Annotated in this window: 45 protein-coding genes, 2 tRNA genes and 1 riboswitch (1 of these 48 running past the window's edge); of the genes, 33 read left to right on the forward strand and 14 right to left on the reverse strand. The window is 46.8% G+C overall.

Going from position 1 to position 57,671, the window contains the following annotated elements:
• Nucleotides 1-165: 165 nt before the first annotated feature.
• Nucleotides 166-1,137 carry an alpha/beta hydrolase gene (locus DW739_RS12275; protein WP_118743133.1) on the reverse strand — a complete coding sequence of 324 codons (972 nt, stop codon included), beginning with the start codon at nt 1,135-1,137 and terminating at the stop codon, nt 166-168.
• Nucleotides 1,138-1,152: 15 nt separating this feature from the next.
• Nucleotides 1,153-1,863: a flavodoxin gene (locus DW739_RS12280; RefSeq protein WP_118467160.1), complete on the reverse strand. Its 711-nt coding sequence runs from the start codon at nt 1,861-1,863 to the stop codon at nt 1,153-1,155.
• Nucleotides 1,864-1,982: 119 nt separating this feature from the next.
• Here DW739_RS12280 and DW739_RS12285 point away from each other — a divergent pair, with 119 nt between their 5' ends.
• On the forward strand, nt 1,983-2,423 hold the full coding sequence (locus DW739_RS12285) for a MerR family transcriptional regulator (RefSeq protein WP_118523259.1): 441 nt from the start codon (nt 1,983-1,985) through the stop codon (nt 2,421-2,423).
• A 373-nt stretch (nt 2,424-2,796) separates the two neighbouring features.
• Here DW739_RS12285 and DW739_RS12295 read toward each other — a convergent pair whose 3' ends face one another.
• Complete coding sequence (locus DW739_RS12295; RefSeq protein ID WP_118743134.1) at nt 2,797-4,719, reverse strand: ATP-binding protein; 1,923 nt, start codon at nt 4,717-4,719, stop codon at nt 2,797-2,799.
• Nucleotides 4,720-5,304: 585 nt separating this feature from the next.
• Here DW739_RS12295 and DW739_RS12300 point away from each other — a divergent pair.
• The 5 genes from DW739_RS12300 (at nt 5,305) to DW739_RS12320 (ending at nt 13,380) form a co-directional block, all read left to right on the forward strand.
• Entirely contained in the window at nt 5,305-5,637 is a 333-nt protein-coding gene (locus tag DW739_RS12300; protein WP_182427992.1) for a helix-turn-helix transcriptional regulator, read from the forward strand.
• A 134-nt stretch (nt 5,638-5,771) separates the two neighbouring features.
• A riboswitch (cyclic di-GMP riboswitch) is annotated at nt 5,772-5,847 on the forward strand.
• A 94-nt stretch (nt 5,848-5,941) separates the two neighbouring features.
• Nucleotides 5,942-7,786: an ABC transporter substrate-binding protein gene (locus DW739_RS12305; protein ID WP_118570313.1), complete on the forward strand. Its 1,845-nt coding sequence runs from the start codon at nt 5,942-5,944 to the stop codon at nt 7,784-7,786.
• A 146-nt stretch (nt 7,787-7,932) separates the two neighbouring features.
• Nucleotides 7,933-10,077 carry an ATP-binding protein gene (locus DW739_RS12310; protein ID WP_118743135.1) on the forward strand — a complete coding sequence of 715 codons (2,145 nt, stop codon included), beginning with the start codon at nt 7,933-7,935 and terminating at the stop codon, nt 10,075-10,077.
• Between the two features lie 69 nt (nt 10,078-10,146).
• Nucleotides 10,147-12,975, forward strand: a complete 2,829-nt coding sequence (locus DW739_RS12315) for a transporter substrate-binding domain-containing protein (RefSeq protein WP_118570314.1) — start codon at nt 10,147-10,149, stop codon at nt 12,973-12,975.
• 51 nt (nt 12,976-13,026) lie between these two features.
• Nucleotides 13,027-13,380: an Hpt domain-containing protein gene (locus DW739_RS12320; protein WP_107001123.1), complete on the forward strand. Its 354-nt coding sequence runs from the start codon at nt 13,027-13,029 to the stop codon at nt 13,378-13,380.
• Nucleotides 13,381-13,430: 50 nt separating this feature from the next.
• Here DW739_RS12320 and DW739_RS14970 read toward each other — a convergent pair whose 3' ends face one another.
• The 6 genes from DW739_RS14970 to DW739_RS12355 all read right to left on the reverse strand — a co-directional run bounded on the left by DW739_RS14970 (nt 13,431) and on the right by DW739_RS12355 (nt 17,262).
• Nucleotides 13,431-13,715, reverse strand: coding sequence for an ABC transporter ATP-binding protein (locus DW739_RS14970; protein ID WP_147352785.1), 285 nt, complete (start codon nt 13,713-13,715; stop codon nt 13,431-13,433).
• Between the two features lie 292 nt (nt 13,716-14,007).
• Nucleotides 14,008-14,220: a ferredoxin-thioredoxin reductase catalytic domain-containing protein gene (locus DW739_RS12330; RefSeq protein ID WP_347560992.1), complete on the reverse strand. Its 213-nt coding sequence runs from the start codon at nt 14,218-14,220 to the stop codon at nt 14,008-14,010.
• A 120-nt stretch (nt 14,221-14,340) separates the two neighbouring features.
• Nucleotides 14,341-14,715, reverse strand: a complete 375-nt coding sequence (locus DW739_RS12335; RefSeq protein WP_118743137.1) for a desulfoferrodoxin family protein — start codon at nt 14,713-14,715, stop codon at nt 14,341-14,343.
• Nucleotides 14,716-14,736: 21 nt separating this feature from the next.
• The gene (locus DW739_RS12340; protein WP_243023776.1) at nt 14,737-15,255 is read right to left on the reverse strand and encodes a ferritin family protein; all 519 of its coding nucleotides are present in this window, start codon (nt 15,253-15,255) and stop codon (nt 14,737-14,739) included.
• Between the two features lie 86 nt (nt 15,256-15,341).
• The gene (locus DW739_RS12345; protein ID WP_118555861.1) at nt 15,342-16,121 is read right to left on the reverse strand and encodes a DUF134 domain-containing protein; all 780 of its coding nucleotides are present in this window, start codon (nt 16,119-16,121) and stop codon (nt 15,342-15,344) included.
• A gap of 241 nt (nt 16,122-16,362) precedes the next feature.
• Nucleotides 16,363-17,262 (reverse strand): AraC family transcriptional regulator, encoded by a 900-nt coding sequence (locus DW739_RS12355; RefSeq protein ID WP_107001117.1) that lies wholly within the window; start codon nt 17,260-17,262, stop codon nt 16,363-16,365.
• Nucleotides 17,263-17,373: 111 nt separating this feature from the next.
• On the opposite strand from DW739_RS12355, the gene DW739_RS12360 reads away from it, so the two are divergent.
• The 13 genes from DW739_RS12360 to proC all read left to right on the forward strand — a co-directional run bounded on the left by DW739_RS12360 (nt 17,374) and on the right by proC (nt 35,777).
• Complete coding sequence (locus DW739_RS12360; protein ID WP_118743139.1) at nt 17,374-18,558, forward strand: MFS transporter; 1,185 nt, start codon at nt 17,374-17,376, stop codon at nt 18,556-18,558.
• Nucleotides 18,559-18,962: 404 nt separating this feature from the next.
• Nucleotides 18,963-20,915: an oleate hydratase gene (locus DW739_RS12370; RefSeq protein WP_118743177.1), complete on the forward strand. Its 1,953-nt coding sequence runs from the start codon at nt 18,963-18,965 to the stop codon at nt 20,913-20,915.
• A 301-nt stretch (nt 20,916-21,216) separates the two neighbouring features.
• Nucleotides 21,217-22,179 carry a hypothetical protein gene (locus tag DW739_RS15180; RefSeq protein ID WP_233430245.1) on the forward strand — a complete coding sequence of 321 codons (963 nt, stop codon included), beginning with the start codon at nt 21,217-21,219 and terminating at the stop codon, nt 22,177-22,179.
• A gap of 217 nt (nt 22,180-22,396) precedes the next feature.
• Nucleotides 22,397-25,012, forward strand: a complete 2,616-nt coding sequence (locus DW739_RS12380) for a cation-translocating P-type ATPase (RefSeq protein ID WP_118293924.1) — start codon at nt 22,397-22,399, stop codon at nt 25,010-25,012.
• 283 nt (nt 25,013-25,295) lie between these two features.
• The gene (locus DW739_RS12385; protein ID WP_233430244.1) at nt 25,296-27,872 is read left to right on the forward strand and encodes a transglycosylase domain-containing protein; all 2,577 of its coding nucleotides are present in this window, start codon (nt 25,296-25,298) and stop codon (nt 27,870-27,872) included.
• A 381-nt stretch (nt 27,873-28,253) separates the two neighbouring features.
• Nucleotides 28,254-29,333, forward strand: coding sequence for a Gfo/Idh/MocA family oxidoreductase (locus DW739_RS12390; RefSeq protein WP_107001112.1), 1,080 nt, complete (start codon nt 28,254-28,256; stop codon nt 29,331-29,333).
• A gap of 16 nt (nt 29,334-29,349) precedes the next feature.
• Nucleotides 29,350-30,066, forward strand: a complete 717-nt coding sequence (locus DW739_RS12395) for a hypothetical protein (protein ID WP_107001111.1) — start codon at nt 29,350-29,352, stop codon at nt 30,064-30,066.
• Nucleotides 30,067-30,134: 68 nt separating this feature from the next.
• Nucleotides 30,135-30,644, forward strand: a complete 510-nt coding sequence (locus DW739_RS12400; RefSeq protein ID WP_107001110.1) for a TRAP transporter small permease — start codon at nt 30,135-30,137, stop codon at nt 30,642-30,644.
• Between the two features lie 16 nt (nt 30,645-30,660).
• Nucleotides 30,661-31,941, forward strand: coding sequence for a TRAP transporter large permease (locus tag DW739_RS12405; RefSeq protein WP_118467183.1), 1,281 nt, complete (start codon nt 30,661-30,663; stop codon nt 31,939-31,941).
• Between the two features lie 30 nt (nt 31,942-31,971).
• Complete coding sequence (locus DW739_RS12410) at nt 31,972-33,030, forward strand: TRAP transporter substrate-binding protein (protein ID WP_182426606.1); 1,059 nt, start codon at nt 31,972-31,974, stop codon at nt 33,028-33,030.
• A gap of 35 nt (nt 33,031-33,065) precedes the next feature.
• The gene (locus DW739_RS12415; protein WP_118522759.1) at nt 33,066-34,037 is read left to right on the forward strand and encodes a hypothetical protein; all 972 of its coding nucleotides are present in this window, start codon (nt 33,066-33,068) and stop codon (nt 34,035-34,037) included.
• A 189-nt stretch (nt 34,038-34,226) separates the two neighbouring features.
• Nucleotides 34,227-34,841: a GntR family transcriptional regulator gene (locus tag DW739_RS12420; RefSeq protein ID WP_181357223.1), complete on the forward strand. Its 615-nt coding sequence runs from the start codon at nt 34,227-34,229 to the stop codon at nt 34,839-34,841.
• A gap of 105 nt (nt 34,842-34,946) precedes the next feature.
• On the forward strand, nt 34,947-35,777 hold the full coding sequence (gene proC / locus DW739_RS12425; RefSeq protein ID WP_107001105.1) for a pyrroline-5-carboxylate reductase: 831 nt from the start codon (nt 34,947-34,949) through the stop codon (nt 35,775-35,777).
• A gap of 96 nt (nt 35,778-35,873) precedes the next feature.
• Here proC and DW739_RS12430 read toward each other — a convergent pair whose 3' ends face one another.
• Complete coding sequence (locus DW739_RS12430) at nt 35,874-36,782, reverse strand: AraC family transcriptional regulator (protein WP_118743140.1); 909 nt, start codon at nt 36,780-36,782, stop codon at nt 35,874-35,876.
• A 179-nt stretch (nt 36,783-36,961) separates the two neighbouring features.
• Here DW739_RS12430 and DW739_RS12435 point away from each other — a divergent pair, with 179 nt between their 5' ends.
• The 4 genes from DW739_RS12435 to DW739_RS12450 all read left to right on the forward strand — a co-directional run bounded on the left by DW739_RS12435 (nt 36,962) and on the right by DW739_RS12450 (nt 41,609).
• Entirely contained in the window at nt 36,962-39,349 is a 2,388-nt protein-coding gene (locus tag DW739_RS12435) for a formate C-acetyltransferase/glycerol dehydratase family glycyl radical enzyme (RefSeq protein WP_107001103.1), read from the forward strand.
• A gap of 117 nt (nt 39,350-39,466) precedes the next feature.
• Nucleotides 39,467-40,453, forward strand: coding sequence for a glycyl-radical enzyme activating protein (locus DW739_RS12440; protein ID WP_118743141.1), 987 nt, complete (start codon nt 39,467-39,469; stop codon nt 40,451-40,453).
• Between the two features lie 211 nt (nt 40,454-40,664).
• Nucleotides 40,665-40,952, forward strand: coding sequence for a DUF2325 domain-containing protein (locus DW739_RS12445; protein WP_022358490.1), 288 nt, complete (start codon nt 40,665-40,667; stop codon nt 40,950-40,952).
• Nucleotides 40,953-41,198: 246 nt separating this feature from the next.
• Nucleotides 41,199-41,609, forward strand: a complete 411-nt coding sequence (locus DW739_RS12450; RefSeq protein ID WP_118743142.1) for a metal-dependent transcriptional regulator — start codon at nt 41,199-41,201, stop codon at nt 41,607-41,609.
• A gap of 238 nt (nt 41,610-41,847) precedes the next feature.
• Here DW739_RS12450 and DW739_RS12455 read toward each other — a convergent pair whose 3' ends face one another.
• From DW739_RS12455 to DW739_RS12465, 3 genes are all read right to left on the reverse strand, one after another.
• Nucleotides 41,848-42,477, reverse strand: coding sequence for a DUF4397 domain-containing protein (locus DW739_RS12455; protein ID WP_118743143.1), 630 nt, complete (start codon nt 42,475-42,477; stop codon nt 41,848-41,850).
• A gap of 240 nt (nt 42,478-42,717) precedes the next feature.
• Nucleotides 42,718-42,789 (reverse strand) — tRNA-Glu (locus tag DW739_RS12460).
• A gap of 18 nt (nt 42,790-42,807) precedes the next feature.
• Nucleotides 42,808-42,881: transfer RNA gene (locus tag DW739_RS12465), tRNA-Pro, on the reverse strand.
• 317 nt (nt 42,882-43,198) lie between these two features.
• On the opposite strand from DW739_RS12465, the gene DW739_RS14975 reads away from it, so the two are divergent.
• Entirely contained in the window at nt 43,199-43,342 is a 144-nt protein-coding gene (locus tag DW739_RS14975) for a hypothetical protein (protein ID WP_022358601.1), read from the forward strand.
• Nucleotides 43,343-43,567: 225 nt separating this feature from the next.
• Here the strand turns inward: DW739_RS14975 and DW739_RS12470 are convergent, their stop codons facing one another.
• On the reverse strand, nt 43,568-44,251 hold the full coding sequence (locus tag DW739_RS12470) for a 3D domain-containing protein (protein ID WP_182427993.1): 684 nt from the start codon (nt 44,249-44,251) through the stop codon (nt 43,568-43,570).
• 470 nt (nt 44,252-44,721) lie between these two features.
• Between DW739_RS12470 and hrcA the strand changes: the two genes are divergently transcribed.
• The 9 genes from hrcA to DW739_RS12515 all read left to right on the forward strand — a co-directional run.
• The gene (gene hrcA, locus DW739_RS12475; RefSeq protein WP_022359494.1) at nt 44,722-45,765 is read left to right on the forward strand and encodes a heat-inducible transcriptional repressor HrcA; all 1,044 of its coding nucleotides are present in this window, start codon (nt 44,722-44,724) and stop codon (nt 45,763-45,765) included.
• A gap of 31 nt (nt 45,766-45,796) precedes the next feature.
• Nucleotides 45,797-46,408: a nucleotide exchange factor GrpE gene (gene grpE / locus DW739_RS12480; RefSeq protein WP_118743145.1), complete on the forward strand. Its 612-nt coding sequence runs from the start codon at nt 45,797-45,799 to the stop codon at nt 46,406-46,408.
• 144 nt (nt 46,409-46,552) lie between these two features.
• Nucleotides 46,553-48,421, forward strand: coding sequence for a molecular chaperone DnaK (gene dnaK, locus DW739_RS12485; RefSeq protein WP_022359496.1), 1,869 nt, complete (start codon nt 46,553-46,555; stop codon nt 48,419-48,421).
• 313 nt (nt 48,422-48,734) lie between these two features.
• Nucleotides 48,735-49,889 carry a molecular chaperone DnaJ gene (gene dnaJ, locus DW739_RS12490; RefSeq protein WP_107001096.1) on the forward strand — a complete coding sequence of 385 codons (1,155 nt, stop codon included), beginning with the start codon at nt 48,735-48,737 and terminating at the stop codon, nt 49,887-49,889.
• Nucleotides 49,890-50,348: 459 nt separating this feature from the next.
• The gene (locus DW739_RS12495) at nt 50,349-52,457 is read left to right on the forward strand and encodes a L,D-transpeptidase family protein (protein ID WP_118743146.1); all 2,109 of its coding nucleotides are present in this window, start codon (nt 50,349-50,351) and stop codon (nt 52,455-52,457) included.
• Nucleotides 52,458-52,621: 164 nt separating this feature from the next.
• Nucleotides 52,622-52,888, forward strand: coding sequence for a 30S ribosomal protein S15 (gene rpsO, locus DW739_RS12500; RefSeq protein WP_022358577.1), 267 nt, complete (start codon nt 52,622-52,624; stop codon nt 52,886-52,888).
• Between the two features lie 216 nt (nt 52,889-53,104).
• Entirely contained in the window at nt 53,105-55,204 is a 2,100-nt protein-coding gene (locus DW739_RS12505; RefSeq protein ID WP_118743147.1) for a polyribonucleotide nucleotidyltransferase, read from the forward strand.
• 165 nt (nt 55,205-55,369) lie between these two features.
• Nucleotides 55,370-56,041, forward strand: coding sequence for an ABC transporter ATP-binding protein (locus DW739_RS12510; RefSeq protein ID WP_118695792.1), 672 nt, complete (start codon nt 55,370-55,372; stop codon nt 56,039-56,041).
• Between the two features lie 65 nt (nt 56,042-56,106).
• Nucleotides 56,107-57,671: the 5' portion of a zinc ribbon domain-containing protein gene (locus DW739_RS12515; protein ID WP_118743148.1), read on the forward strand. 259 nt of this gene lie beyond the right edge of the window; only the first 1,565 of its 1,824 coding nucleotides appear in the window; it begins with the start codon at nt 56,107-56,109; the stop codon falls past the right edge of the window.

A 57,671-nucleotide genomic window follows, 5' to 3' on the forward strand; every position in this document is an offset into this window, starting at 1 on the left:
AAAACAAATTATAAAGTCAAAGTGTTTTTTGACCATAGTAGCGGTTTGACTGCGGAGGACAGGTTGAAACGCATTATTCAGGCAGAAGCAGAGAGAGAATCTGCGTAAGTAATATGAAAAATATCCACGCACCCCCTTGACAAAAGCTTTCAGATTTTTCTATCCTTATTTAAGATGCATATTAAAAAAGCTGTTCAGCTTTTCAAAAGGAATGACATCTAAATTGTCATAAAGATCAACATGGCTCGCTCCCGGAATGATAAGCAGTTCTTTATTATCTCCGGCCATTTTTTCATAAGCTCCCTCACTGAAGTAACGGGAATGCGCTTTTTCTCCATGTACCAGTAGAACCGCAGACCGAATTTCAGCGGCATACTGCAAAATTGGCATATTCATAAAGGACAGAGGAGAGGTCACATTCCATCCGTTGTTGGAATTAAGAGAACGAGGATGATAACCACGCTCGGTTTTATAGTAAGCATAATAATCTTTTACAAACTGTGGGGCATTGTCCGGCAAAGGATCGATGACACCGCCTGCAAGGGCATAACTGCCATTTTTATAATCCTCAGTACGCTGGGTATTCATTGCCAGTTTTTTGGCGAAACGAGCCTCGGGTGTGTTTTCATTGTCAAAATAACCGTTGGCATTTACACGGGTCATATCGTACATGGTCATTGCCGCAGTTGCTTTGATACGGGTGTCCTGTGCAGCAGCGTTGATTGCCATACCGCCCCAGCCGCAGATACCGATGATACCAATTCTGTCTGTGTCAACATTCTCCTGTACGGACAAAAAATCCACAGCCGCACAGAAATCTTCCGTATTGATGTCCGGAGAAGCCACATAACGAGGACTACCACCGCTTTCGCCTGTAAAGGACGGGTCAAAAGCAACGGTCAAAAATCCGTACTCTGCCATTTTTTGAGCATATAGACCGGAGGATTGCTCCTTGACCGCACCGAACGGACCGCTGACGGCAATAGCGGGAAGCTTGCCCACCACACTTTTTGGCGTGTACATATCCGCCGCCAGTGTGATGCCGTAGCGGTTATGGAAAGTCACTTTTTTGTGATCCACCTTGTCGCTTTTCGGGAACACCTTGTCCCATTCTTGTGTTAAATTTAATTTTTCCATGATGGTAATATCTCCTTAGTTCTCGTCTAAAATTTCAATTTTATCAAGCCAGTCTGTAACTGCTGTTAATGCTTCATCCTGCGAATTTTGTGCCACAGAACCTCTTATTTCTAATCCATCCAAAACATCTGCACCTGTGCAGATTTCAGCAATGCTGCTGTCGGTGGAAGAAAGACCACTGCCTTCGTGGGTACAGAACGGAATGATTGTCTTTCCCGAAAAATCATAACTCTCAAGAAATGTGTAGACTGCCATCGGCATGTCGCTCCACCAAATCGGGTAACCGAGAAAGATAACATCATAATCTTCCATGCTTTCCACGGTAGCTGACAGTTCGGGACGAGCATCTTCTTCCTGCTCCTGCCTTGCGGTTTCTGTACAAGCTTCGTATTCATCGGGATATGGCACAACGGTGCTGATTTCGAATAGGTCAGCATCGACCTGTTCTGCAATCATATCTGCTATTATGTGAGTGTTTCCTTTTTCAATATGCCCGACACCATAATTTTCACCAGTGCGGGAAAAGTATGCTACTAGAACTTTCATAGTCTCTGTATCTCCATTCTCATCTTGTTGTGTGCTGCTACTTTCTTCTTTTGCGGCATTACTTTCTTCTGAAACGGTATACCCGGTAGTTTCTGTTGTTTCGGCATTTTGACTGCTATTGCAGGCAGATAAGGCAAAACACATGAAAAGTATGAGTAACAACGATATAACTTTTTTCATAATCCATGTTAGCCATTGCAATCTTTCTGTATAACTGCTATACTAATGATAAAACCTAAACCTAACTTTAGGTCAAGAGGTTTGCAAAATAAATTTGTTAACTTTTTGTGGAGGCATACATGTATACGATTGGACAGGTTTCGGAAATGTTTGGACTTCCGATTTCAACTTTGCGCTATTATGACAAGCAGGGGCTTTTTCCGGGAATGGAAAGAATTTCCGGCATCCGTAAATTCAGTGAGAAAGAGATTGAAACATTACGTGTAATTGAGTGCCTGAAACGCTCCGGTCTGGAAATCAAGGATATTAAACAGTTTATGGACTGGTGTGTGGAGGGAGTAGCTACTTATCCTCAACGAAAAGAACTGTTTGAGAAGCAAAAGAAAACAGTGGAAGCTGAAATTGAACATTTAAGTCGTGTGTTGGATATGATTAAATTCAAGCGCTGGTATTATGAACAAGCCATGCAGGATGGCAACGAAGATCGGGTACATAGTATGATACCGGATAAGTTGCCGGAGGATATTCAAAAGATGTACGATCACGCACATAAAGAATAAAGAAATGCTGCATATTTGCCCTTTAGAGACAAATATACGGCATTATTAGTATTCAAATGGAATGAAGTTTTAGTTTGTGGATATAGAAAATGCCCTCCCGGCCATCATGGTCGAGAGGGTTTCGTGCATTTACGGGATTACCCTCCAATATCAATTTTCAGTCCGGACTTAAGCTCCACAGTGAAGTGGTCCTCCCAGACAATGATCCGCTCAAGCCAGCGCTTTACCAGGGCTTCGTCGAAAGCTTCCAGGTGTGCGGGCTGCTGCTTTATGAAATAGCGCACCACCTCTCTGCAAAATGGGTATAGAAAAAGCACCGTCCAAATAACCCTTGAACGATGCTCTGATAGTTAGCGGATTGTTGCTCAATCTTCTATCTCTTTATATTTTGTTTTATTGCAGTGGTCACTGCATCTATATTGAATGGCTTTGAAATGTGTCCGTTCATTCCAGAATCCAAGGATGCCTGTACATCTTCCTTGAAAGCATTTGCAGATTGTGCGATGATTGGAATTTTCGCAGCGTCTGGGCGCTCCTTGCTCATTGCACGAATTGCCCTTGCCGCCTGATGCCCATTCATTTTAGGCATCAGGACATCCATTAGAATCACATCATATGTGTCTGCTGGATTGTTGGCAAAACAAGCAACTGCGTCCTGTCCGTCTACTGCACGAGTTACATGCATACCTGCTTCTTCGAGCAGCGTGATTGCCAATTCCGCATTCAGCTCATTATCTTCTGCGAGAAGAACCTTTACTCCATTAAGGCTGACATTCTGTATCAGATTCAGCTCAGGTATCTGTTTTGGGTCTGCAAGTTCCATAGGAATTTCTACTGTAAAAGACGAACCACACCCTTTCTTGCTGTGAACCGTAATTGTACCGCCCATCAGTTCTACATATTGCTTGGAAATTGCCATTCCAAGCCCCGTTCCGGCATAATGGGTTCGTGCGCCGTTATCCTCCTGTGAAAAGGGTTCAAACAGCCTTTTTTGAAATTCTTCACTCATACCAATGCCATTGTCTTTTACCGCATAACTGCTTACAATATGCCGTTCGTCTATGCCCGGTTTGATACTAATTTCAAAAGTAATCGTTCCGCCATCTTTTGTAAACTTGACCGAATTGCTCAGAAGATTCGTCAATATCTCACGAATTTTTGTTGCATCCGTCAGAACATAAAGTTCTTTGGGGATGTTGCGATGTATCTCAAATGTTAAATCACGATTCAGTAGGAGTCCATCCACGATAGCAATCACATTATCTATTAGGACAGGCAAATTCTCCGGCTCAGGTGAGAAGCTTACCTTTCCGTTCTCGATACGGCTAAGATCCAGTACATTATTCAATAACAACAGCAGATGCTCTGAACTTATTTTTACCTTTTGCAGACTATCGTGAATTTCAGATACATTTGTCTGGTTCAGTGCAATGTCCGTAAATCCGATAATAGCATTCATAGGTGATCGAATATCATGTGACATGTTAAGTAAGAAGGATGATTTTGCTCTGTTTGCGGTCTCTGCTTTTTCCGCAGCCTCGCGCAACAAAATCGTCTGTTCAATTTCATCTTCTCTTTTTCTTTTGTAGCCGATAAAGCAGACAGCACAAAGCAAAAACAGCACACATCCTGCCATAGCTCCAACATAAACGGATGCTCTTCTTGTTCGCTCTACAAGCCCATTCACAGACTGCATATCCATTTCAATGCATAAAGCACCAACTATTTCATCCGAATCGCCCGTTATAGGATAACAGGCTGTGAAAATAGGACCCCATGTCGTATCAACAATGTTCTGCGAATACACCGTTTCTCCTGAAAGAGCCTTGTTAATATACGGAATCATTTCATCCTCAATATAGTCTCCCGGATGTCTGACATCTCCTGCGTTGGGATCCAGACCGTCCACCACATAGATCAGCCTGTTTTCTTCATTTCGGGTGGCGGTGTATAAATATCTGGTTGAATTCAGCGTTCGAATTTCATTTAGAAACGAGGAAACCTCGTGATACATTTCTGTATTTTCATCAGATTGATGGCGGAGCGTGGCAAATTCTTCTCTTCCGATTTTTTTATTTACCAATTTATGAATTGCATCTGCATTTTCCATATCACGTTTGAGTTCCGTTTCAAGGGCGATATCTGTATACGATTTTTGCAGAATATATGTATATGCTGATGCCAACAATGTGATTGAAAGCGTCAAAATTGCAAATAAACCTATGGAAAACTTGGTAAATCTCTGCTTTAACTCTTGGATGTCTTTGACTGACTTCTTGTCTGCTTGTGTTTTCATTCAATTTGACTCCACTTTTTATTTCATAGAAATATGTGGAAGGGGCTGATGTAAATACCGCATCTGCAGAGCGTGCATTTTTCCATCAGCTGATTCGCTTTTCAGATTTATCCTTTAATTGTTTCCTTATCCGTTCGGATGTTCAGATTTGTTGCTGACATACGCACAACCTCCACATGGCTTACAGTATACTCACATACTCGTGTCACGTCAATATAGTGTCATTATATGAGCTGTGAACTTTCTGTGAAAAGGCATCCATGTCAGATTGCGTAGCCATCTGCGAATAGCCTTTATATTCATCAGAAGGGTGATCCCTCTGGGATGGGGATTTATCCGTGGATATGCGGCTTTGCGGTATGAGAAGGTTTATTTTTTTGTTTGGGGTTTCAAACTTTTATGTGACAAACATAACTGTCTGTGTTATTATAAAAATGATATAAGCGAAAATGACTTTTGCGGAAACGAAAGTATCTTTATATTTTTTTATCCGTATACTTCCCATGATGGGGATAAATACTTGCAAAGTTGATTACTAATATTTTTTCATTATTACAGGTACAATAAGAACATGTAATAGCGGAAATGAGGTATAGTTACTTGCAGGTAGAGAAGTATATTGCGGATAAAATAACATCTTTATGTGAAAAGCGTGATATCAGTAAATACAGATTATCGCAGCTGTCGGGAATTTCCCAGTCGTCACTGGGAAGGATCATGGCGCAGGAAAACCTGCCGTCGCTGATCACACTTGAAAAAATATGTGCAGCTTTGGGCGTGACATTATCGCAGTTTTTTCAGGAAGGTAATTCAGAGAATCTGACAGAAAAACAGAAAGAAGTTCTAGGGATATGGAACAATCTGAATGCAAATGAGCAGGAAACAGTAATGTCAATGCTTCGTGGACTTCGGAAGTAGAAGAACAGTTCGAGTATATATATCGGCTGTTCTTTTTTTGTTTTCAGGTGTTAAAACGGTAATGTTTTTCTTGTGTACAGTAGAGCGCTATAGTATAATAAAACCAGTTTTTTGCATAAGTTTAAAAGCTATAATAAGGAAATCGGCAAACCAGATGAAAGTCTGGGACGCAAAGCTACAGGGCCTGTAAAATGGCAGCCAGTTGCATAAAATGAGGTGCACTGTCTGTCTGACAGTGCTTTTTTGTGGTGTTATTTCATAGGCGTAACTATAATGACTTTATCAGGAAAGAAAGAGGTAAAGTATGAAAAAGGCAAAACATTGTCTGATAGCAGTGGTGTCAGGTGTACTTGTAGCAACTGCTGTCTTGTCTGGATGTGGACAGTCAAAGAAAGAAGTATCTAAAAATGATGATCATCTTACCGTTTATCTGTGGGAAAATCGTTTGATGAAAAATATTGCACCCTATATCCATGAACAGTTTCCTGATCAGGATATTGAATTTATTATTGGGAACAATGATACCGATTTATACAGTTATTTTAAAGAACATGATGAATTACCGGATATCATAACAGTACGTCGATTTTCCGGAACAGATGCACAGGACTTACAGCCTTATCTTATGGATTTTGCTTCTTATGATGTTGTTTCTAAGTATTATTCCTATGCGGTGCAATATTATAAGAATGCGGAGGATGAAATCCAGTGGCTGCCAATCTGTGGTATTCCTCAGACGATCATTGCCAACAAAACACTGTTTGATCAGTATGGCGTAAAGATTCCAGAAAATTATGAGGAATATGTACAGGCCTGTCAGCAGTTTTATGATAAGGGCATAAAACCGTATTCCATGGATCTTGGGGAAGACTGGTCTAATAATGAAATCATCCAGGCGGCGGCAATCGGTGAGTTTACAAGCCTGGATGGTATTGAATGGCGAAACGGTGCAGAGACTGCAGCGGATGAAGTGAAGTTTGATGATATATTATGGAAACGTATTTTTTCAGAAACCAGTCAGTTTCTTAAGGACTCGCATTTTGGCAAAGAAGATATCAATATTGACATCAATACAGGAACCCAGATGTTTGTCGAGGGAAAATCAGCAATGTTTCATGGACATCCGACGGTTATGCAGCAGCTGCAGAAACAGATGGATGCGGAGCTGCTCCGTATTCCTTACTTTTCACAGACATCGGATGAATCCTATGTGTACATGACTCCGTCATTAAACATTGCATTTAACAAAAACCTGGAAAAAGACCGGGAGAAACTGGATACTGCACTGGATGTGCTGGATTGTATGATTTCAGAAGAGGGGCAAAAGCTGATTGCGGATGGAAGCGGTGTTATTTCATTGAATACAGACGTTCCAACCATGATGCAGGATGTACCTGGACTGGAAGAGGAAATTAAAAATAATGCTGTTTATATCCGATATTCCGCTCAAAAATCATTTGATGCAAGTCTTGAGGCTGTTCACGGATTACTGTCAGGGGAAATGGATGAAACGCAGGCTTATGATACTTTGCGCAGTGTAATGAATCGTAAAGCTCCAGAAGAAAAAGCAACGGTGAATTTTGAAAATGAATATTCCATTTCACTGAACGATAGAAATGGCCGTGATGCAGCATCTTCCATTTTAACTACGATCAGAGAAGAAAATGATGCACAGCTGGCTCTGGCACCATATTATTATTTCACTTCTTCTATATATAAAGGAGAATGCACCAATAGCCGGGTTGGCATGATGACAGCAAAGAGTTCAGATACAGCATTATATTTTACAAAAATTAGTGGTAAACAGGTTTGTGAACTCGTGGAAAATTATTTCACCGATGCGGATGAGAATTTTTATGTAACCAATAAATACGAATTACCAATTGCATCCGGTATGAAAATGATCGTCAATCAAGAGGAAAGTGGATTTTCATTAAAGGACTTGACAGTTAATGATAAGAAAATAGACAAAGAAAAGGAATACTCGATTCTTCTTACAGACACCACAATGTCTGTTTTGAAAAAAATAAATCCGAAATGTGAGATTGAGCAGCTTAAAGATACAACATTATCAAGTGCATGGATCGAAGCAATGTCAAAAGGACAGCAGCCGTCAGCACCGGAAGATTATATAGAGGTTGAACAGTAAAAGTGGAGATAGAACAAACGGTAAATAAAAGAAAAAAAATAACAAGGCTGTTGCTTATACTACTTATTATTCTTTTAAGCGTAGTTTGTATAAAGTATCTTATAAGTAAGTCTAGCAAGTATATCAGTGAAAATGGAAAAAGCAGTATGGGAGCTGTTGTTGAACAGATGCAGCAGACCTATGATCTTCAAGTGAGTGGGTACTACAGCCAGCTGCAGTTGGTTGAGGAATTTTTACTTCATGAGAGGGAGCTGTCTCTTGAAACGGATGTGAACAAAAGTTTCTTTGAAGCATGGGAAAAAGAATTGAAAAGTACACTTATATTCCTTCAGGAAAATGGTCAGGCAATATCAGCAGGTGGAACAAAAATGCGGATTGATATGCCAAGTAAACTTCTGCTGGATTTAAAGAACGGATACAATATTGGAAAACTGGTGCGTCTTGATTATGCTCAGAAGAAAAAAGACGGTTATCTGGTTGCGATTCCATGTCAGGAATATACCATCAATGGGGAAACTTATACGGCAATTGGAGCTGTGTTTGATCATTCGAAACTGGATTCCATGTTAAAACTGAAAGGTTATGACGGGAAAGCATATTTGTTCATGCTGGATAATGACGGAAATATTACATATACGAACCAGAGTGGTGATAAATACCTGCGTAATTATTCTCTGTTAAAACATTTAAAAGGAGAACAGGCTATTACAGAAGAAGAGGCTGATTTGTTCAAAAAGAAGTTTGATAACAGAGAATCCGGAGTTGCACTTTTGGGAAAACAGAACCCCTATTATCTGGGGTATTGCCCGATAGAAAGCAACAACACCATTTTGGTATGTATTGTGGAAAGGGGAGTTGTTGACAATGTGCTGAGGGATTACCAGAAAACGGTGTTGTTTACAACAATACTCATGGCAGGTTATATATTTTTACTTTTTGCCGGATTATTCTACAGTATTTCCAGACTTAGTCTTGCAGATCAAAAAGCAGAATATGAAAAAAGAAATAATGAACTTCATTTACAAACAATGAAGGAAATGGAAGTAGTCAATCAAAAACTGAAAAAGGCAAAGAACGTTGCAACAGAGGCTTTGCAGACAGCTGAAAATGCAAATAAGGCGAAAACGGATTTCCTGTCTAATATGTCACATGATATTCGTACACCTATGAATGCAATCATTGGTATCACATCTTTGATCAGACATGATGCAGGTAATAAAGCAAAAGTTATAGAGTATGCAGAAAAAATAGACATTTCATCACAGCACCTGTTAGGAATTATCAATGATGTTCTGGATATGAGCAAGATTGAGGCAGGAAAAACAGTCTTCAAGTATTCTGACTTTTCTATTCTGGATCTTGTACAGGAACTTGACACTATATTTCATACTCAAATATATGAAAAGCAGCAGACCCTTACAATCATAAAAGAAAATATTCAGCATGAGTGGGTGAATGCGGATCAGGTTCACCTGATGCAGATTTTCAGCAACCTGCTTTCCAATGCAGTGAAGTATACCCAGGAAGGTGGGGAAATTCAGTTCTTTGTAGAAGAATGTGAGACAAAGTCATCTGTCTATGCAAAGTACCGTTTCTTAGTTAGCGATAATGGTATGGGAATGTCGGCAGATTTCAAGGATACAATTTTTGATGCGTTTACCCGTGCGGAAAGTTCCCTTACAAATAAAATACAGGGAACCGGACTTGGAATGGCGATTACTAAGAATCTGGTTGAGGCAATGGGAGGTACCATTGATGTGGAGAGTGAATTGGGACAGGGAAGCTGTTTTGAGGTTCTCTTGGATCTGAAAATTGCAGAGGATAGAACGGTTGCTCTGGCGGCACAAGAAGAAACAGATGAGCAGGATGGAAATATTCTGCAGGGAATGAAATTCCTGTGTGCAGAGGATAATGAGTTGAACGCGGAGATCCTGATAGAACTGTTAAAAATTGAAGGTGCGGAATGTACCATTTGTGAAAATGGCGAAGAGATTTTGGAAGCATTTGAACAGTCTGCTCCAGGTGATTATGACATGATTCTGATGGATGTGCAGATGCCTGTTATGAATGGTTATGATGCAACGAAGGCAATCCGCAGAAGCTCCCATGAAGCGGCAAAGAAGATTCCAATCATTGCAATGTCTGCCAATGCATTCTCGGAGGACATTCAGAATTCTTTGGCAGCCGGTATGAATGCACATATTTCAAAACCGGTTGAGATGAAGGTGCTGGAAAAGACGATCAGAAGCATAAAATCTGGTGGGGGGGGGTACCGAACCGCAGGTCACTGAACAGTGACAAATGGATTTGATGCGACAGTGCAATTTTATTAAACCAGGAGGTTGACCAGGAGATTTAATATGATTTCGAGAGCTAAGAAATATGTGGCAGTGTTACTGACTTTTGTATGCGTGTGTATGATATTTTCTCCCCAGACTGCATATGCAGCCGAGGACAGTTCGCAGCATGAAACTGTCAAAGTCGGTTTCTTTGCCATGGATGGTTATCATGTGATGGATGAAGAAGGCAACCGCAGTGGGTATGGCTATGATTTTCTTCGGCTGATGGCCCGTTATTGGGATGTAGATTACGAATATGTCGGATATGATAAGAGCTGGGATGATATGCAGCAGATGCTTGAAGATGGCGAGATCGACATGGTAACATCTGCCCGCAAAACACCGGACAGAGAAGAAAAGTTTGATTTTTCACGTCCCATCGGAACCAATTATGGGATGCTGACCGTCCTCAGTGACAACAGCACGATTGTGGACGGCAATTACAGCACTTACAACGGTATGCGTGTGGCGCTTTTGAACGGAAACACCCGGAATGAAGAGTTTGCGGATTTTGCAGACAACAAAGGATTTACATATGTTCCATCTTATTTTGATACGACCGCAGAAATGAAGGAAGCCCTTCAGAGCGAAAAAGTTGATGCGATTGTTACCAGTTCTCTGAGAAAAACAAACAATGAGCGAATCGTGGATAAATTTGGCAGCAGCGATTTCTATGTCATTGTTAAAAAAGGTAATACAGAATTGCTGAATGAGATCAATTATGCAATCGACCAGATGAATGCAGTTGAGGGTGACTGGAAAACGACACTTTATAATAAAAATTATGAAAGCATCGAAACTAAGAATCTGGAATATACGGAGAAAGAAAAAAGTATTATTTCACAGTATACCAAGGACAACCCGCTTCATGTTCTGTGTGATCCGACCCGTTATCCATATTCTTATAATGAAAATGGTGAGATGAAGGGTATTATCCCGGATTACTTCCGGAAAATTGCAGACTATGCCGGGATTTCCTATGAGTTTCTTACACCTGCCACCAGAGATGAGTATATTGCTTATCAGAAAAATACGGAAACCACAGATATGAGCATCGATGCACGCCTGGAAACAGATAACTATGCTGAAACGAAAAAATGGGGGATTACTGCACCTTTCATTACGATGCAGCTGGCAAGGGTGACACGGCGTGACTTTGATGGAAAAATTAATGTTGTTGCTACTGTTGACCAGACAGCATCAAAGTCAATTGAAGATGCAATGGCACCCGGTGCAGAAAAGCTGATGTGCAGTACCCGACAGGAAATGATGGAAGCTGTCCGTAAGGGTAAAGCAGATGCTACCTTCGTCTACTATTACATGGCACAGGCGTTTGTGAACAGTGACACTACGGGCACCATGACATATACTCTGCTGGAGCAGCCTACATTCACCTACCGCATGGTAATTTCATCAACTGAGAACCATGCGCTGGCTGGTATTCTGACGAAAGCAATGTATGCCATGCCACAATATCTTATTGAAGATCTTGCAGCACAGTATACTACACACAAAGCAACAGAGCTGACATTTGTTGACTGGATCCGTCTGCATCCTGCTGTTACTGTTTGGGTTCTTCTTATTTTTGGATGGCTGCTGACTGCTATGGCTGTGATAATGGTGCGTCTCAGTGCAAGAAAAAAAGCGCAGAAGGCGGCCCAGGAGAAAGCTGAGGAAATGGCGGAATTGGCAGAGCATGCACAGGCTGCAACCAAGGCAAAAACAGCATTTCTGTCACATATGTCCCATGATATGAGGACACCGATGAATGCAATCATAGGATTTACTGGTATTGCAATGAAAAACAATCCGTCAGACGAGGTGAAAAATTGTCTGGAAAAGATTGACGAAAGCTCAGAGCATTTACTGTCGCTGCTCAATGATGTATTAGATCTGACCCGCATCGAAAGTGGAAAAGTGAAATACAATCCGGTACCGGCGGATGTGAAAAGCATTACAGATTCTGCATTGGATATTACAAAAGGCTTTCTTACGAACAGGGATATCAACTTTAAGATTCAGCGTGAAGAAGCAAAGATTCCAAATGTACTTGCGGATCCTGCACGCCTGCGTGATGTGCTGGTCAATATTCTGAGCAATGCCGTAAAATACACTCCGGATGGAGGGACGATTACATTTGAAGCCCGGTGTCTGGAAAAGGGCGGGGATGGATATATAAATATGCGTTACCGCATTTCGGATACTGGTATTGGCATGAGTGAGGAATTTACAAAAGAAGTTTTTGAGGAATTTGCACAGGAAGATTCCGATGTGAGAACGCAGTACCATGGAGTTGGACTGGGGATGGCTATCGTAAAGAAGTATGTAGATATGATGGGTGGAACCATTTCCGTGCAGAGTAAAAAGCATGAGGGAACCACATTTACTGTGGATATTCCTTTGGAAATTACAGATAAGGAATGTAATAAGTCAGACACAGGTATTTCTGAAAAGGTGAATCTTACAGGTGTGAATGTCCTTCTTGCAGAGGATAATGAACTGAATGCAGAGATTGCTGCCGTGCAGTTGGAAGAGTTCGGGATGAATGTAGAAAGAGTTGTGGATGGAAAGAATGCTGTTGAGATTTTCAGAAATCATCCGGAAGGCACATTTGATGTAATCCTGATGGATATCATGATGCCTGAAATGAATGGTTATGAAGCAGCAAAAGCAATCAGGGCAATGAATGACAGACCGGATGGAAAAAACATTCCTATTATAGCAATGACAGCTAATTCATTTGCAGAAGATGTTCAGGCATCACTGGATGCAGGAATGAACGCACATTTGTCAAAGCCGATTGTGATTGATGAAGTTATAAAAACGATTTTAAGGTATGTATATAATTGATTAGCAGAGGTTCATGAATTAGTGGAATACAATTGACAGGAGGACTAAAATATGACAATGCAAGAGTGTTACGAAGCTATTGGAGGAAACTATGAAGCTGTCTTGGGACGCCTTCACAGCGAAGCACTGATTCGGAGATTTGCATTAAAGTTCCTTGAAGATCAGAGTTATATACAGTTAAAACAGGCATTGGAAAATAAAAATTATGAAGATGCTTTTCGCGGTGCACACACACTGAAAGGGGTGTGTCAGAATCTTTCTTTTGACCGTCTGTATGAGGTTAGTCATGAGTTGACAGAACTTTTGAGAGATAGAACCGGAGAGCAGCCGGGGATACCGGAAGCAATGGAAAAAGTAACAGAAGTATATGAGATGACAATTGAAGAAATAAAGAAGGGGCTGTAGTATTAAGTGATGCGACATGACTTTCTGCCTTGAATCAAGTGCTTGGAACATCATAAAAATGAGTGGATAAAGGAAACAAAATGTCGATTCACCAATAATTGGCCAAAGCGAACGTGGGAAAACTCCACCGCTCCCAGCGCATGGCCGATTCGCTTCGGTGCTTCCGGCTCTGCTTCCATCTCCGGCTCATCCAGCAGCTCATATACCCGCTCCATGGAGGCCAGCGCCGATTGCAGAGAGTTTGTCATATAGGAAAGCTCTGTGATCGGTTCGCTGGACATGTTCATGTACTGGAAAAAGGCCTGGAACGTGCCGGGGGTCAGGCTGCCTTTCATAAGCATCCCACCGCCGAGGATCGCAATCCATGTGTCTGCCCTCCACGGCAATGTTGATCTTGTCGGCGGTGATGGTAGGGATCAGCAAAGCGCCTGCCGCATTCGCCAGCGTGACAAGTAGGATGAATACACACTTGCCGCAGCCTACGCATCGTTCCGCCTCCACGGCGGCGTAGCAGCCGCGGCGCACCCTGACAGCCCCCAGTGGACAGGTATTTTCACACACACCGCAGGCGACGCACCGCGTCTTATCTACGGCAGTCAGTTTCTTTGACAGCATAGCGTTCCTCCCTTAATCCTGCAAGGATTTGTAATAGAGCATACAGTGGCAAAATCCCTCGAAGCCGGGATCTGCAATTTGATCCTTAAACTCCTGGCACATACACTTGGTTGCCTCTGTGCGCTCCCTGCGGCAGGGACAGTATCCGTCGGTGCGCTTGAGTCCTTCTTTGATGGTATTGACAATCTCCGGATCGGGATTGAACTTGATTTTCATGTTCACCACCTCTTTCTTGTTTCATGATTGTGGCTTTATCATACCGCAGGGCAAAGCATTTTTCTGTGACGAAGTCACATTGATAAAAAAATCCGGTGCTCAAAAAGCACCGGGTTTTTGAAAGATGAATCACGCTTTCCACAGACTATGGAGGTTACAATAGGCGTAGACCGCTTCGACTTCATCGCCCTCGCAGAGAGCGAAGCAGACCTCCGGCTTTTCGCCGGGATGCAGTTCCTTGCGCTGATTGCCTTGCTTGGTCTGGAGAGATACCCATTCGATGTAGTGCTCCGGCAGCATAGGATGCTCCAAGGAGCCGACCTTGACATGGACGATGCCGTTTTCTACCGTCCAGACGGGAACATGCTTCTCCACGGCGGCGTCGGTGGTGCCGGGAACGATCTCGCTCATCGGCTCGCCGCAGCAGATGACAGGGACACCTGCGTCCTTAACTTTGGCAATGATGTTGCCGCAATGCTTGCAAATGTAAAACTTCTGCTCCATGATGATTCTCCTTTTCTTTCTTTAATAATTCTCCGCGTGAATTTCAAAGTAGCTCTGGGGATGATTGCAGGCAGGGCAGATCTCGGGCGCCTTCTCACCGATCACGATATGACCGCAGTTGCGGCACTCCCACACCTTGACTTCGCTCCTAGCAAAGACCTCTGCCATCTCCAGATTGTGCAGCAGGGCGCGGTAGCGCTCCTCGTGGTGCTTTTCAATGGCGGCGACCAGACGGAACCGCTGCGCCAGTTCATGAAAGCCTTCTTCATCGGCGGTTTTGGAAAAGCCGTCGTACATATCCGTCCACTCGTAGTTCTCGCCCTCAGCGGCAGAGAGAAGATTTTCAGAGGTATCGCCAATGCCGTTCAGTTCTTTGAACCACAGCTTGGCGTGTTCCTTTTCGTTGTCAGCGGTTTTAAGGAACAACGCCGCGATCTGCTCATGGGTCATGCGTATCGTGTCGGAGCCGGTACGCTCCGCTTCGGCAAGGAGAAACTCTGCCAGCCGCCGATCCAATCCCTTGAACATGATCTGCTGCATCGCCCACATCACATCAGAAAAGCGTGTCCATTTCGTGTTCGGTCAAGGATGACCAGAACGGAAGCTGTGTCAGTGTTCGTTCCATATCAATGGCAGCTATGCTTGCCGCAGCCGTGGTTACCGCAGGTGTGACCTTTCTCGCCGTGCTCATGGTCATGGTGATCACAATGAACATTGGGGTCATAGCCCAGATTTCCGCTGAGCAATGCGCTCACCGCTGCATCAGCGTCCCCGCTGACACCGCCGTAGAGCTTGATCCCCGCTTCGGCGAGTGCTGCCTGAGCACCGCCGCCGATGCCTCCGCAAATCAAAGCGTCCACGCCGTTCTGCATCAGGAAGCCTGCCAGTGCGCCGTGACCGCTGCCGTTGGTATCAACAACTTCCACATGAGTGATTTTGCCGTCCACAGCTTCATAAAGCTTGAACTGTTCGGTGTGGCCGAAATGCTGAAAAATTTGACCCTTTTCATAGGTAACTGCAATTTTCATAATGGAATCTCCTTTGCATTTTTTGTTGGATTTTTCTGTGTTGGCTCTCTGCATCCGGCACCAACGGCCGCAGTGGGCTGCCTCCTGTCCTCCGCAGATGCGGTAGTTTCCCCCGGTGATGTGCAGTGGTTTCCCGTGGACAAGACACGCTGCGATCTTGCGCCGTGCGACTTCGTAAATCTCCTGCACGGTAGAGCGTGAAATGTCCATTTGCGCGGCACACTGTTCGTGGGTTTGCTGCTCCAAGTCAACCAGACGAATGACCTCGTATTCGTCTAGCGTCAGCAGGATCGGCTTGGTATTCTCGCACCCATTGGGGCAGAAGGTATCAACTTGTGGTGCGCCACAAATCCGACGGCACCGTGGCGGTCTTGGCATGGACGCGTTCCTCCTTTTATTTTCGGTATATACCGATTATAACACCTCGCTCAGAAAAATCAATACAGATTTTTCAAAAGCCGCTGTAATGCTTATCAGAATCTCAAATATAAATATGGAAATCGCCATTTTTGGTGCAGAGGATATTCAAATCTCCAAGCTGTGTGTCGGATGCATGAGTTTCGGCAAGGCATTGACCAGAATCCCGCGGATGGCAGCCGGAAATGCAGCGCCGTCCCAATCAGCGGCTTTTCTGTTTCCGGTATTCCGTTGGGGTTAATTGGTAGCGTTTTTTGAATAATCTGCAAAAATAGTCAACGTTATGAAATCCTGTCTCAGAAGAAATGAGACTGACTTTTTTCTCGGTTTTTGAAAGCAACTGACCGGCCTGTTTTAAACGGTAGTTAATGAGATAGTTAACCGGCGTTATATGTAAATATTTCCGAAATAGATTCAAAGCGGTACTTTTACTGACCATTGCCTGTTCTGCAATGTCATCCAATGAGATACTCCGTGAGTAATTTAGATGGATAAATTGAAGCATGAGCTGTAACCGGGCTTGAGAAGCGGTTGAATGATCCTTGTGTTCTTCCTGGTATGAAATGTCTGTGTTTTCAAATATTTCCAGCCAGAGATTCTGAAGGAGAGAACTGGTAAGGAGTTCTTTGGATAGAACGGAATCCTGTGCAGAAATAATTTGCCGCATGATAGATAAAACCTTTGCTTGCCAGCATACTTTTTTATGAAATACGAGAAATGGCAATGAGGAAGAAATGATCGGCAGAATATATTTCTGATAAATCAGGCTGTCGCAAGGGGCAATAAAAGAAGGCATAAATACAAAATTGGGAATGAGGGCTTTTGAGGGAGAATAAAGGCGATGGAGTACCTTTGTATTAATGAATATGCCATTTCCTTCGGTTAAATGAAATTGGTCTTCTCCAATCCACAAAGTAACGGTTCCGGATTCAATATAAATAAACTCCAATTCAGTATGCCAGTGCCATTCGATACAGTTGAAATCAAAAACGGACAGATCTTCATAGTAAAACTGGAAAGGATAGAGAGTGCTTCCGTGCTGAGCTGTCTCCATCAAATCTTCACCTGTAATGATTTTGGTATAGGTTGTATTTATATTCATAGAAACCCCACTCTTTGAAACATACTTTACGATATTATACAATAAATTTCGGAAATAAATCAATGAAAATAAAGATGTTATGTTATATAATTCAATAAAAAACGAGGAGTGATGACCGTGCCAAATTACCGGAAAACAAAAATAGCCTGTTATATGGGATTTATTACACAGGCAATTGCAGCTAATTTTGCCCCATTGTTATTTTTGAAATTTCATAATGATTATCAGATTGCACTTGGAAAAATCGCGTTGATTTCTACCTGCTTTTTCCTTACACAGTTGTTGGTAGACCTGTTTTGTGCAAAGTTTGTGGACAAAATAGGGTATCGCATCTGTATTGTTACTTCTGAGGTATGTTCCGCAGCAGGATTGGTTGGTCTGGCTTTTTTGCCGGAGCTTTTGCCGGAACCGCTTGTTGGAATTATCCTGAGTGTGATTGTATATGCAGTCGGAAGTGGTCTGATTGAAGTGCTTTGCAGCCCGATCGTGGAGGCGTGTCCATTTGATAACAAAGAGGCAACGATGAGTCTGCTTCACTCTTTTTATTGTTGGGGAGCAGTGGGAACGATTGTGATCTCTACACTGTTTTTTGCGGTGTTTGGCATGGACAGCTGGAAATGGCTGGCTGTCTTATGGGCGCTTGTTCCGGCCATAAATATCTATAATTTTGCAACCTGTCCGATCGAGCATTTGGTAGATGAGGGGGAAGGAATGGGAATAAAAGAACTGTTTCGAAAACCTCTTTTCTGGCTTTCCATATGCTTGATGATTTGCTCCGGTGCATCAGAACTGGCTATGGCACAATGGGCATCTGCTTATGCGGAAGCTGCTCTGGGGCTGTCAAAGACAGTTGGTGACCTGGCCGGTCCCTGCATGTTTGCTGTTACAATGGGGATCAGTCGTATAATTTTCGGAAAATATGGTGATAAAATGGATCTGATGAAATTTATGATCGGATCTGGAATTTTATGTGTGATATGCTACCTGCTTGTTTCTGTATCGTTGAATCCGATATCAGGTTTGATTGGATGTATTATCTGTGGCTTTTCTGTTGGGATTATGTGGCCCGGCACAATCAGTATTTCATCAGAAAGATTTCCGGCAGGTGGAACGGCTATGTTTGCTTTGCTTGCTATGGCGGGGGACCTGGGTGGAAGCATAGGTCCGGGGATTGTTGGACGTGTTACACAAAGTGCAGGAGACAATATTCGTGCAGGTATGGGAGTTGGGCTATTGTTCCCGGTTATTTTATTAATCGTGCTTTTTATTTTTGCAAGGCAAAAAAATAATAAATGAAAGCTTTTTATAATTCATTACATAGAAGTAATAAGTCAGAAAACTGCCCAAAGAGTGATGGACTCAATTACAAAATATATTGAATCTAAGCTACTTCTAAAAGTAAATCGCAAGAAAAGTAAAATAGGAAGACCAATAGAGATAAAATACTTGGGATTCACATTTTACAATCAATTCAAAGCCAAGAAGTATAAAGCCAAAGCTCATGAAAAGTCAGTACAAAAGGTAGTAAGAAAATGGAATGACCAAAGGCAAACAGGAAGTGCCAGAAGATGATGCCCTTGACTTTTCTCCAAAAAAGTTTTACTATCAAACTACTATTAGATAGTATTAAAAACTAGATATCGGGGTAATGTAAAAAAGAAGTGGTTTGAAAGTTGAAGAAAGGCAGGGGCGATCAGGACATGAATAAGAAAGCATGGAAAGCGGGTGCGGTATCGGCACTGGCAGTTGGAGCGGGGCTGGCGGCAGCGGCGTCGAAGCGGAAAAAGGCAGGAAAAGTGGTTAAGTCGGCTTCGGATTACCGGAATACGGAACGCGGCAGCCAGGAGAAAAACAGCAAGGGAATTTATTATTCAAAGGGAAATTATGAGGCATTTGCACGTCCGGAGAAACCGGCGGGAATCGAGGGCAAATCGGCTTATATCGTCGGAAGTGGATTGGCTTCTCTGGCGGCGGCGTGTTTTCTAGTGAGAGACGCACAGATGCCGGGAGAAAATATCCATATTCTGGAGGCGATGGAGGTAGCAGGTGGTGCATGTGACGGTATTCAGGATCCGACCCGTGGATATGTGATGCGCGGCGGCCGCGAGATGGAGGATCATTTTGAGTGCCTGTGGGATCTGTTCCGCAGCATCCCGTCCCTGGAGGTGCCGGGGGCATCAGTTCTCGATGAATATTACTGGCTGAATAAACACGATCCGAACTACTCGCTCTGTCGTGCGACGGTCAACCGAGGCGAGGACGCACACACGGACGGCAAATTCCGCTTGAGCCAGAAAGGCAGCATGGAGATCATGAAGCTGTTCTTCACGAAGGATGAGGATCTGTATGACAAATCCATTGAGGATGTGTTTGATAATGAGGTGTTTGATTCGGATTTCTGGCTGTACTGGAGAACAATGTTTGCGTTTGAAAATTGGCACAGTGCATTAGAGATGAAACGCTATTTTCAGCGTTTTATCCACCACATCGGCGGACTTCCGGATTTCTCGGCACTCAAATTTACGCGTTACAACCAGTATGAGTCGTTGATTCTGCCGATGCAGAAATATCTGGAGGCGGCAGGCGTCCAGATCCAGTTTGGCACTGAGGTTACGAATGTGCGGTTTGACATCCAGGGTGAGAAAAAGGTTGCGAAGGCGATCGAGTACGTGAAGGGCGGCGAGAAGAAGGAAATCGCGTTGACTGAGGATGATTTTGTCTTTATTACGAACGGAAGCTGTACTGAGGGAACGATCTACGGCGACCAGAATCAGGCACCGGTAGAAGGTGCGGAAGTGCGTACCAGCGGCTGCTGGAGTCTGTGGCGTCAGATTGCTGCGCAGGATCCGGCATTTGGACATCCGGAGAAATTCTGCTCGGATATCCAGAAGACGAACTGGGAGTCTGCGACGGTCACGACTTCGGATGAGACAATCATTTCCCAGATCCGCAAGATTTGCCGCAGGGATCCGAGAAGTGGACGCGTCGTAACAGGCGGTATCGTGAGCTGCCGTGATTCAAGCTGGCTGCTCAGCTGGACGATCAACCGTCAGGGACAGTTCAAAGCGCAGAATAAGGACGAGATCTGCGTCTGGGTATACAGTTTATTTACGGATGTACCGGGCGATTATGTGAAGAAGCCGATGCGCGCCTGCACGGGCAAGGAGATCACCGAAGAATGGCTGTACCATCTCGGAATCCCGGAGGATCAGATCGAGGAACTGGCTGAGAACCATGCGAACTGTACGCCGACGATGATGCCGTATATTACAGCATTCTTTATGCCGCGGCGTGCCGGAGACCGCCCGGACGTTATCCCGGATGGATGTGTCAATGCGGCATTTCTGGGGCAGTTTGCGGAGACCCCGCGTGATACTATTTTCACGACCGAGTATTCCGTCCGCACCGCGATGGAAGCGGTGTACGGCTTGTGCGGCGTAGACCGCGGCGTACCGGAGGTATGGGGAAGTGTCTACGATATCCGCGAGCTTCTGGACAGCACGGTCAAGCTGATGGACGGCAGATCGCCCCTGGAAATGAAGCTGCCGATGCCGCTTGAAGCACTCAAAAAGCCGATTCTCCGGAAGATTGACAAGACGGTGGTTGGAAAGCTGCTGCGCGATCACGGCGTGCTGAAAGACTGGATGGTGTAAGAGACTGAGGAACGCAGGTGTTACTGGACACGTATGCATGAACAGTAACACGCAGGTAAATATGGCTGCGTTAGATAAAGGAAGACAGGCTGTCACAAACAGAAGGCCCCGGACGGAAATCGTTCGTTTGGCATTCGTGTGGCAGCCTTTTTTTGTGTAACAGGAAATTGTCGTGAGGCACATTCTTTTTCACTTGCCCGTTTTTCTCTGACATGATACAATAAAGATTGGCGTAAATGTAGAAAATTTGAGAAGAAAACGATTTTGAAAAGGATCGTTTGATAGATGTGAGGGAAAATAGATGGATTATTTACTTTGTATCCCGGCGCGGGAGACAAATACGAGAGAGAATTGTGAGAAAATACATAATGTTCTGGCGCGCATGTCCGATACCTACAAACTGCGGATTGTACCGGAACCGGTTAAGAATAAGCAGTTTCCATGTCCACCGTATTACAAGAAATACCGGATCTACAAGCCGGTAAAGGAACGCGATACGAACGGAGAGGCATATCTGGAAAAAGAAGAGGAAGAGATGCTCTTGAGTTCCTGCAAGACGGAGGAAGAGCAGGAACTGATGAAAAGCTGTATCTATGCGTACCAGTATTCGGCGGCGATCGTACTTAAAAGCTTCCGGGAGAAGGAAAAGAAAAATAAGATGCAGGTTCGACCTCTTTCGGAGCGGACACAGGCGCCAAGAGGCGTAAGTGGTCCGAATAGGGGAACACGTCTGGAAACACCGGAAAAAGCCGAAAAGCCGGAACAGGAGCGCAGCGCACAAGAACGTCCGTCTGGCAGTGACAGACCGGAACGATCGGAGAGAAGCTATCGGAACCGTACAGCGGATCGTGCTGCTGAGGGGAATACTGAGCGCACGCAGGGCAGAGAAAGAGCTTGCTCAGAGAGAGAGAGGGCAGCGCGTGTTTCGGGAGCCGAGAGAGCAGCGGACAGACGTAGCGGAAACCGCGCGGTGCCGGAAAATGAGAAACGGGAAGACCGCCCGGCTTCTGGAAGACGGGAGCGGTTTGAGCGCCGTCCACCGCGCAGAGGAGAACGACCAGAAGTGGAGAAAAATGAGGTCGTGAGAGATCCGGCGCAGGGCGAAATTCCGTTCCGCGCTTACATGGAGACAGGCAGCCTCCCGGCGTTCCGGGATACGGCAGCAACGGTGCCTGTACAGCCGATACAGCGGAAGAAAGAAGGTTATATGCCGATGGAGCGCAAACCGGCCGCGCAGACGCAGGAGCCGGAACCACAGGTGTAAGGTATGTGACCGAAACAGAACGATAAAATTAAATCATAGAATTTATAGAATGGCATCGAAACAATAAGAGTTCCGATGCCATTTGAGCATCAAACAGGACTATGCTTTCCATTTCTTTATTCCAACCATTCAGTTCTAATCCCCCCTATTTTCCGCATATGAATAAATGCAGTCTGTGAAAAGTACAGAACAGGGACAGAAAAAGGGGGAAATGCGCATGTATGAGAACCGGACGGTGGAAGAGGTGTGCAGGGAGTTTTCGGTCGATTTGCGGACAGGCTTATCGGCAGCGGAAGTGGAGGTGCGGCAGCGCCATTATGGGGAAAATGAGCTGCGGGAAGCACCACCGCGGAGTCTGATTGTGCGCATCGGGGCACAGCTTTGCGACTCCCTGATTTTTGTGTTGTTTGCGGCAGCCGGGATCTCCCTGCTTTTGGGCGAGTACGGCGATGCGGGGGTAATTCTGGCGGTTGTCGTATTAAATGCCACGGTGGGCGTGATTCAGGAGGGGAAGGCGGAGAAAGCGCTCGAATCCTTAAAACGGATGACGCAGCTGGAGGCGGTTGTGATCCGGGAAGGAAAAGAGCGGGAGATTGCCGCGCGGGAGCTGGTGCCGGGGGATCTGGTCGTGCTCGATGCCGGGCGGCAGGTTCCAGCCGACCTGCGTCTTACCGAGACAGCTGAAATGCGGGCAGAAGAATCAGCGCTGACCGGCGAATCGCGGGCGGTTGAGAAAAACAGCCATTTTTTAGCCGCCGGTGCGCTTCCGGTGGCAGAGCGTAAAAATGAGACATTTATGACTTCTTACGTGACGGCAGGGCGGGGAAAGGGAATTGTCATCGCCACCGGCATGAATACGGAGGTAGGGCGGATTGCTTCTCTGATCCGCGAGGCGCCGGAGGAGGAGACACCGTTGCAAAAAAGGCTGTCGGATCTGGGGAAACTATTGAGTATTCTTACGATCGGGCTGTGCGTTTTATTATTTGCCCTCGCCGTCTGGCAGAAGCGCGACGTGATGGAAATGCTGCTCACTGCGATTTCCCTGGCGGTAGCTGCCGTGCCGGAGGGGCTTCCGACGACGGTGACGATTGTGCTGGCGCTGGGAGTGACGAAAATGGCGCGGGCTGGCACGATCGTGCGCCGTCTTCCGTCCGTGGAAACACTGGGGGCAGTCAGCGTGGTCTGCTCAGATAAAACGGGGACGCTGACGAAAAATGAGATGACGGTGACGACATGTTATGTAAATCGACAGGAGTATACGGAACAGGAATTGGCGCGCTCTAAGGAAAGAGAAGTGGGAAAACGGCTTCTGGAGGTATTTGCGCTGTGCAGCGATGCCGGGGAGACGGTGGGGGATGCCACCGAGCGGGCGCTGTACGGATTTTGTGAAAATTGTGGTGTTTCTCCGGAGCATCTGCGTCGGAGATATCCGCGGAAAGGGGAGATTCCCTTTGATTCGGATCGGAAGAGAATGACGACGGTGCATGAGCAGGGAGAAAACTGGATTTCTTGTGTAAAAGGGGCGCCGGATGTGATTCTTAAAAGGTGTCGTTATGAGATGGAAGAGGACAAAATTGTGCCGCTGACCAGGGAGAGGCGGACAGAGATTGAGGCGGAGATCACGCGTATGTCCGCGCGTGCCCTGCGAGTACTCGCGGGGGCGTATAGGGAGCTTCAAACAGGAAAAATGCCGGATGGAAAGTGGGAGAAACAGGTGGGACAGCTGGAGCAGAACCTGGTATTTCTGGGTCTGGCAGGCATGATGGATCCGCCGAGGGAGGCAGCAGCCGGGGCAGTTGAGGCATTTCGCAGGGCATCTGTGCGGACGGTCATGATCACTGGAGATCATGCAGACACGGCGCTTGCGATCGCCAGGCAGCTGGGGATTGCCAAACGGCGGGAAGAATGCATGACGGGGGCGCAGCTGGAAACGCTGGATGAGGGAGCTCTGGAGGAACGAATCGGTTCTGTATCAGTCTTTGCACGGGTGTCGCCGGAACATAAAGTCCGGATTGTGCGGGCTTTAAAACGCGCCGGGTGCGTGACGGCGATGACCGGGGACGGCGTAAATGATGCGCCGGCGCTTAAATCAGCCGATATCGGGATCGCGATGGGAAAAGGCGGAACCGATGTGGCGCGGCAGGCGGCGGATATGATTTTGACGGATGATAATTTTGCGACGATCGAGAGGGCAATTGAGGAAGGGCGCGGCATCTATGAAAATATACGAAAATCTATACTGTTTCTGCTTTCCTCCAATCTGGGGGAGATTTTAACCATGTTTGCCGCCGTTGCTATCGGAATACCGGCGCCGCTGGGAGCCGGGCACATCCTTTGGATCAATCTGATTACGGACTCGCTTCCGGCGCTGGCACTCGGCATGGATGGAAACGACCGGGAGAACTTGATGCGTCAGCCGCCGCGCCGGACGGGCGAGTCGCTGTTTGCCGGAGGCGGGTGGTTCTGCATGGTATTTTACGGGTCTCTGATTGCAGCAGTCACGCTGGGGGCATTTTTCAGCAGACAGGAGCTTTTGCGGGCACAGACGTATGCATTTACCGTTCTGGGGCTGTCGGAGCTCTTTCATGCGGTCGGCATGCGCTCGCTTACGGGCTCGGCATTTTCACGCAGTCTTGGGAAAAATCCGCTGATGCTTGCGGCAGTCCTTGTGGGGATTCTGATGCAGGTTGCGGTGACGGAGATTCCTTTTTTGATGAAACTCCTTCACACGGTGCGGCTGCGCCCGGCAGAGTGGCTGGCGCTTCTCCTGTTATCCGCCACGCCGCTGTTAGTGCATGAACTTCTAGCATTTCTTTTTCGGAAACGGCATTGATATAGCGAAAATGCAGTTTACAGATAGGCATTTTTGAAGCCACGGAAAAATCCGTTACTGGGCATGTGTGCGTGAACAGTAACACGCGGTAGGAGATTGGGCAGATTTCGAAAACAGGCTTGTTCTTTTGGACAAAAAAACTTATAATAAAATGGAGTCCAAGCTGATTTTGTCAGAAAAGTATAAAAAGTTGCTGTCCGCAGACTGGCATTATTGAAGCCTGAGGTGCCGCATGAAATTAGAATGGCAGCAATCATAGATACATAGGAAGATGAGGGAAGAGATGAGGGAGAAACAGACGAGAGAGGACGCCTCCGGCGTTCGAAAGAAACCGGCAGCTTCATCCGCACGATCTTCGGGCAGGCGGGGCACCGCAAAGAAAAGCGGGAAAATCGATGTCGGCAAGCGAAAGAAAGCGGGCAAAAATAACAGCTGGAGCGGTGGGCGGATCGTGTTCCATGCGATGGCAAGGATCTTTGGAACCATGTTCAAGACGCTTCTGGTGTGTCTGGTACTGCTGGTGATTGGCGGTGCCGGATTTGGAGCATATAAGCTGATTCCGCTCTATGAGGACTATAAAAGCCAGATAGAGGGAGTGGTGGAAAACAGTACGCTGGATACATTCCGTTTGCAGGAGGCAAGTTATATTTATGATTCCAACGGTAATGTGCTGGCGAAGCTGACGGGAGACGAGGATTCCAGTTATTTGAAGTATGACCAGATACCGCAGAATGCAGTCAACGCATTTGTGGCGATCGAGGATCGGACGTTCTGGGAAAATCCAGGCATTGATATAAAAGGTATTTTCCGTGTCGCAGTCAATTACTTTTTGACTGAGGGAGCAGAAAAGCACGGCGCGAGTACGATCACCCAGCAGTTAGCGAGAAACCGTTTTCTGACCCGCGAGGTGTCGATGGAGCGGAAGATCAAGGAGATGCTGATTTCCTTAGATCTGACGAAGAAATACACCAAAGAGCAGATTATGGAGTTCTATATCAATGATATCAGCTTCGCGAACACGTACTACGGGCTTCAGGCGGCTGCAAGAGGTTATTTTGGCAAGGATGCGGATGAACTGTCCTTGAGCCAGACGGCATATTTGTGTGCGATTCCGAACTCGCCGACGTATTACAACCCGTACCGTCATCCGGAAAATGCGCTGACACGCCGCGATAAGATTCTGGAAGATATGCTGAGTATGGGATTTATTACGGAGAAAGCGTGCAAAGAGGCAAAGGCGGAGGAGATCACGGTCAACCGCCAGAGAGTGCCGCTGCACAACTATGAGACGACGTATGCGATCGACTGTGCGATTCGCTATCTGATGCGCCGTGACGGCTTTGAATTCCAGTATGGATTCCGCAGCGACGAGGCTTACAAAGAGTACAATGCCAATTACAACGAGGTGTACAACCAGGAGCGCGATGCGCTCTACACGGGCGGCTATAACCTTTATACCTCGTTGGATCCGGACAAGCAGACGATCCTGCAGGATGCATTAGATGGAGTTTTGTCCTTTGATGGCAATACATCCGAAAACGGCGTTTACAAGCTGCAAGGCGCGTCCACCGTTATTGACAACAAGACGAACCGCGTCGTGGCGATTGTGGGTGGACGTAGTCAGGAGACGGATACCTACACATTAAACCGTGCGTTCCAGAGCCCGAGACAGCCGGGAAGTTCTATCAAACCGTTGATCGTGTATACACCGGCACTGGAAAATGGTTACACATCGGAAACAAAGATTCCGAATATCGATATTGACGCGGCGAAGCAGAAGGGCGTGGATGTGAAGTCCCTTTCCGGCGAGAGGCTGGAGCTTCGAAATGCGGTCGAGCGAAGTAAAAATGGTGTGGCATGGTATATCTATGATGATATCACACCGGATGTCGGCATGGCATATTTAACCCAGATGCGCTTCGCGAGCGTGCAGGCGGCGGACTATTATCCGGCGACCTCCCTGGGCGGCTTTACCACCGGTATGACGACCGAGGAGATGGCGGGCGCTTATGCAGCGCTGTCAGACCGGGGACAGTACCGCGAACCGACCTGTATTATCAAGATGATCAATAACCAGGGCGAAGATATTTTTGAAGATTATGAATCGGTTCAGGTTTACCAGGAGAGCAGCGCCGTGATGATGACCGATATTTTAAAGGGAGTTGTCACAAAAGGTACGGCGGCATCGATGGGGTGGAGCGGCAATATAGAGGCGGCCGGAAAGACCGGTACGACCAACGGCAGCCGTGACGGCTGGTTCTGCGGCATGACGCCATATTATACGATGACGGTCTGGGTTGGCTACGACCAGCAGAAGACACTTTCCAGCCTGTACGGCGGCACGTATCCGGCGAAGATCTGGAAAAATGCGATGGAAAAGATGGTAGAGGGGCTTCCGGCGGCGTCCTTTGATACCCCGGAGACGGACAATGGACGCGGAGAAGGAACCTATCTGGCAGGTCATCCGGATGCATTTGAAATCACAACCAGCGGATATACCGCGGCGAATTTCAGAAGGGATCATTTGCTCTCGGATGAGGCGGCGAAGCTTCTGGAGTCTGCAAAGAGCGGCGATTCCGGCCGCAGCAGCAAGGAGTTAAAAGAAGACGCCAGCGCCAAGATCGAGCAGATCAAGAGCGAATCCATCAAAGAGCGGATGCAGCGGATCCACAAGACGGGTACGGCAGGAAAACGGTATTCAGCCCCGGCGGTGGTGCCGGAAACACCTGCCGAGACAGTTGAAGATCCGGCAGAATCTAGCACGACGATCGTGCCGGCAGGACCGGGCAGCGACATCGGACCAGGACACGGTCCGGCGCAGGAACCGGCAGTGGGTCCGGCGGCGGAGATTGGGCAGTAAAGAATTGAAAATGAGAAGAGTCATTTGATGCAGAGACATTAAATGGCTCTTCTTTGTTTTGTAGAAAAGAATTGTTCTATGAAATCTGTTCAAGATTTATGTGGAATCAATGGCGGAAGAATATTTGAATGAGAATAAAATTGACCGATTGTTTATGCAATAAGGGAAATATGGGGGAAAATGGATTGGAAATGTACAATACAATGAAATAAAACATGATAAAAGATCAATACGATTTAAAGTTCGTCAAATAAAATCAGAAAACGACTTGAAAATAAAAAAATAAAGTGCTAATATATCAGTAAGATATCTGAGATATATTAAAGAAAACAAAGTGCATGTACTAATAAAAGATTAAAAAAGAAAGGAAGGAAAAAGAGTATGGGCGACAAAATCAGATTTGGTATTATCGGCGGCGGTATGGCAGGTCCGTTAAATGCAGGAGCACTTCGGGATATCCCGGAAGCAGAGGTTGTTGCATTCTGTGACGTGAAAGAGGATGTGGCAAAGGAATTCAGCAAAGAGTACAATATTCCGTCTTATTACACGGATTATAAAGAGATGCTGAAACGAGATGATATCGATGCTGTCTGTGTAGTAACACCTCCATTCCTGCATGAGCAGATGGTTGTGGACTGTGCGAAGGCTGGCAAACACGTAATGTGTGAGAAACCAATTTCTGTCGATTGTAATGCAGCTGACAGGATGATTGCAGCATGTAAAGAAGCGGGCGTTAAATTTGGTGTTATCTTTATGTACCGTTTCATGGATCAGGCTCAGCTGATCAAGAAAGCGCTGGATGAAGGCAAGCTTGGTAAACTTCTTTCGGTTGATTGTTCTGGAAAATGCTTCCGAAGCGATGAATACTATGCTTCCGGTGCATGGAGAGGTACATGGAAAGGTGAGGGCGGCGGTTCCCTGATTAGCCAGACCGTTCATTTTATTGACTTAATGCTTTATTTAGTCGGCGATGTAGAGAGACTGACTGGTAATTATATGACAACCCTGCATCCGGATATTGAAGTAGATGACGTAGCCAACGCAATATTCAAATTTAAGAATGGGGCGTTGGGAAGCCTGGTAAGTAGTAGTGCAGTCCGTCCGGGTTATCCGCGTCACATCGAAATCCATGGTGAAAAAGGTACGATCAAGATTGTGGAAGAAGAGATCGTAGAATGGAAAGTAGAAGGCATGAACGAGGATGATTACCTGACCAAGGTAAAAGTTGACTCTGGTGATACAGCAACGGGTGCTGGCTATGTGGCAACCGAAAATCACAGAAGACAGCTTACTGATTTCATCCATGCGATCAAAGAAGATCGTGAGCCGATGGTAGACGGCGTAGAGGGAAGAAGAACACTTGAATTTATCCGTGCGATTTATCAGTCGAGCGACCTTGGTAAAGAAGTGCATTTCCCGATCCAGGAAGATGAAAAATACGGAAAGAAGACAGCTTGGTAATAAGGAGGTATAGATTATGGAAAAGAAGATGTATACAGAGACGTTGGAAAAGGTTCGCAATGATTATGCGGTTCGCAATATTGATAAATTAGAGGCAGCGATCAAAGCCGGTGATATGGAAAAAGCGCTGGAGCTGCACAAATTAAATGTAGAGAAAAAGACAGGATTTCACCATTTCGCAGTCCGCTGGGTAAATCAGACATTACGCAATTTCAAGAAATGGGCACCGGATGAGGCGATCTTTGAATGTATGGAAGACTATGCATTATGGTGCTATCCGCCATGTCTGCAGGACTGGATGGAGAAATATAAAGCGGGTCAGGCTACATATAAAGATTTCCCAATGGAAGATTTCCTGGAGAACCGTGCAGTATTATGGTCTGCTCTTCATGATAACGGCGATCAGATTTGGGAAGAGGATGAGGAGAAGATTACCTTTACACTTCCGCGTTGTAACAGCGGCGGCTGGCTGGTAACCGAATGTCAAGACAAGGTACAGACTTTAGATAAACCGGATCCAAGAGCTTATAATAAGGAAGGATTCCAGTGCTACTGCCTGAACTGTACAACCATGTGGGAGTTTGGTTGGTACAAATGGTTTGGATGGCCATTATTCATTATGGATGTGCCGACTATCGGCAGTGACGGTAAGTGCGTGATGGTTATGTACAAAGATCCGAAAGATATCCCGGATTCTTACTATGAGAAACGCGGCTTAGAGAGAAAGATCTAATAAAAAACCGGCGGCAGTTTCACCGGCTGCCGCCTTTGTAAAAACTATCCAGGAAAGGGGGATACATTATGAAAGAAAAGGGGAACCCACTTCTCCAGATAATTCGAAATGTAAATGATGCGGTAGTAGTTGTTCTTTTCCTTGCGATGACAATTACAGTTATTATTCAGGTTTTTTTTCGTTTTGTAATACAGAGTCCTCTTAGATGGACCGAAGAATTAGCGAGATATCTGATGATATGGCTGGTATTGATGGCATCGGCGATTGCGATGAGAAATCGTTCTCACCTTCAGGTAGATGTTCTGACATCTGCACTTCCGCAAAAGCCGAAACGCATTTTGACCGCGATTGTAGATCTTTTAACGATTGTTTTCTTATGTATTATGACATATTTCGGGTTCAAAGTAGTACAGTCTACGACGGCTCAGACGTCTCCGGCGATGCAGATTCCGATGGCTTTGATTTACGCGGCATTCCCAACCGGTGGAGTTTTGATGATTATGGAACAGCTCCTTACCTTTATCGAACGCTTAAAAAACAAGAATGCACCGGAAGAACCGAGAGAATTTATAGATTAGTAAAGGAGGCTGCGATATGTTAGGATTTTTATTTATCTGTATTTTGTGTCTGTTTCTAATCGGAGCCCCTATTTTTGTTGCACTCGGAATGGGAACGACACTTTCGATTATGCTTGAGGGAAATTTCCCATTGGTTCTGGTACCGCAGAGAATGTTTGCGGGTCTTGACAGCTGGCCGATCATGGCGATTCCGATGTTCATGCTGGCAGGAAATCTGATGGATCAGGGCGGTATGTCCAAACGGATTGTAGATTTTGCAAGTGCGTCGATCGGCTTTGTAAAAGGAAGTCTGGCGATGGTAGCCGTACTGGCATCCATGATTTTCGCGGCAATTTCCGGTTCAGCAACGGCTGGAACAGCAGCAATCGGTTCGATCATGACGCCTGCATTTAAAGAAAAAGGCTATAACATGAGTTTCGTAACGGTTCTGCTCTCAGCAGCAGGAAGTATCGGACCGATTATTCCGCCAAGTATCTTAATGGTTCTGATTGGATATTCCACAGGTGCATCTGTTGGTCAGTTATTCCTCGGAGGCGCTATTCCTGGAGTTATGATTGGTGTGGCACTGATGGTCTACTCCTATATTCACGCTTCCAGGGGCGGAGATGCATATATCCAGACAACCAAGTTTGATCCGAAAGAAGTACGGAGAACGATGTTTTCTGCACTTCCTGGTTTAGGACTTCCGATTATCATTATCGGTGGTATCATCAGCGGTATCTTTTCTGCAACTGAAGCAGCGGCTGTGGCGGTTGTCTATGGCTTCCTGGTAGGTATGTTTATTTACAAAGAAATTACATTGAAAGATTTACCTGGTATTTTTGTTAAGTCCGCGCAGACAGCGGCTGGCATCATGATTATCACAGGCTGCGCTTATATCTTTGCATGGTTTATCACAGCAAAACAGCTGCCGCAGCTCTTAATCCAGGTTATGAATACATTCATCACAAGTAAGACTGCATTCCTTATTTTCTTAAATATTGCGCTGTTCTTAGTTGGAATGTTTATGGAAAGTTTCTCTGCAATTATCGTTTTAATGCCGATCTTATTCCCGGTAGCAACCGCTTATGGAATCGACCCGATTCACTTTGGTGTTATTGTCTGCATCAACCTGGCGATTGGATACGTAACACCGCCTTATGGAGCAACTTTATTCGTTGCCTGTGGATTGACCGGCAAAAGTGTAAGAGAGGTATTCCCGTTTGTAATTCCTACGATTCTTGCAATGTTAGTTGTACTGATTATTGTTACATATTTCCCGCAGACCTATTTATGGCTGCCGCAGTTAATGGGATAAAAAGATGAAATGAAAGGAGGATTTATTGTTATGAAGAAAAATGTGAAACGGTTTGTAAGCATGACGATGGCGATGCTGGTGGCAGCTGGTTCTCTGGCAGGATGTGGAGGAGGCGGCAGCGCTTCCACAGGAGAGTCCGCAAAGGCAGCGGCTAATACAGGCGGTTCATCCGGTGGTGCGGTGACCGTAAAGGTTTCCTTATCACAGGCAGCAACCGAACCTCCGGTAAAAGCAGCGGAGTATTTTAAAGAGATTGTGGAAGAGCGCTCCAATGGCGAAATTAAAGTAGAAGTATATCCGGATAACCAGCTTGGCAACGAGCGAGATGTCATTGAGGGTATGCAGCTTGGCACTGTAGAGATGGCGATGACGTCGGTAGCGCCGTTCTCCAGCTTTGTTCCATCTGTTAATATATTCTGCCTTCCGTTCCTCTGGAGAGATAAGGAACATATGTATTCCGTTCTGGACTCTGACGAGATTGGAATGTCCTATAGCGGTGACTGTGAGGAGAAAGGCTTCCATCTGATGGGCTTCCTGGATTTGGGAACCAGACATATCATGACAACGCAGAAGACGATCAACAGCATCGAAGATTTAAAGAACCTCAAGATCCGTACCATGGAAAATCAGGTACAGCTGGATTCCTTTACCGCATTCGGCGCAAGCCCGCTGCCGATGGCATACGGCGAATTATACACAGCGCTGCAGCAGAACATCATTGACGGTGCAGAAGCGGCCAATACAAACTATTATTCCAAGAAGTTTTATGAGGCAGCGCCGCACTGGGCAATGGTTGGATGGACCAACGACTTAGGTATCTGCGTAGTTGCTAAGAATTTCTATGATTCTCTTTCGGACGAGCACAAACAGATTATCGATGAGTGCACCAAAGAAATGATCGATAAAGAGAGAGAACTTTATACAGCATCTGAGGATGAGTGCCTGGAACTGTTAAAGGGAGAGGGCATCGAAATCACAGAGCCGGATCGCGAACCATTTATCGAGGCAGCCCAGAGCGTATATGATCAGTGGGGCGATAAAGTAGGCGGAAGAGATAAAATTGACGCAATCGTTAATTTTGGAAAATAAAATGTGTTCAGTGACAGAGAAAGGCAAAGGTGTATATGGGATTTGATTATCAAAGTTTTTTGAACGACAAGATTTTTGAAGAATTAAACAAGATAAAAGCCTTTTCTCCGGAGGTTGTTGAGCAGGAAGCGGCGGCGCGAAAAAAACCGGGATTTCCGCATGATAAGCTGGTATTTGCGGCAGCGGATCACAATGCCAGAATGATCAATGAGTACAAAGGAAATCCGATTGGTTTAAGTAATAGGCGGGAGTATTTATCCCGCCTGGTGCGGATGCTGCAGAGTGATCAGATTGATGGAATCGAGGCGACACCGGATATTATTGAAGATTTATTTATCCTCAATAAATTGCAGCGGGAACGTGGAGAAAAGGCGTTTCTGGATGGGAAGATGCTGGTTGGCACTGTGAACCGGGGCGGTCTGAAAAATACAGTATGGGAGATGGACGATATGCCGTCCTGTTATACAGTCGATCGCCTAGTGAAACTTCGAATGGACGGTGTAAAGTTTATGATCCGTCTGAATCCGATGGATGAGCGAAGCAAATATACGGTTCGGTACTGTGCAGAAGCTGTCAATGCAGCAGAGTCAGCTGGTCTTCCAATTTTTATCGAGGCGCTGTATGTAGAAACAACGGAAACGGGGTTTACGATGAAGACGGATTCAGAGAGTCTGTGTAAGGTAGTCGGCGTGGTAGGCGCTCTTGGCTGCCGTGCATCCGGCAAATGGATTGAAGTTCCGCTGAATCATGAATATGCAGTTCCGACGGCGGCGACCACCTGTCCGGTGCTGGTAGTTCCAGACGAGGTAAAGAGTGAGCCGATTGAGGTTGTAGAAGAGTACACGAAAGAGATCGGAATCAGCAGCAATATCCGCGGAATCTTGCTGGGACGAAATGTTATGTACAATGAATCGGATCCGCTTCCAATCGCGGAAGCGATCGCGGATATCTGGCATAAGGGCGGCAACGCGGAAGAAAATTACAAGCGATGCGTCGAAAAATTATAAAAAAAATAGGGCATATCAGGTTACTGGGCATGTATGCGTGAACAGTAACTATATCAGAAACGGGGTATATACAAAAGTCTAATTGAATTTGATCCTTATTTGCGCTATTATAAAAATAAGCATTCCTGTAGACTAAAAGAAGTTGGATGCAAATCACAGATTTGTTCTACAAGAAAGATGAGGGAAACAATGCGAGTTAGTGATGTGGCATACGAGAAGATTAAGATGATGATTATTACAGCCAGACTTCGCCCCGGACAGACATTAGTAGAGGCTGAATTGATGGAAGAGCTGGGGATGGGACGAACTCCCATCCGTGAGGCACTGAATCGACTGGCATGGGAAAACTTTGTGAAAATTGTCCCGAGACAATGTATTATGGTAAATGAGATTTCCTTATATGAAGTGGAATCGATTTATCAGATGAGATTTGCTCTGTCTCCACTTGAATCAGAGCTTGCTGCTATGAATCGGACGGAAGAAGATTTAAAGCGGCTGAAAGACAGCCTGGAAGTCCTGAGAGAGGAGACAGATGCGGAAGAAAGAGTTCTTTTGGATCGAGCATTTCATAGAATTATTTCTTCTATGACTAGGAATCCGTTTCTTGAGCGGGAGATGAATAATTACCAGGATTTGAGTATTCGTCTTCTGTTTTTAAACCGGATTAATTTATCTTCGATTGATGATATGGATATTGGACATCATGAGGAAATTTATCGTTGTCTTCAGGAGAGAGATGTAGATAAATTGATATCGGTTCAGAAAGCGCATGTTCAGGCATTTAAAGAAAAATTTATCCGCTGAGAGCGGGAACTTCCCTTCGCTGAAAGGCGAAGGGAAATATAAGCCACATAAGATATATTTGAAGTATATTACTAACTCGGACTTTAAGTTGAAAGGAGACCAGCTATGAAAAAAATTGCTTTTATTGGAAGTGGAACTATGGGTACAGCTCTTGCAACGGCAGCCTGCAAGGGAATTGATCCATCGGAAGTTGTGATTACAGATGTGGTTACAGAAAAAGGACAGAAATTAGCGGACGAGCTGGGATGCAACTTTGTTGAGACCAATGGAGAAGCGATCAAGGCAGCTCATTATGTTGTGTTCTGTGTAAAACCGCAGTTTTTAAAGAGTGTTCTGGAAGAGGTGAAACCGGTCTTTGCGGCATGTGCAGAAGAAGGGCAGGAAAAAATTATCGTTTCGATTGTAGCGGGTGTTGAGGTTTCAACCTATATGAAAGAATTAGAGTTAGAAGGAAAGAATGTTCCGGTTATCCGTATTCTCCCGAATACAGCCTGCTTGATTGGAAAAGGTTTTATCCTGATCGAACAGGGCGACAGCTACACGAAGGAACAGGAGGACGAATTCCGGTATATTCTACGTGAAGCCGGTGGATTTGACAGCCTTCCGGCCTCCCAGTTTGTGGCAGGCACAGTATTAACATCTACATCCCCGGCGTTTATCGCAATGTTTGCTAATTCTCTGGCAGACGGCGGCGTTTACAATGGTCTTCTACGTTATCAGGCGAGAAGATATGCACTGGAAGGAATCCTTGGAACCGTGCAGCTGTTTTTACAGAGCGAAAAGCATCTTGAGAATTTAAAAGATGATGTGTGTTCTCCGGCTGGTCCGGCGATGATCGGTGTGAAGACACTGGAAGACCGTGGATTCCGCAGCAGCGTGATCAATGCAGTTGTCGATGCTTATAAACGATTTGATGAAATTGGAAAATTAAAATAATCGTTGCATCATCCTGAAAAAGCCCCCCTTTATATTTTTATACCACCTTAGCAGCCGGTCGGTTTCTCTGATAAAGAGAAGCCGACCGGTTTTCCATTAACTGCTTGGGAAATCTGGTTTTGATAAGTGCTGTTTCCGGTACTGTGCCGGTGTGCAGCCAATGATCCGTTTGAATGTGGCGATGTAATTGCTGACCTGGTTGTATCCGACCAGTCCGGCAATCTGTGAGATGGGCAGATCGCGGTGAAGGAGGGAAACACTGGTCTGGATGCGGTAATTAGTTAAATATCCATAGGGAGTTGTGTGAAGAATATTTTGAAAAATCCGGCAGCATTCTCCGACGCTGATATTGGCTGATGCAGCCAGGTCTGAGAGCTGTAAATCATCTGCGTAATGTGCATAGATGAACAGGAGAATGGATTGCAGGCGCTGCTGGCGCAGGAGGTTAATAGAGGTAGAATTCCCACTGCTGTGAAAATTGGAAATCAGCAGATTCCACATCGAGGCAATCTTAATGCAGATAGAATATTCATTGCCTTTAACCTGATTGGAAAGAAATAAATCGGTTATTTTTTTGTGCAGTCCGATCAACTCTTTCTGCCATTCGGATTCCGGGTGAATAGAGAAAGCGGAGAATTTCCCGCCGGCGGTATAGGGCAGGACGTAGTCCTGATCCATGCGGCTTCCAGGAAAAAAGGCAAGAAGGCGGTAAGGAAAATTGAGGCTCGCATAGGAGCCGTCTTCCGACATCTGTGTGACGGCATGAATCAGGGAGGTGTTGACGAAAATCAGATCTCCAGCCTGTCCGGGCAGAGAAAGATTATCTGCCTGCATTGTCAATGTTCCGCTTAGTACGAGGGTAAACTGCAGCTCATCATGCCAGTGGAAGTCGCGCAGCCAGCGTCCCGGCGGCTGCATGGAATGAATATCAGAATAGTAGACATTGACCGGAAAATCTTGATCTTGATAGTGGTTGACTTCCTGTAACTGGGAAGTAGATTTCAAAGGATCCCTTCTTTCTATAAAAATTCAATATGTTAAGATTTTGGTATTTTTAGTTATTGATATTGTACCATTTCCACATAAGAATTGCTATACTTTTAAACGAAAAGAGATTTATATCAGGTGCTAAAAAAATAAATCCCACAGAATGGGAATGTGAGTAAAAAATAGGAGGAAATCAGATGGCAGCAATCGAAAGAAAACCATACATGGATCGGATTGACCGATTAAAACAGAGAGTATTAAAGACCAAGCCAGAGATGGATCTGGAAAATGCAATTATCCTGACAAAGGGCTTCCAGGAATCAGAGGGACAGCCGCTGTGCATCCGGAAAGCATATGCATTTAAGAAACAGTGCCTGGAGAAAACTGTAAAAATCTGGGGGGATGAGCTGATTGTCGGCAATGCCGGAAGCAAGCAGCGCGGCGGTATTTTAAGTGTCGATACCTGCTGGTCGGTTCTGGATGAGGAGCTGGATACCATCAGTACCCGTCCATATGACCCATTCTATCTGCGCCCAGAGGATCGGAAGGCATTTGAGGAGATCATCCGCCCGTACTGGAAGGGACGTTCCACGTATGAGCAGTGGCTGGTACAATGCCCAGATTTTGCGGCAACCTTACGTGACTGCGGCGCTCTTTACATCAACCGTAAATCGGTTCGTGGCTGGGGCGAGACGACTGCGGGTTATTCCAGAGTCATTAAAGAAGGCATGGAGGGAATCAAGGCGCATATCCATAAAGTGCTTGATACACTTGATATTACCCGTCCGGGTGACTATGAGAAGATTGAATACCTGAAAGCGATGGAGCTGGCAGCTGACGGTATCTCCGCATTGGGACACCGCTATGCGGCAGAGGCGAGAAAGCTGGCAGAGGCAGAGCCGGATGAGAAGCGCAGAAAAGAACTGTTACAGATTGCAGGGACCTGCGATCAGGTTCCGGAAAAACCGGCGCGTACCTTCCGCGAGGCGATTCAGTCGATGTATATTTACCAGACCTGTATTTTCATGGAGCAGAATGCAGCAAGCTACAACCCGGGACGTATGGATCAGTATCTTTACCCATTTTATAAGGCAGATATCGAGGCTGGCCGTTTGACAGAGGAAGAGGCGCAGGAACTTTTGGACTGCTTATGGGTTAAATTCTCTGAGCAGTGCCTGTTCCAGGATCAGGTAACTGCACAGTTTTCCGCCGGTTACCCAATGTTCCAGAACGTATGCTGCGGCGGTGTGGATGAGCGCGGCATGGACGCAGTCAATGACGTGTCGTACCTGATTCTGCAGGCAACCGCAGAAGTACAGTTATATCAGCCGTCCCTGTCTGTCCGCTACAATATGGCGAAGAATCCGAGCAGCTTCTTAAAGAAGATTGCAGAGGTTATCAAGCTTGGAACCGGTTTCCCGGCATTCCACAACGATGAAGTTGGTATCGAGATGCTCCTGAACAAGGGAATCCCGTTAAAAGAAGCATATAACTGGAATCCATGCGGCTGTGTAGAGACGAACCTGGAAGGAAAACAGAGATGCTACACCGCATATGCAGACTTCAACTTAGGTTCTGCGGTTGAATTTGCCCTGTTAAACGGCAAGAGCCGTAAATATGGCATTCAGGCATCTGAGGCGACCGGCGATCCGACTGCCTTTAATACCTACGAAGAGTTTGAAGAGGCAGTCAAAGAGCAGATCCGCTATGAACTTCGCGGAACCGTGGCTTCCAGCCATGTATGCGATGACATTGGCTTCCAGAGGGTCGTTCCGGCACTTTCCCTTTCTTTCTATGAGTGCGTAGAGAATGCGAAAGATTACGCATGGGGCGGTGCGAAATATAACCTTGGAAATGGTATTGATGCGATCGGCGTAGCAGACCTGATCAACAGCCTGATTGCAGTAAAGAAACTTGTATTTGATGAGAAAAAAGTAACGATGCAGCGTCTTCTGGATGCACTGGATGCAAACTTTGTGGGTTATGAGGATGTCAAGAAGATGTGTGATGAAGCTCCGAAGTACGGCAATGATGACGACGAAGTAAACGAGCTGACCGGTGATATGTTCTGTTTTATCGCGGACTATATCGAGTCGTTCCACAGCAAATTCGGCAAGATGACGCCAGGTATTCTTCCGGTATCTGGAAATACTCCGTTTGGTCTGGAGGTCGGTGCACTTCCGTCCGGACGCCTGGCTTGGAAACCGTTAGCAGACGGCGTATCTCCGAACCAGGGAACCGATACCGAGGGCATGGGCGCTGTATTGAAATCCATTTCCCACATTCCGCATGGCCGTTTCAATCAGGGAACCCTGCTGAATGTAAAGATGGATACGGTATTCCGCGACAGCCCGAACTCGACAAAAGAACTGATGAACTACCTGCGGAGTCTCTGCTCCCTGGGCGTATTCCACACACAGTTCAATGTCATCGATACGGAGACCTTAAAAGAAGCACAGAAGCATCCGGAGGATTACAACGGACTGCTGGTACGTGTAGCTGGTTATACAGCATATTTTACAGAGCTTGGAAAAGAAGTACAGGACGATATCATTTCCAGAACTTCACATTCCAATATCTGCTAGGAAAAAGAGTGAAATCTGCCGTGTTTCATAAAAAATACGGCAAATCAGCTACCGGGGATGTGCATCATGCGCGGTGGCGGGCAGCAGGCAAGGTGTACTTGACAGGAGGAACAGCGTATGGAATTAAAAGCAAATATTCTTCGGATTGAGCGGTTATCCCTCTCCGATGGGAAGGGAATGCGGACGGTTGTATTTTTTAAGGGCTGTCCCCTGCGCTGTGCCTGGTGTTCGACACCGGAGTCACAGTCGGGGCAGCGGGAAGTCTACTATATGAAAGAGCGCTGCACCGGATGCGGTGCCTGCATCCAGGTCTGTCCGGAACAGGCACTTCGCCGGAGCGAAAAAACGGGAGAGATCGTGAGGGATTACAGCAGCTGTAAACAGTGCTTTCAGTGTGTGGATGCCTGCAATTACCGGGCACAGCAGATCTATGGCAAGGAGATGACCGTAAAAGAGGTAATGCGCGAGATCCAGAAGGATGAGATGTTTTTCTTCTATTCTGGTGGTGGCGTGACACTTTCAGGAGGTGATCTGTTCTGTCAGACGGATTTTGCGGAAGCACTGCTGGAGGCCTGTGATGATGCCTGTATCAATGCGGCGGCAGAGTTAGATATGTTTACTTCGTTTGAAAATGTGAAACGGATCGTGCCGCATCTGCAGATGTTTTATGTGGATGTGAAAACCATGGATCCGGAAAAGCATAAGAAATGGACGGGGCAGGACAATGCCTGTATTCTGGAAAATATCCGCAAAGCCGATGCGATCTGCGCGCCGCATTCGATTCATGTCCGTGTGCCGCTGGTAGAAGGAGTCAATGATGATGTGGAAAATATTCGGAAAACGGCGCAGTTATGCCAGGAACTTAAAAATTGTCAGGAATTGGAATTTCTGCCATATCATAGACTGGGGCTTCATGCATACCGGCAGCTGGGAAGAAACTATCAATTAGAAGAACATGCGTCGATGAGCCGTTGGGATGTGTATCAGAAAATGAGATTTCTGTGCGAAACGGATTGGATGTTTGATATAGCGATATCAGGATTGGAGGTGTATAAAGCTGGGATAGGAAAAACGGGAGTAACAGAGGAGGTGTTAAAAGCGTAAAATACGATAAAAATTAGTATTGGATAAAAATGGATAATGGGAAAATGCATACCGTGTAAGATAAGGTTGGTTGGTGAAAAATAGTCTTGCACGGTACGTTTATTTCTATGAATTTTCTATGAATTTCAATTTTCCTCTGGACAAACAAGATGAGTTAGTGTACACTAACTTCATCAGCAGTTAGACAGAGCTAACTTTCGGAGGATAAAATATGAGTGTTGTAATTGTAGGTGGTCATGACCGCATGGTCAGCCAGTACGTGAAAATCTGCAAATCATTTAACTGTAAGGCAAAGGTATTTACACAGATGACGGCGGATTTCGGCAAACAGATCGGAGCGCCGGATCTGCTTGTACTCTTTACAAGCACCGTTTCCCATAAAATGATTCGGACGGCGGTTGATGGTGCAAAGGGAAGCCGGACAGAAGTTGTCCGCTGCCACACCAGCAGCAAAACCGCGTTGGAAGAAATTTTGCAGGAACACTGTGCAGCTTGCTAAGTATTAGATGAAAAATATGAAAAAACAGATTGTATAGTATAGGGGCATCCGCCGGGGAACTGTTCACGGGTAGGCACTTTTGGAACCGATATATTGTTCAATATGGTTTGAAATATTCTTCCAAGTATGGTATTCTAATATATAATATTATGGTAACTGGTCGGAAGCTTGGGCAGATGATTCTGCGGGAGACGGGGAGGCACGAAGCCAGACCGGTTATGTGTTAGAAGTTTGGAGGGAATCACTTTGAAAATACAGCAGTCAGCAGAGGATTATCTGGAAACGATTCTTATGTTAAGCTATCGCAAGCCGATGATCCGTTCGATCGATGTAGTCAATGAGCTGGGGTATTCAAAACCAAGCGTCAGCGTTGCGATGAAGAATCTTCGTGAAAACGGTTATATTTCGATGGATCATGAGGGATATATCACTCTGGAGCCGTCGGGACGGAAGATCGCGGAGATGATTTATGAGCGTCATACATTACTGACAAAGCTTTTGGTAGCGTTGGATGTGCCAAGAGAGGTGGCAGTGGAAGATGCCTGCCGCATTGAACATGTGATCAGCCCGCAGAGTTTTGAGGCAATCAAAGAATTTGCAGCCGCGCATCTGGCAAAGATCGAGGAAGCAAACCGGACAGATGAGCCGGAAAAATAGATGGCTGTTTAAGGTTCGGACAGTTATATTCTCATCATAAATTTATAATTGCAGAGGACACGGAAGAGAGACCGCACGCGTGAACGTGGCGGTCTCTTTTTTCATAGGAAATTGCGTCCTAGGAAATTGCGTCCTATGAAACAAAAAACGCTCCGCGAGGATGTGTACTCGCGCGAAGAAGCTTTTCTGTAACTGTTCAGTAGGTCTGCGCATTTACACTTTTCTCAAATAAAAGCGATCAGGCGTTGAGCATCTGTACCGAAAAATCATTAAAAGTACCCAGAACCGCCAGCGTGTAGCTGTAACCGCTGCGAAGCCGGATATTCGTGTTGACGATGGCGAAGCCCGGATTGGTCCGGCGGTAGACGGTCAGCTGGTAGATGCCGGGGATGATGTGCATATAGCGCGTATAATTCATGTAATCCAGATCGGATACGACCAGACGCCCGTTCAGGTATATATCGATGGGTTCGCGGATGGAGGCGGCATTGTAGAAACGCAGGTGCGCGATCTCCGATGAGGTGGAAAAGAACGGCGAGAGAATGCCCCAGGTCCAGAGCGCGCCATTTGGAGATGGCTTCCAGTTGGAACCGCCGCAGTTCATGCAGCCGCCGGTGTTTGGGCGGTCATAATTATTGGACGGCAGGCTGGGCATCACATCCCCGTATGGTCCGAAGCCCGGAGATACCTGAAGATCATTGGATGAGCTGTCCGGATATGTTAAGATAACAGGAGGCTGAGAACTAAATCCAGACTGTGCCGTATCACTGGTTCCAGCTGCTGCCGCATCCGTCTCCGGTGCCGCCGCCGGAGTCGTGTCAGCATCCCCCCCAGGCACTGCTGCTGCATCGTAGTTGTATGTTTCCATAAAAAGATACCTCTTTTCATATTGGCTATATTGCAGTATATGAAGAAGAAAAAAGGAGAGTTACTATTTGCAGGCAGGAATTTTCTGGACTGAAAATTCTGTTCGATACTGTAGAAAAGCGTATTTTGCCGATCTGGAATGCGGAGCATCGGCAAAAATCAGTTATAGTTTACATGATTTGGTGAAAGGTCAAGAATGAAGAAAATAAAAAAGAGACTCGAATCTCGAATCTCTTTCCAGTGACCTGTCCGGGAATCGAACCCGGGTTTACGCCGTGAGAGGGCGTCGTCTTGACCGCTTGACCAACAGGCCATATTTAATTTTGTTCAATCGAGGCGACGTGATTCGAACACGCGACCTCTGCGTCCCGAACGCAGCGCTCTACCAAACTGAGCCACGCCTCGATATGATTTTCTCGCTTTTGAAGCGGTGCTCATCAGCGACTCCTATATACTATCACGCCTTCCCAAAAAATGCAAGCGTTTTTTTGAAAAAAATTGAAAAAGTTTTAAAAAATTGAAAAAACCCTTTAAAATCAATATTTTCACGCTTTTAACTTATATTTCGAAATTATTATGAATAACGTAAGAAAGCGAAAGGATGATTAAAGTCTTGCTAAGGATGCGCCGAAACTCTTTTCATTTTGGATAAAAAGAATAAAATGGGGAACAAAGCATAGTGAGCTTGCATTGAAAAATGAATGAGTCAGGAGGAATTAAGTATGAACATCATCGCAGCCATCTTATTTGGAATATATGGAGTAATCGGAGGCGTGAGTACCGTCGTATGTACCGTGAGCATTCCGGGTATCATTATTTGGAAAATTTACCGGAAAACGAAATATCATAAGGCGCTGACGGATTAAGTAAAATAAGGGTAACTGTTCAGTAGGTCTGTGCATTTACTGCGCTGACCGTACGAAAACATGGGCTAGCAGGCAAAAATCCCATTGCCGTAGGCAATTTTTAATGGATTTTTGCGCGTGACTGTGAAGGTACTGAACAGTTACAAATAAGAATTATAAAAAAAGGGTCTTGCAGATGAAAGATTTTCTATCTGCAAGACCCTTTTTTGCTTAAAATCAATGTAATTATCGGACAATATAGACATCGGCGCTTCTCTTTCCATACTGCAGTGCCTGACTGTGGGAGTTGAAGAAGATGTCCAGTTTGTTTCCGCGGATGCCGCTGCCGCTGTCCTCGACGGTATAGACAACGCCGTTGATGCGGAGTTTGGTTCCGAGCGGGAATACGCGCAAGTCGGCGGAAATGGTATGTCCTGCCTGCGGAATGGTGCCGGATTTAGTGCGGTTCTTTCCGCCACGGCAGCATCTGCGGCAGCTGCAGTAAGCAGTTGTCGTAAAACGTCCGGCGTAGATTTCAGCAGGTGCATCTGCTTCCTGTGCCTCGGCAGCAGCATTTGTGTCAGTATTTTCAGTCATTGCAGCTTCGTCAGCGTTCTCTGCCTCCGCCTGTGCAGACTCATTTGAAAATGCAGCGACTTCTGCCTCGGAAGCGTTCGTGTCAGCTGCTTCTTCCGCAGCAGCGTTTGTCTGCTTTCTAATCAGCTCCGGATCGGAAGCCGGACCAGATGGTGTCTGGGCTGCTTCGGTGGAAGTGCCGTTTGTTTCTTCACCGGTTGCCGCATCTATTTGGGAGACAAGCTCGGTTCCGGCATCTGTGGCTGCCAGTGTATTCATGGTGCCTGCCATGAGACAGACCAGGCTCATTGCCGTTGTGGCAAGACCGCGCCGCATGGTGTTCATCATATTCATCAAATAAAAACCTCTCATTTCAATTTAGATTCATTTGTCTCACCGCAACGATTGTGTATCTCACAAATATTGCAATGCGTTTACAAATGTTATAATTTGTTACTATTATATTACAAAAATGTTAAATGTCAAGCCGGAGAGCCGGAAATAGGGCTCTGGAAGCAGTCGGAGGTTCGACAAGTCGAAAACTTGTTCGAACGCAAACGGGAAAGCGGGTAAGGGAGTTTCTACCTATAGAAAGTGTGAAAATCAGCGTGCCTAAAAACAGGGTATGCAGAATGGAAAATTTTATTCGAAAAAAGAAGAAAAAAAATTTTTTAAAAACCGAAAAAAATCATTGACAAATACTTGCGTAAGTAATATAGTATGAACTGTAGATATTAGCACTCTGATAGATTGAGTGCTAACAGAAAACTTCCAGAGCGGGTTTAAGAGATCGGCGGAAGCGGATGCACGGAAGGAGAGATTGGATGGAACTGGATGAGAGAAAAGAAAAGATTTTGAAAGCGATTATCCAGAACTATCTGGAGACCGGAGAGCCGGTTGGTTCCAGAACGATCTCCAAGTATTCCGATTTGAAACTCAGTTCGGCGACGATTCGAAATGAGATGTCGGATCTGGAAGAACTGGGATATATCATTCAGCCGCACACATCGGCAGGCCGGATTCCTTCGGATAAAGGATATCGTTTCTATGTAGATCAGTTGATTCATGAGAAAGAGACGGAGGTCACGCAAGTGCGTGATATGGTCATCCAGAGAGTGGATCGGGTGGAGCTTCTGTTAAAGCAGATGGCAAAGCTTTTGGCGAGCAATACGAATTATGCGACGCTGATCAGCGGACCGCAGTATCACCAGACGAAGATCAAGTTTATACAGCTTTCCAGAGTGGAAGCCGGGAAACTCCTGATTGTCACTGTTTTAGAAGGCAACATTATCAAGAACTCGATTGTGACACTTGATGCAGAGCTTACCGATGAGGACATCCTGAATCTGAATATTCTTTTAAATAGCGGTCTCAACGGATTGACGATGGAGCAGATTAATCTGGATGTCATTACCCGGATGAAAGGGCAGGCAGGCGAGCGCAGCCACATCGTGGATGTGGTACTAAGCGAGGTGGCCGAGGCGATTCGTTCCGGCGAGGAAGATTTACAGATTTACACCGAAGGTACGACGAACATTTTCAAATATCCGGAACTGAGCGATGGCGCGAAAGCCAGCCAGCTCATCGGGACACTGGAGCAGAAAGACCTCTGGAGAGAGATTCTTACCGAGGACGATGCGGACAGCGATAAGAAAAATGAGATTCAGGTCTACATCGGAAGTGAGACACAGGTGCAGTCGATGAAGGACTGCAGTATCGTTACTGCCAATTATGAATTGGGGGACGGACTTCGGGGAACGATAGGAATCGTTGGACCGAAACGAATGGATTATGACAAAGTTGTATCGACCCTGCGCTCATTAAAGAGCCAGCTCGATCAGACATTCAATCATAAAGATACCGAGTAGCACGGATGTGCAAAATAAAGAGGTGAGAGACATGGCAAAGACAGAGATAGATTCCAAAGCAGCCGAGGCGGCAAATGAGGAGCAGGTAAAAGAAACAGAAAATCAGGCAGAAGCTGAGGCAGTGAAGGAAAAGGAAGCTTCTTCGGAAGACGCACAAGCGCCGGAGGGAGAAAAAGAGAAAAAAGGATTTTTCTCCAAGAAGAAGGATAAGAAAGATGAGCAGATCGAGGAGCTGACGGATCGCCTGAAGCGCACGATGGCTGAATTTGACAATTTCCGGAAACGAACGGAGAAAGAAAAATCAGCAATGTATGAGATTGGCGCAAAGGACATCATCGAGAAGATTCTCCCGGTGGTGGACAATTTCGAGCGTGGTCTGGCGACCATCCCGGAGGGCGAAGAAAAAAGTGCTTTCGCCGAGGGCATGGATAAGGTTTACAAGCAGCTCGTAAAAACACTGGGCGATGCAGGTGTAAAGCCAATCGAAGCGGTTGGTCAGCCATTTGATCCGAACTTCCACAATGCAGTGATGCATATTGAGGATGAAAACCTGGGTGAGAATGTGGTAGCCGAGGAGTTCCAGAAAGGCTATGTATACCGTGACAGCGTGGTTCGCCACAGCATGGTAAAAGTGGCAAATTAAAATAGGTAACACGTAGACAGCTGGCACCCAGAATTCGGTGCTGGTGGTTGATTTGATATAATATAGACAGACAGGCGGCAGAATTTAGCTCCCATGAGGAGAAAGAGAACTGCCAGAAAAAGATAATTTCAGGAGGAAATAACTATGAGCAAGATTATCGGTATTGACTTAGGTACAACAAACAGTTGTGTAGCCGTTATGGAAGGTGGTAAACCGGTTGTTATCGCAAATACAGAAGGTATCCGTACCACACCGTCCGTTGTGGCATTTACAAAGACAGGCGAGAGACTGGTCGGCGAGCCGGCAAAGCGTCAGGCAGTTACCAACGCTGAGAAGACAATTTCTTCTATCAAGAGACACATGGGCAGCGACTACAAAGTAACCATTGATGACAAGAAATATACGCCGCAGGAGATTTCCGCGATGATTCTGCAGAAGCTGAAAGCAGATGCAGAGAGCTACTTGGGCGAGAAGGTAAACGAGGCAGTTATTACTGTTCCGGCTTACTTCAACGACGCACAGCGTCAGGCAACCAAGGATGCAGGTAAGATCGCTGGTCTGGATGTAAAGAGAATTATCAACGAGCCGACGGCAGCAGCGCTTGCGTATGGTCTTGATAATGAGAAAGAGCAGAAGATCATGGTATATGACTTAGGTGGCGGTACATTCGATGTTTCCATCATCGAGATCGGTGACGGCGTTATCGAGGTTCTGGCAACCAACGGCGATACACATCTGGGCGGCGATGATTTCGATAACCGTATTACCCAGTGGATGATCGACGAGTTCAAGAAAGCAGAGGGTGTAGACCTTTCCGCTGATAAGATGGCGCTTCAGAGACTGAAAGAAGCAGCTGAGAAAGCGAAAAAAGAGCTTTCTTCCGCAACTACAACCAATATCAACCTTCCGTTCATCACTGCAACCAGCGAGGGACCGAAGCATCTGGATATGAACCTGACCAGAGCTAAATTTGATGAGCTGACCAGAGACTTAATCGAGAGAACCGCAATTCCGGTACAGAACGCACTGAAAGATGCTGGTATCACTGCTTCTGAGTTAAGCAAAGTACTTCTGGTAGGTGGTTCCACACGTATGCTGGCAGCACAGGAAGAAGTAAAACGTCTGACTGGTAAAGAGCCGAGCAAATCCTTAAACCCGGATGAGTGCGTAGCAATCGGTGCAGCTATCCAGGGTGGTAAGCTGGCTGGCGATGCTGGTGCCGGTGATATCCTTCTTCTGGATGTAACTCCGCTGTCCCTGTCCATCGAGACTATGGGTGGTGTAGCAACCAGACTGATTGAGAGAAATACCACAATCCCGACCAAGAAGAGCCAGATCTTCTCTACCGCAGCTGATAACCAGACCGCTGTTGATATCCACGTTGTACAGGGCGAGAGACAGTTCGCAAAGGACAACAAGACACTGGGAACCTTCCGTCTGGATGGCATTCTTCCGGCAAGAAGAGGTGTTCCGCAGATTGAGGTTACCTTCGATATTGATGCAAATGGTATCGTAAATGTATCTGCAAAAGACCTTGGTACAGGTAAAGAGCAGCACATCACGATTACCTCTGGTTCCAATATGTCCGATTCCGATATCGACAAGGCAGTCAAAGAGGCAGCTGAGTACGAGGCACAGGATAAGAAGAGAAAAGAGGGCATCGATGCAAGAAATGAAGCTGACTCCATGGTATTCCAGACCGAGAAGGCTCTGCAGGATGTAGGCGATAAGATCGATGCAAACGATAAAGCAGCCGTAGAAGCTGACTTAAATGCACTGAAAGAAGCTATCAACAAAGCTCCGATCGACCAGATGACCGATGCACAGATTGATGAAATCAAGGCTGGCAAGGAGAAACTGATGAACAGTGCACAGGCACTCTTCAGCAAGGTTTACGAGCAGGCACAGGCAGCTGGCGCAGCAGGAGCACAGGGCGGTGCTCAGGGTGCAGCTGATGCAGGAAGTGCACCGCACGACGATAATGTAGTTGACGGCGACTTTAAAGAGGTATAATATAATAGGCAGCCATTTTTCAAAGAAAAATGAGCGGATTACGAATGCTTTTGAGGATTGCGGGAGCAGGTAGTGCGGAGCAATCCGGGGCATCGGGGTATCAATAGAAAAACGCAGTGAGGGGCTGTCGCAGGAATCTGCGGCAGACCCCCATTTGTAGGTTTTGGGGTAACTGTTCAGTAGGTCTGCGCATTTACTGCGCGTGACTGTGAAGGTACTGAACAGTTACGTTGTGGGAAGATAAATAGATACGATAGAAACTCTGCCGGATGCGGTCAAATGTACCGGCGGATTTTGGGAAGGAAGAGCTGAAATGGCAGAGAGTAAGAGAGATTACTATGAGGTCTTAGGCGTCCCGAAAGATGCGGACGATGCGACACTCAAAAAAGCATACAGAACCCTGGCCAAAAAGTATCATCCGGATGCAAATCCGGGCGATCAGGCGGCAGCCGATAAATTTAAGGAGGCATCGGAGGCGTACAGCGTACTGAGTGATCCGGAGAAGAGACGTCAGTATGATCAGTTCGGCCATGCGGCTTTTGACGGCGGTGCAGGCGGCGCTGGCGGATTCGGTGGTTTTGATTTCAACGGCGGCGATATGGGAGACATTTTCGGAGATATCTTCGGAGATATTTTTGGCGGCGGACGCAGCCGCGGCGGCAGAAGCAACGGACCGATGCGCGGCGCGGATGTGCGTACTAGTGTGCGGATTACTTTTGAAGAAGCGATCTTCGGCTGTGAAAAAGAGCTGGAGTTAAACTTAAAGGAAACCTGTGAGAAATGTCATGGAACGGGTGCAAAACCGGGAACCCAGCCGCAGACCTGTCCGAAATGTAACGGTAAAGGCAAGATCATGTACACGCAGCAGTCGTTCTTTGGTCAGATTCAGAATGTACAGACCTGTCCGGATTGTAACGGAACCGGAAAGATCATCAAGGATAAATGCCCGGATTGCTACGGAACCGGCTATGTAGCGAAGAGAAAGAAGATCAAAGTGACGATCCCGGCAGGTATCGACAACGGTCAGATGCTGCGTGACCGCGGCAATGGCGAACCAGGTACCAACGGCGGTCCGCGCGGAGATCTGCTGGTAGAAGTAGTGGTATCCCAGCACCCGATCTTCAAGCGTCAGGATACAACGATCTACTCAACCGTGCCGATCTCCTTCGTGAAAGCAGCACTCGGCGGTCCGATCCGCATCAAGACGGTGGACGGCGAGGTAGAGTATGAGGTCAAACCGGGAACCCAGACAGATACGAGAGTCCGTCTGAAAGGAAAAGGTGTTCCGTCTCTGCGTAACCGCAACGTGCGCGGCGACCATTTCGTGACGCTGGTGGTGCAGGTTCCGGAGCGAATGACCGAGGCACAGAAGGAAGCGCTTCGCAAGTTTGACGATGCCATGAACGGAATTGCACCGGAGGGCGAGAAACATAAGAAGAAAGGACTGTTCGGAAAGCTGGAGAAATAGAATACGGACAGGACAAAAATAGAAAAGAGCTGTCGGGCTGACATAAAAATGCGGCGCGGCAGCTCTTTGTTTCTGTTTCATAGAAAATCACGTCCCATTACGCGTTCTGTAACAGAATATAGTTACTGTTCACGCATACGTGCCCAGTAACGGAATTTGCCGTGGCTTCGCATTTAAATACGGCAAATTCCTGCTGCCACCACGTTTTCTTACGGCACTTTCGGTTCCAAAAGTGCCTACCCGTGAACAGAAACGTAACAGAATATACCAGAAAATGACAGAGTTTTGTAAGTTGACTTCCGTTTAAAACTTATATACAATAGGACGATGGAGGACCAGCAACACAGATAGCATGGATTTTTGTCAGAAAAATATGTCAAATGATAAAACCATTACTTGAATGGCAGGTCCTTCCGGGAGTAGGAACCCGTATTGGATTTTTAAAGGGAGAATAGGAAGATGACAGATAGAAACGGGAATTTGAATGAAAATTCACGTTCCGGCAGCCGCGAAGATGGGCGGGAGCCGGTGAGACGAAATACGGCGATGAACAGCCGGGAGATTATGCTGGAAGATGAAGATTATCTGGATGAGCCGGATGAGGGCTATTTGGATGATGATTATTTCGACCGGGATATGGAAGAACGGATCCTAAGGGAAGCAGAGCTGGACATGGAAAACATACACCAGCCAGAGCGTCAGGATCAGAACCGGTGGGAAGAGCCGGAACGCCTGCCGGAGAAAGAGCCGGAGGAGACAGCCAGTCGAAAGCGCAGCCGCGCCCGTGGAAATCAGAGCGCGGGTACAGGGCGGGAGGCAGCCCATGCGGCGCCGCAGCGGGGACAGGATTCCGGAAAGACGGCATCCTGGACGGAAGCCACCCCGGAAAAGGCAGCTCTGAAAGCTGAGCATAGAAAAAACGGTAAAAAGGCGGCGTGGATCGCTGCCTGTACGGCGGGCATTCTGCTCGTGGCAGCCGGAGGCGTCTATGTGGGAATGTCCCAGAAATATAAGACCCGTTTCTTTCCGAATACGCAGATCAACGGTGTTGACGCGTCCGGAAAGACAGCGGCAGAGGTGCAGGAACTGATTGCGGAAGGTGTGAATGGTTATACACTGACGATCGATGAGAGAAATAATCAGACAGAAACCATCGCCGGAACCGATATCAAACTGCATGCGGAGTTTGACGGCAGCCTGGAAAAGATGGTAGCGGCGCAGAACCCGTTCGCATGGCTGTGGCATATGAAACAGGAAGAATATACGATCGGAACCATGGTGGCGTATGACGATGCGGCGCTGGAAAGCCAGATCCGGAATTTATCGTGTTTAGACCCGGAGAAAGCGGTAGAACCGGTCAATGCAAAGATTTCTGAGTATGTGTCCGGACAGGGATATTCGATTGAGCCCGAACAGGAAGGAACGGCAGTCGAGGCGGAGAAGCTGACACAGGCGGTAACGGGTGCGATCGAGAATCTGCAGGATCATTTATCGCTGGAGGAAGCAGATGTCTATAAGAAGCCGACGGTATTGAAAGACGATGCATCTCTGGCAGAACAGCTGGATAAGATGAATAAATACGCGAAAATGAGCGTGACATACCAGTTTGGCGATTCGACGGAGACCTTAAATGGAGATCAGATTCATAGGTGGCTGATTGCCAATGCAGACGGAAGTGTTTCGGTAGATTCCTCCAAGGTGTCGGAGTACGTGTCTGAGATGGCGAAAGCACACAATACTTCAAACAAAGCGAAAACATTGAAAACATCGTATGGTTCCACGATTCAGGTAAGCGGCGGAACCTATGGCTGGAAGATCAACCAGGCGGCAGAGACGGAAGCGCTGGCAGCGATAATTGCCTCCGGCGAGAGTACGACGCGTGAGCCGGAGTATTCCCAGAAGGCGGCGAGCCATGGGGCAAATGACTACGGCGACACTTACGTGGAGATCAACCTGACCGGACAGCACCTTTTCTTCTATAAAGAAGGAAAGCTGGTGGTAGAGTCGGATTTCGTATCTGGAAACCTAGCGAAAGGCTGGGGAACCCCGGCAGGCTCGTATCCGCTGGCATATAAGCAGAAAAATGCGGTCCTGAAGGGTGAGAATTACCGGACGCCGGTTAATTACTGGATGCCGTTCAATAATGGTATCGGTATGCATGATGCGAAGTGGAGAAGCAGTTTTGGCGGTGCGATTTACAAGACGGGCGGTTCCCACGGCTGTATCAATCTGCCGCCGAGTGTTGCAAAGACGATCTTTGACAATATTTCGGCAGGAACTCCGGTGATCTGCTACAATCTGCCTGGTACGGAGAAGAGTACGACGAGCGGTACGGCAAAACCGGCGGAGACGAAGCCGGCAGAGACCACGGCGCCAGCAGAAACACCAGCGCCGGCAGAGACGCAGGCGCCAGCACCGGCAGAAACACAGGCACCGGGTCCGGCACCGACCACAGCGTCAACGCAGGCGGAGACGAAAGCGCCAGAGACTGCGGCACCGACCCAGGCAGGACCGGGAGGTCCTTCGGGGGATAATGGTGGAAATATTGCAGTGGGACCAGGAGCATAGGAAGAAACGGGAATAAAAATCGAGAAAAAACCTGCATAAAATGATTTACACCGAAAACATATTGTGTTATACTAAATACGTATGAGTCCGCCGGTGCTCAGTTTTTTGACGACTCCGACATAAACTTAGCATACGGTAAGAATAATTTTAAGGAGGAAATCACAATGATTTCAAAGGAAAAGAAAGCAGCTATTATCGAACAGTACGGAAGAAAAGCAGGCGATACAGGTTCACCGGAGGTTCAGATCGCAATTCTGACCGCTAGAATCGCTGAGCTTACAGAGCATTTAAAATCCAATCAGAAGGATCATCATTCCCGCCGCGGACTTCTGAAGATGGTAGGACAGAGACGTGGTCTTCTGGATTACTTAAAGAAATCCGATCTGGAAGGATACCGTGCACTGATCGAGAAGTTAGGCATCAGAAAGTAATTAAGATTAAAACGTATAGGGTGGAGCAATCCACCCTAGTTGTTTATGTAGAAGAAAAGTCCGAGACCGCTGCTGTACCCGTAAAGCAGAAAAACATATTTGCGGGCAGAGCAGTAGTTTCGGTATTACTTTTCACAGAAAGGCACTTTTGGAACCGAAAGCGGCGTATGAGAATGTGAAGGTTCTTCTGCAAAACAAGATGAAAGGAGATATGAGATGTACAAGAGTTTTTCGATGGAACTGGCTGGCAGAACTTTAACAGTGGATGTTGGCCGTGTAGCAGCTCAGGCAAATGGTGCTGCATTTATGCATTATGGAGATACAACCGTATTATCAACCGCGACAGCTTCTGACAAGCCGCGTGACGGTATTGATTTCTTCCCGTTAAGCGTTGAGTTTGAGGAGAAGATGTATTCGGTCGGAAAGATTCCGGGCGGATTTAACAAGAGAGAGGGAAAGGCATCTGAGAACGCAGTTCTGACTGCACGTGTTATCGACCGTCCGATGCGTCCACTGTTCCCGAAGGATTACCGCAACGATGTTACCTTAAATAACCTCGTATTATCCGTTGACCAGGACTGCAGCCCGGAGTATACCGCAATGTTAGGTTCTGCAATCGCAACCTGCATTTCCGATATCCCGTTTGATGGTCCGTGTGCGACCACCCAGATCGGCATGATCGACGGCGAGTTTATCGTAAACCCGACCAACGCACAGAAGAAAGTATCTGATATGGCTCTGACCGTTGCTTCCACCCGCGAGAAGGTTATCATGATCGAGGCTGGCGCAAAGGAAGTTCCGGAGAACATCATGATCGATGCGATCTTCAAGGCACACGAAGTAAACCAGGAGATCATCAAATTCATCGACACCATCGTAGCAGAGTGCGGCAAGCCGAAACATTCCTACGAGAGCTGTGCAGTTCCGGAAGAGCTGTTTACAGCGATTCGTGAGCTGGTTCCGCAGGAAGAGATGGAAGAGGCTGTATTTACAGACGAGAAACAGAAGAGAGAAGAGAATATCCGCGCAATCACCGAGCGCCTGGAAGAGGCATTTGCTGATAACGAGGAGTGGCTGGCTGTTCTGGGTGAGGCTGTATATCAGTACCAGAAGAAGACTGTCCGCAAGATGATCCTCAAAGATCACAAGCGTCCGGATGGCCGCGGTATCACCGAGATCCGTCCGCTGGCAGCAGAGATCGACATTCTGCCGCGTGTACACGGTTCCGGTATGTTCACCCGTGGACAGACACAGATTTTAAATATCTGTACACTGGCTCCGCTGTCCGAGGCACAGAAGATCGACGGACTGGATGAGAACGAGACATCCAAGAGATATATGCACCATTACAACTTCCCGTCCTACTCCGTAGGCGAAACCAAACCGTCCAGAGGACCGGGACGCCGTGAGATCGGTCATGGTGCGTTGGCGGAGCGTGCGCTTGTGCCGGTACTTCCGACTGCGGAAGAGTTCCCGTATGCAATCCGTACCGTATCTGAGACGATGGAATCCAATGGTTCTACCTCCCAGGCAAGTATCTGTGCATCCACTCTGTCCCTGATGGCAGCAGGTGTACCGATCAAAGCTCCGGTAGCTGGTATTTCCTGCGGTCTGGTAACAGGCGACACCGATGATGATTACATCGTTCTGACCGATATCCAGGGTCTGGAAGACTTCTTCGGCGATATGGACTTCAAGGTAGGCGGTACTCACAAGGGTATTACTTCCATCCAGATGGATATCAAGATCCACGGTCTGACCCGCCCGATCATCGAGGAGGCAATCGCTAAGACGAGAGAGGCAAGACTCTACATTCTGGATGAAGTTATGGCGCCGGTTATCTCCGAGCCGAGAAAGACCGTCAGCCAGTATGCTCCGAAGATCGTTCAGATCTCCATCGATCCGCAGAAGATCGGCGATGTAGTCGGCAAACAGGGCAAGGTAATCAACAAGATCATCGAGCAGACCGGCGTTAAGATCGATATCGAGGATGACGGAAGCGTATCTGTATGCGGCACCGATCAGGCAATGATCGACAAGGCAGTTTCCATCATCAAGGGCATCGTGACCGACATCGAGCCGGGTCAGATTCTGACAGGTACCGTTGTCCGTATCATGAATTTTGGTGCATTCGTAGAGCTGGCTCCGAACAAAGATGGTATGGTTCATATTTCCAAGCTTTCGGACAAGCGCGTAGCGAAGGTAGAGGATGTTGTCAACATCGGCGATGAAGTTACTGTAAAGGTAATCGAGGTCGATAAGATGGGTCGTATCAACCTGAGCATGAAACCAGGCGATCTGGCTGAAAATAAATAATAAATAGATTGCAAATGCACACGATGTGCTGCAATCATCCATCATAAAATCAATGTGCCTGCATCACTGCGGCGCAGACCAGATAAAGTAAGGAATGCTGCAAGGCAGAGAAGCGGTTCGCTTCTGCTTTGCGGTGTTCCTTTTTACTTTACAAAGAGGAAAAATATGTTAGAGGTAACAGGGATAGAAAAACGGTACCGCGGAAGGACGATCCTAAAAGATGTCTCTTTTCGGGCAAATCCAGGGGAATGCATCGGGATTGTCGGCGGAAATGGATGCGGCAAGACGACGCTGCTCTCGATCCTCGCGGGGATCCGCAAGCCGAATCGGGGGAGTATTCGGATTGACGGGCAGGAGGCGCTTGGAAGACATCGTCTATTAGAAGAAAAAATCGCCTATGTGCCTCAGGAAAATCCATTGATCCCGGAGCTGACGGCATTTGATAATTACCGTCTCTGGTTCCGGGGAAAACGGCGGGAGATGGAGCGGGATCTGGAATGCGGCGTCGGTCATGTGCTGGGTGTGGATCGATTCTTGAAAACGCAGGCGGGACGGCTTTCAGGCGGAGAGAAAAAGAGGCTGAGCATCGCGGCGGCACTCTCCGGACGCGCGGATATCCTGATTCTCGATGAACCGGGGGCAGCGCTTGACCTGGAGGCAAAGGAGCAGATCCTGACTTATATCAGGAGCTATGTGAAAGCAGGGGGGACAGTTCTTTTGACGTCCCATGAGATGGGAGAGATAGGGGCGTGTACAACCCTGTATGTATTAAAGGGCGGTGTGCTGGTTCCGACGGAGGCAGGGCTTTCGGCGCGGGAGCTGATACAGAGGTTTTAAGGTTACTGGGCACGTATGCGTGAACAGTAACGTTTTAAGAGTGAGAAAACAGGAGGAGGTACAAGGTGAAAGAGGGAAACAACACAAACAACACAAACAATGCAAACAATACAAACATGTCAAGCAATTCAACCCCGCTAAACCCGGCAGAGGCAGCGGCGCAGGCGCTTACGGCCGCATCTGACACAGCGGATGGAACCAGTGCAGGCGGATCCGCTGGTGCTGGCGGCGGAATCGGTGGAAATGCTGCAGGCGGCAGTGACGGTGGCAGAACGGGCGGAAATGGTTCTGGCAGGAAGAAATGGCTCATTTCAGCCGGAGCAGCCGCAGCGGTGGCCGTGGTCGGCGGCGGTGTGATGCTCAGCCATCAGGCAGACCCGAAGGACACAGTGATCGATGCGTTCAAGAGCATCACGGCGGAAGGGCAGTTAAATCCGTCTGAGGAGATCTTTGGGACGAAAGAGCTGGAAAAACTTTTACAGAAGGGATCCGCGCAGACGGGGATGGAGTTAAGTATGACAGGTATTTCCGATGAATCCCTGAACCAGATGAGCGGTGCGGGCATCGGTCTGGATGTGAAGCGCGATGTGGACAGCGGACGGCAGCTGCTAAATCTTTCCTTGCAGTATGGCGGAGGAGAATTGGCGGACGCACAGCTTTACATGGATGATACACAGATCATGGCGGCGATTCCGGTACTTTCCAGCCGTATGTTTACCCTTGACTATGCCAATGATCTGGAAGGACAGCTCATTAATTCTCCGTATGCGGCGCAGAAGCTCGAAGAGCAGGGGATTGATATTGAGGGGCTGGCAAATTATCTGGGACAGTACAAGGAAGCGCTTTCGGACGAGGAGCCGATGCTGGATCTGAAAGCACTCTGGAACCGCTACAAAGAGGGAAGCAAGGCGATTGATGACCTCAAAGCGGCTATGACCGTCACTGAGAATGACAAAAAAGAGTTTACCATCGACGGACAGAGCGAGAACTGCCGCGGTTACCATGTGACTCTGCCGAAGGATGCGCTGATCAGCTTTGCAAAGACGACGAGAGAATTTTTCCTGAACGATGAGACGCTCAAGCAGGATGTGGTGCGCTATCTGGAACTGGCAGGCGGCGCAAGCGGCATCTATGCAGCGGACGGGGACGGAGAGAGCGTGGATCCGGAGGAACAGCAGAAGGAACTCTGGGCCCAGGCGGAAGCGGTGCTGGACAATCTGGTAGAGGAAATGGAAAATACCATCGGGGATGTGACGATGGATGTCTATGTGAGAAAAGACGGCAAAATGGCTGGATTTTCCTACGAGACGGATGCAACGGTTGAGGAAGAAAATGTCCGTTTTTATGGTGATATTTCCTTTGGCGGCGGTTACAACATGCTGTCGAATGTGAATGGGGCGTTAAATATTGAGGATTCGGACGGTCAGATTATCACGGTTTCCCTGGATAAAACAGGCGCTTACGAGGCTGGAAAGAGCTGGAGTGGTCAGGTAATTGCGACCCTGGAAGATGACGAAGAGAAATACCAGTTTATCCTGGATGGCGATTATCAGATCGCGGACGGCAGCTATGAGGTAAAGCTGGATTTGCAGAGTAACGGTGCGTCTCAGGCGTCGCTCACGGCGAATGG

Origin of the sequence: Clostridium sp. AM28-20LB (assembly GCF_003480665.1) — a bacterium.
GTDB classification, from domain to species: Bacteria; Bacillota; Clostridia; order Lachnospirales; family Lachnospiraceae; genus Otoolea; species Otoolea fessa.

Excerpts from the sequence above, each read along its gene's own strand:
- DW739_RS12275 (WP_118743133.1), bottom strand. The coding sequence starts at position 1,137 with ATGGAAAAATTAAATTTAACACAAGAATGGGACAAGGTGTTCCCGAAA.
- DW739_RS12280 (WP_118467160.1), bottom strand. The coding sequence starts at position 1,863 with ATGAAAAAAGTTATATCGTTGTTACTCATACTTTTCATGTGTTTTGCC.
- DW739_RS12285 (WP_118523259.1), top strand. The coding sequence starts at position 1,983 with ATGTATACGATTGGACAGGTTTCGGAAATGTTTGGACTTCCGATTTCA.
- DW739_RS12295 (WP_118743134.1), bottom strand. The coding sequence starts at position 4,719 with ATGAAAACACAAGCAGACAAGAAGTCAGTCAAAGACATCCAAGAGTTA.
- DW739_RS12300 (WP_182427992.1), top strand. The coding sequence starts at position 5,305 with ATGAGGTATAGTTACTTGCAGGTAGAGAAGTATATTGCGGATAAAATA.
- DW739_RS12305 (WP_118570313.1), top strand. The coding sequence starts at position 5,942 with ATGAAAAAGGCAAAACATTGTCTGATAGCAGTGGTGTCAGGTGTACTT.
- DW739_RS12310 (WP_118743135.1), top strand. The coding sequence starts at position 7,933 with ATGGGAGCTGTTGTTGAACAGATGCAGCAGACCTATGATCTTCAAGTG.
- DW739_RS12315 (WP_118570314.1), top strand. The coding sequence starts at position 10,147 with ATGATTTCGAGAGCTAAGAAATATGTGGCAGTGTTACTGACTTTTGTA.
- DW739_RS12320 (WP_107001123.1), top strand. The coding sequence starts at position 13,027 with ATGACAATGCAAGAGTGTTACGAAGCTATTGGAGGAAACTATGAAGCT.
- DW739_RS14970 (WP_147352785.1), bottom strand. The coding sequence starts at position 13,715 with ATGAAAGGCAGCCTGACCCCCGGCACGTTCCAGGCCTTTTTCCAGTAC.
- DW739_RS12335 (WP_118743137.1), bottom strand. The coding sequence starts at position 14,715 with ATGGAGCAGAAGTTTTACATTTGCAAGCATTGCGGCAACATCATTGCC.
- DW739_RS12340 (WP_243023776.1), bottom strand. The coding sequence starts at position 15,255 with ATGCAGCAGATCATGTTCAAGGGATTGGATCGGCGGCTGGCAGAGTTT.
- DW739_RS12345 (WP_118555861.1), bottom strand. The coding sequence starts at position 16,121 with ATGCCAAGACCGCCACGGTGCCGTCGGATTTGTGGCGCACCACAAGTT.
- DW739_RS12355 (WP_107001117.1), bottom strand. The coding sequence starts at position 17,262 with ATGAATATAAATACAACCTATACCAAAATCATTACAGGTGAAGATTTG.
- DW739_RS12360 (WP_118743139.1), top strand. The coding sequence starts at position 17,374 with ATGACCGTGCCAAATTACCGGAAAACAAAAATAGCCTGTTATATGGGA.
- DW739_RS12370 (WP_118743177.1), top strand. The coding sequence starts at position 18,963 with ATGAATAAGAAAGCATGGAAAGCGGGTGCGGTATCGGCACTGGCAGTT.
- DW739_RS15180 (WP_233430245.1), top strand. The coding sequence starts at position 21,217 with ATGGATTATTTACTTTGTATCCCGGCGCGGGAGACAAATACGAGAGAG.
- DW739_RS12380 (WP_118293924.1), top strand. The coding sequence starts at position 22,397 with ATGTATGAGAACCGGACGGTGGAAGAGGTGTGCAGGGAGTTTTCGGTC.
- DW739_RS12385 (WP_233430244.1), top strand. The coding sequence starts at position 25,296 with ATGAGGGAGAAACAGACGAGAGAGGACGCCTCCGGCGTTCGAAAGAAA.
- DW739_RS12390 (WP_107001112.1), top strand. The coding sequence starts at position 28,254 with ATGGGCGACAAAATCAGATTTGGTATTATCGGCGGCGGTATGGCAGGT.
- DW739_RS12395 (WP_107001111.1), top strand. The coding sequence starts at position 29,350 with ATGGAAAAGAAGATGTATACAGAGACGTTGGAAAAGGTTCGCAATGAT.
- DW739_RS12400 (WP_107001110.1), top strand. The coding sequence starts at position 30,135 with ATGAAAGAAAAGGGGAACCCACTTCTCCAGATAATTCGAAATGTAAAT.
- DW739_RS12405 (WP_118467183.1), top strand. The coding sequence starts at position 30,661 with ATGTTAGGATTTTTATTTATCTGTATTTTGTGTCTGTTTCTAATCGGA.
- DW739_RS12410 (WP_182426606.1), top strand. The coding sequence starts at position 31,972 with ATGAAGAAAAATGTGAAACGGTTTGTAAGCATGACGATGGCGATGCTG.
- DW739_RS12415 (WP_118522759.1), top strand. The coding sequence starts at position 33,066 with ATGGGATTTGATTATCAAAGTTTTTTGAACGACAAGATTTTTGAAGAA.
- DW739_RS12420 (WP_181357223.1), top strand. The coding sequence starts at position 34,227 with ATGCGAGTTAGTGATGTGGCATACGAGAAGATTAAGATGATGATTATT.
- proC (WP_107001105.1), top strand. The coding sequence starts at position 34,947 with ATGAAAAAAATTGCTTTTATTGGAAGTGGAACTATGGGTACAGCTCTT.
- DW739_RS12435 (WP_107001103.1), top strand. The coding sequence starts at position 36,962 with ATGGCAGCAATCGAAAGAAAACCATACATGGATCGGATTGACCGATTA.
- DW739_RS12440 (WP_118743141.1), top strand. The coding sequence starts at position 39,467 with ATGGAATTAAAAGCAAATATTCTTCGGATTGAGCGGTTATCCCTCTCC.
- DW739_RS12445 (WP_022358490.1), top strand. The coding sequence starts at position 40,665 with ATGAGTGTTGTAATTGTAGGTGGTCATGACCGCATGGTCAGCCAGTAC.
- DW739_RS12455 (WP_118743143.1), bottom strand. The coding sequence starts at position 42,477 with ATGGAAACATACAACTACGATGCAGCAGCAGTGCCTGGGGGGGATGCT.
- DW739_RS14975 (WP_022358601.1), top strand. The coding sequence starts at position 43,199 with ATGAACATCATCGCAGCCATCTTATTTGGAATATATGGAGTAATCGGA.
- DW739_RS12470 (WP_182427993.1), bottom strand. The coding sequence starts at position 44,251 with ATGAATATGATGAACACCATGCGGCGCGGTCTTGCCACAACGGCAATG.
- hrcA (WP_022359494.1), top strand. The coding sequence starts at position 44,722 with ATGGAACTGGATGAGAGAAAAGAAAAGATTTTGAAAGCGATTATCCAG.
- grpE (WP_118743145.1), top strand. The coding sequence starts at position 45,797 with ATGGCAAAGACAGAGATAGATTCCAAAGCAGCCGAGGCGGCAAATGAG.
- dnaK (WP_022359496.1), top strand. The coding sequence starts at position 46,553 with ATGAGCAAGATTATCGGTATTGACTTAGGTACAACAAACAGTTGTGTA.
- dnaJ (WP_107001096.1), top strand. The coding sequence starts at position 48,735 with ATGGCAGAGAGTAAGAGAGATTACTATGAGGTCTTAGGCGTCCCGAAA.
- DW739_RS12495 (WP_118743146.1), top strand. The coding sequence starts at position 50,349 with ATGACAGATAGAAACGGGAATTTGAATGAAAATTCACGTTCCGGCAGC.
- rpsO (WP_022358577.1), top strand. The coding sequence starts at position 52,622 with ATGATTTCAAAGGAAAAGAAAGCAGCTATTATCGAACAGTACGGAAGA.
- DW739_RS12505 (WP_118743147.1), top strand. The coding sequence starts at position 53,105 with ATGTACAAGAGTTTTTCGATGGAACTGGCTGGCAGAACTTTAACAGTG.
- DW739_RS12510 (WP_118695792.1), top strand. The coding sequence starts at position 55,370 with ATGTTAGAGGTAACAGGGATAGAAAAACGGTACCGCGGAAGGACGATC.